At 71.2% G+C, this 57,671-nt stretch carries 48 protein-coding genes and 1 riboswitch (1 of these 49 running past the window's edge); of the genes, 22 read left to right on the top strand and 26 right to left on the bottom strand.

All coding sequences use genetic code 11. From position 1 onward, the window contains the following. Positions 1-543, bottom strand: partial view of an enoyl-CoA hydratase/isomerase family protein gene (locus OB08_RS10355; protein ID WP_461474407.1) — the 5' portion only. The gene continues 195 nt to the left of window position 1, outside the view; 543 of the gene's 738 nt are visible here — the first part of the coding sequence; it begins with the start codon at positions 541-543; its stop codon lies beyond the left edge, outside the window. Next, positions 536-1,726, bottom strand: a complete 1,191-nt coding sequence (locus tag OB08_RS10350; protein ID WP_461474405.1) for a thiolase family protein — start codon at positions 1,724-1,726, stop codon at positions 536-538. The genes OB08_RS10355 and OB08_RS10350 overlap by 8 nt, the downstream gene beginning before the upstream one ends. A gap of 93 nt (positions 1,727-1,819) precedes the next feature. Between OB08_RS10350 and OB08_RS10345 the strand changes: the two genes are divergently transcribed. Continuing rightward, on the top strand, positions 1,820-2,440 hold the full coding sequence (locus tag OB08_RS10345) for a TetR/AcrR family transcriptional regulator (RefSeq protein WP_461474403.1): 621 nt from the start codon (positions 1,820-1,822) through the stop codon (positions 2,438-2,440). A gap of 92 nt (positions 2,441-2,532) precedes the next feature. On the opposite strand, the gene OB08_RS10340 is transcribed toward OB08_RS10345, so the two are convergent. Further along, entirely contained in the window at positions 2,533-3,918 is a 1,386-nt protein-coding gene (locus OB08_RS10340) for an MFS transporter (RefSeq protein WP_461474401.1), read from the bottom strand. A gap of 136 nt (positions 3,919-4,054) precedes the next feature. Between OB08_RS10340 and OB08_RS10335 the strand changes: the two genes are divergently transcribed. The 10 genes from OB08_RS10335 (at position 4,055) to OB08_RS10290 (ending at position 13,881) form a co-directional block, all read left to right on the top strand. Continuing rightward, a complete protein-coding gene (locus tag OB08_RS10335; RefSeq protein ID WP_461474559.1) occupies positions 4,055-5,542 on the top strand; it encodes a fumarylacetoacetate hydrolase family protein in 1,488 nt (495 codons plus the stop codon). Then, positions 5,539-6,228: a GntR family transcriptional regulator gene (locus tag OB08_RS10330; RefSeq protein WP_461474399.1), complete on the top strand. Its 690-nt coding sequence runs from the start codon at positions 5,539-5,541 to the stop codon at positions 6,226-6,228. Before OB08_RS10335 ends, OB08_RS10330 begins: the two co-directional genes overlap by 4 nt. 52 nt (positions 6,229-6,280) lie before the next feature. Next, positions 6,281-7,807, top strand: coding sequence for a 5-carboxymethyl-2-hydroxymuconate semialdehyde dehydrogenase (gene hpaE, locus OB08_RS10325; protein WP_461474397.1), 1,527 nt, complete (start codon positions 6,281-6,283; stop codon positions 7,805-7,807). 42 nt (positions 7,808-7,849) lie between these two features. Further along, positions 7,850-9,010 carry a 3,4-dihydroxyphenylacetate 2,3-dioxygenase gene (gene hpaD / locus OB08_RS10320; protein ID WP_461474395.1) on the top strand — a complete coding sequence of 387 codons (1,161 nt, stop codon included), beginning with the start codon at positions 7,850-7,852 and terminating at the stop codon, positions 9,008-9,010. A gap of 135 nt (positions 9,011-9,145) precedes the next feature. Next, on the top strand, positions 9,146-9,931 hold the full coding sequence (locus tag OB08_RS10315) for a 2-keto-4-pentenoate hydratase (protein ID WP_461474393.1): 786 nt from the start codon (positions 9,146-9,148) through the stop codon (positions 9,929-9,931). After that, positions 9,916-10,716 (top strand): HpcH/HpaI aldolase family protein, encoded by an 801-nt coding sequence (locus OB08_RS10310; protein ID WP_461474391.1) that lies wholly within the window; start codon positions 9,916-9,918, stop codon positions 10,714-10,716. The genes OB08_RS10315 and OB08_RS10310 overlap by 16 nt, the downstream gene beginning before the upstream one ends. 188 nt (positions 10,717-10,904) lie before the next feature. Beyond that, positions 10,905-11,702 carry a transglutaminase-like domain-containing protein gene (locus tag OB08_RS10305; RefSeq protein ID WP_461474389.1) on the top strand — a complete coding sequence of 266 codons (798 nt, stop codon included), beginning with the start codon at positions 10,905-10,907 and terminating at the stop codon, positions 11,700-11,702. Positions 11,703-11,784: 82 nt separating this feature from the next. Beyond that, positions 11,785-12,351 (top strand): hypothetical protein, encoded by a 567-nt coding sequence (locus tag OB08_RS10300; RefSeq protein ID WP_461474388.1) that lies wholly within the window; start codon positions 11,785-11,787, stop codon positions 12,349-12,351. Between the two features lie 79 nt (positions 12,352-12,430). After that, positions 12,431-12,814: a YciI family protein gene (locus OB08_RS10295; RefSeq protein ID WP_461474386.1), complete on the top strand. Its 384-nt coding sequence runs from the start codon at positions 12,431-12,433 to the stop codon at positions 12,812-12,814. After that, positions 12,811-13,881, top strand: a complete 1,071-nt coding sequence (locus OB08_RS10290; protein ID WP_461474384.1) for an RNA polymerase sigma factor — start codon at positions 12,811-12,813, stop codon at positions 13,879-13,881. The genes OB08_RS10295 and OB08_RS10290 overlap by 4 nt, the downstream gene beginning before the upstream one ends. A gap of 136 nt (positions 13,882-14,017) precedes the next feature. Here OB08_RS10290 and OB08_RS10285 read toward each other — a convergent pair whose 3' ends face one another. Continuing rightward, a complete protein-coding gene (locus OB08_RS10285; RefSeq protein WP_461474382.1) occupies positions 14,018-14,899 on the bottom strand; it encodes a bifunctional methylenetetrahydrofolate dehydrogenase/methenyltetrahydrofolate cyclohydrolase in 882 nt (293 codons plus the stop codon). A 106-nt stretch (positions 14,900-15,005) separates the two neighbouring features. Then, positions 15,006-16,280: a serine hydroxymethyltransferase gene (glyA, locus tag OB08_RS10280; protein WP_461474380.1), complete on the bottom strand. Its 1,275-nt coding sequence runs from the start codon at positions 16,278-16,280 to the stop codon at positions 15,006-15,008. Between the two features lie 54 nt (positions 16,281-16,334). Continuing rightward, a riboswitch (ZMP/ZTP riboswitch) is annotated at positions 16,335-16,419 on the bottom strand. 231 nt (positions 16,420-16,650) lie between these two features. Between glyA and OB08_RS10275 the strand changes: the two genes are divergently transcribed. The 5 genes from OB08_RS10275 (at position 16,651) to OB08_RS10255 (ending at position 23,778) form a co-directional block, all read left to right on the top strand. Further along, positions 16,651-18,165, top strand: coding sequence for a family 20 glycosylhydrolase (locus tag OB08_RS10275; protein WP_461474558.1), 1,515 nt, complete (start codon positions 16,651-16,653; stop codon positions 18,163-18,165). Then, positions 18,162-19,289, top strand: coding sequence for an N-acetylglucosamine-6-phosphate deacetylase (gene nagA, locus OB08_RS10270; RefSeq protein ID WP_461474378.1), 1,128 nt, complete (start codon positions 18,162-18,164; stop codon positions 19,287-19,289). The genes OB08_RS10275 and nagA overlap by 4 nt, the downstream gene beginning before the upstream one ends. A gap of 445 nt (positions 19,290-19,734) precedes the next feature. Next, a complete protein-coding gene (locus OB08_RS10265; protein ID WP_461474376.1) occupies positions 19,735-21,948 on the top strand; it encodes a sigma-70 family RNA polymerase sigma factor in 2,214 nt (737 codons plus the stop codon). Positions 21,949-22,006: 58 nt separating this feature from the next. Beyond that, positions 22,007-22,390: a YrdB family protein gene (locus OB08_RS10260; RefSeq protein WP_461474374.1), complete on the top strand. Its 384-nt coding sequence runs from the start codon at positions 22,007-22,009 to the stop codon at positions 22,388-22,390. Continuing rightward, positions 22,387-23,778, top strand: a complete 1,392-nt coding sequence (locus OB08_RS10255) for an FAD-binding oxidoreductase (RefSeq protein ID WP_461474372.1) — start codon at positions 22,387-22,389, stop codon at positions 23,776-23,778. Before OB08_RS10260 ends, OB08_RS10255 begins: the two co-directional genes overlap by 4 nt. Before the next feature lie 13 nt (positions 23,779-23,791). Here the strand turns inward: OB08_RS10255 and OB08_RS10250 are convergent, their stop codons facing one another. The 7 genes from OB08_RS10250 to OB08_RS10220 all read right to left on the bottom strand — a co-directional run bounded on the left by OB08_RS10250 (position 23,792) and on the right by OB08_RS10220 (position 30,983). Continuing rightward, positions 23,792-24,451: a hypothetical protein gene (locus OB08_RS10250; RefSeq protein WP_461474370.1), complete on the bottom strand. Its 660-nt coding sequence runs from the start codon at positions 24,449-24,451 to the stop codon at positions 23,792-23,794. Positions 24,452-24,523: 72 nt separating this feature from the next. Then, positions 24,524-25,303: a glucosamine-6-phosphate deaminase gene (locus tag OB08_RS10245; RefSeq protein WP_461474368.1), complete on the bottom strand. Its 780-nt coding sequence runs from the start codon at positions 25,301-25,303 to the stop codon at positions 24,524-24,526. Then, the gene (locus OB08_RS10240) at positions 25,296-26,222 is read right to left on the bottom strand and encodes an ROK family protein (RefSeq protein WP_461474366.1); all 927 of its coding nucleotides are present in this window, start codon (positions 26,220-26,222) and stop codon (positions 25,296-25,298) included. The genes OB08_RS10245 and OB08_RS10240 overlap by 8 nt, the downstream gene beginning before the upstream one ends. Before the next feature lie 43 nt (positions 26,223-26,265). After that, positions 26,266-27,237 carry a carbohydrate ABC transporter permease gene (locus OB08_RS10235; protein ID WP_461474364.1) on the bottom strand — a complete coding sequence of 324 codons (972 nt, stop codon included), beginning with the start codon at positions 27,235-27,237 and terminating at the stop codon, positions 26,266-26,268. After that, the gene (locus tag OB08_RS10230) at positions 27,234-28,211 is read right to left on the bottom strand and encodes a carbohydrate ABC transporter permease (RefSeq protein ID WP_461474362.1); all 978 of its coding nucleotides are present in this window, start codon (positions 28,209-28,211) and stop codon (positions 27,234-27,236) included. Before OB08_RS10230 ends, OB08_RS10235 begins: the two co-directional genes overlap by 4 nt. A gap of 182 nt (positions 28,212-28,393) precedes the next feature. Continuing rightward, positions 28,394-29,683: a type 2 periplasmic-binding domain-containing protein gene (locus tag OB08_RS10225; protein WP_461474360.1), complete on the bottom strand. Its 1,290-nt coding sequence runs from the start codon at positions 29,681-29,683 to the stop codon at positions 28,394-28,396. A 100-nt stretch (positions 29,684-29,783) separates the two neighbouring features. Continuing rightward, complete coding sequence (locus OB08_RS10220) at positions 29,784-30,983, bottom strand: ROK family transcriptional regulator (RefSeq protein WP_461474358.1); 1,200 nt, start codon at positions 30,981-30,983, stop codon at positions 29,784-29,786. Between the two features lie 145 nt (positions 30,984-31,128). Here OB08_RS10220 and OB08_RS10215 point away from each other — a divergent pair, with 145 nt between their 5' ends. After that, on the top strand, positions 31,129-31,626 hold the full coding sequence (locus OB08_RS10215; protein ID WP_461474356.1) for a hypothetical protein: 498 nt from the start codon (positions 31,129-31,131) through the stop codon (positions 31,624-31,626). A 101-nt stretch (positions 31,627-31,727) separates the two neighbouring features. Continuing rightward, positions 31,728-33,278, top strand: coding sequence for a L,D-transpeptidase (locus tag OB08_RS10210; protein WP_461474354.1), 1,551 nt, complete (start codon positions 31,728-31,730; stop codon positions 33,276-33,278). Positions 33,279-33,350: 72 nt separating this feature from the next. Here OB08_RS10210 and OB08_RS10205 read toward each other — a convergent pair whose 3' ends face one another. Then, a complete protein-coding gene (locus tag OB08_RS10205; protein ID WP_461474352.1) occupies positions 33,351-35,570 on the bottom strand; it encodes an NADP-dependent isocitrate dehydrogenase in 2,220 nt (739 codons plus the stop codon). A 141-nt stretch (positions 35,571-35,711) separates the two neighbouring features. Here OB08_RS10205 and OB08_RS10200 point away from each other — a divergent pair, with 141 nt between their 5' ends. The 3 genes from OB08_RS10200 (at position 35,712) to OB08_RS10190 (ending at position 38,326) form a co-directional block, all read left to right on the top strand. After that, positions 35,712-36,164: a GNAT family N-acetyltransferase gene (locus OB08_RS10200; RefSeq protein WP_461474350.1), complete on the top strand. Its 453-nt coding sequence runs from the start codon at positions 35,712-35,714 to the stop codon at positions 36,162-36,164. A gap of 200 nt (positions 36,165-36,364) precedes the next feature. Continuing rightward, positions 36,365-37,285, top strand: coding sequence for an N-acetylglucosamine kinase (locus OB08_RS10195; protein WP_461474349.1), 921 nt, complete (start codon positions 36,365-36,367; stop codon positions 37,283-37,285). A gap of 426 nt (positions 37,286-37,711) precedes the next feature. Then, positions 37,712-38,326, top strand: coding sequence for an endonuclease domain-containing protein (locus OB08_RS10190; protein ID WP_461474347.1), 615 nt, complete (start codon positions 37,712-37,714; stop codon positions 38,324-38,326). Positions 38,327-38,545: 219 nt separating this feature from the next. Here the strand turns inward: OB08_RS10190 and OB08_RS10185 are convergent, their stop codons facing one another. The 13 genes from OB08_RS10185 to OB08_RS10125 form a co-directional block, all read right to left on the bottom strand. After that, entirely contained in the window at positions 38,546-40,363 is a 1,818-nt protein-coding gene (locus OB08_RS10185; protein ID WP_461474345.1) for an ABC transporter ATP-binding protein, read from the bottom strand. Then, on the bottom strand, positions 40,360-42,219 hold the full coding sequence (locus OB08_RS10180) for an ABC transporter ATP-binding protein (protein WP_461474343.1): 1,860 nt from the start codon (positions 42,217-42,219) through the stop codon (positions 40,360-40,362). The genes OB08_RS10185 and OB08_RS10180 overlap by 4 nt, the downstream gene beginning before the upstream one ends. 369 nt (positions 42,220-42,588) lie before the next feature. After that, on the bottom strand, positions 42,589-43,101 hold the full coding sequence (locus OB08_RS10175; RefSeq protein ID WP_461474341.1) for a methylated-DNA--[protein]-cysteine S-methyltransferase: 513 nt from the start codon (positions 43,099-43,101) through the stop codon (positions 42,589-42,591). Further along, complete coding sequence (locus tag OB08_RS10170; RefSeq protein ID WP_461474556.1) at positions 43,098-44,639, bottom strand: AlkA N-terminal domain-containing protein; 1,542 nt, start codon at positions 44,637-44,639, stop codon at positions 43,098-43,100. The genes OB08_RS10175 and OB08_RS10170 overlap by 4 nt, the downstream gene beginning before the upstream one ends. Positions 44,640-44,808: 169 nt before the next feature. Further along, on the bottom strand, positions 44,809-46,857 hold the full coding sequence (locus OB08_RS10165; RefSeq protein ID WP_461474340.1) for a hypothetical protein: 2,049 nt from the start codon (positions 46,855-46,857) through the stop codon (positions 44,809-44,811). 22 nt (positions 46,858-46,879) lie between these two features. Continuing rightward, positions 46,880-47,953 carry a glycoside hydrolase family 130 protein gene (locus tag OB08_RS10160; protein WP_461474339.1) on the bottom strand — a complete coding sequence of 358 codons (1,074 nt, stop codon included), beginning with the start codon at positions 47,951-47,953 and terminating at the stop codon, positions 46,880-46,882. A 2-nt stretch (positions 47,954-47,955) separates the two neighbouring features. After that, positions 47,956-48,795: a carbohydrate ABC transporter permease gene (locus tag OB08_RS10155; RefSeq protein WP_461474338.1), complete on the bottom strand. Its 840-nt coding sequence runs from the start codon at positions 48,793-48,795 to the stop codon at positions 47,956-47,958. Beyond that, a complete protein-coding gene (locus OB08_RS10150) occupies positions 48,792-49,775 on the bottom strand; it encodes a carbohydrate ABC transporter permease (RefSeq protein WP_461474337.1) in 984 nt (327 codons plus the stop codon). Before OB08_RS10150 ends, OB08_RS10155 begins: the two co-directional genes overlap by 4 nt. A 1-nt stretch (position 49,776) precedes the next feature. Further along, positions 49,777-51,069 (bottom strand): extracellular solute-binding protein, encoded by a 1,293-nt coding sequence (locus OB08_RS10145; protein WP_461474336.1) that lies wholly within the window; start codon positions 51,067-51,069, stop codon positions 49,777-49,779. Between the two features lie 13 nt (positions 51,070-51,082). Next, positions 51,083-52,132: a LacI family DNA-binding transcriptional regulator gene (locus OB08_RS10140; RefSeq protein WP_461474335.1), complete on the bottom strand. Its 1,050-nt coding sequence runs from the start codon at positions 52,130-52,132 to the stop codon at positions 51,083-51,085. A 139-nt stretch (positions 52,133-52,271) separates the two neighbouring features. Then, positions 52,272-53,876 carry a bifunctional phosphoribosylaminoimidazolecarboxamide formyltransferase/IMP cyclohydrolase gene (gene purH, locus OB08_RS10135; protein WP_461474334.1) on the bottom strand — a complete coding sequence of 535 codons (1,605 nt, stop codon included), beginning with the start codon at positions 53,874-53,876 and terminating at the stop codon, positions 52,272-52,274. A gap of 23 nt (positions 53,877-53,899) precedes the next feature. Further along, positions 53,900-54,502 (bottom strand): phosphoribosylglycinamide formyltransferase, encoded by a 603-nt coding sequence (gene purN / locus OB08_RS10130; RefSeq protein ID WP_461474333.1) that lies wholly within the window; start codon positions 54,500-54,502, stop codon positions 53,900-53,902. 4 nt (positions 54,503-54,506) lie between these two features. After that, complete coding sequence (locus OB08_RS10125) at positions 54,507-56,039, bottom strand: cell division protein PerM (RefSeq protein WP_461474332.1); 1,533 nt, start codon at positions 56,037-56,039, stop codon at positions 54,507-54,509. A 122-nt stretch (positions 56,040-56,161) separates the two neighbouring features. Here OB08_RS10125 and OB08_RS10120 point away from each other — a divergent pair, with 122 nt between their 5' ends. After that, on the top strand, positions 56,162-57,631 hold the full coding sequence (locus tag OB08_RS10120) for an NCS2 family permease (protein WP_461474331.1): 1,470 nt from the start codon (positions 56,162-56,164) through the stop codon (positions 57,629-57,631). Positions 57,632-57,671 lie beyond the last annotated feature (40 nt).

Below are 57,671 nucleotides of genomic sequence, written 5' to 3'. Positions count from 1 at the left end.
GTCGTCGGGCTCGTGGAGCGACGAGACGAGACCCCACGCGAGCGCCTCGTCGGCGTCGAGGATGCGCCCCGTCAGCAGCAGTTCGGCCGCGCGCGCGTCGCCCACGATCTGCGGCAGCCGCCAGGTCGCGCCGGCGGCGGCGATGATGCCGAGGCCCGTCTCGGGGTTGCCGATCTTCAGGCGCGGCGTGCCGATGCGCAGGTCGGCCGCGTACGCCAGTTCGGCCCCGCCGCCGAGGGCGTAGCCGTCGATCGCGGCGATCACCGGCATGGGCAGGGCGCGCAGGCGCTGGAACGCCCGCGTGTTGATGCCGCGGCGGGCATCGTCGGCGCGGCGGTCGCGCAGCTGGGCGATGTCGGCGCCCGACGCGAACACGCCGTCCGCGCCGATGAGGATCAGCGTGCGCGGGGTCTCCTCGAGGTCGGCGCACAGGTCGTGCAGCCGGTCGATCATCGCCTGGTCGATCGCGTTGCGCACGTCGGGGCGCGTCAGCGTCGCCACCACGCGGTCGTCCGTGCTCTCGATGCGCAGCGGCTCAGGCATCCGTCCGCTCCACGATCATCGCGGTGCCCTGCCCCACGCCGACGCACATCGTCGCGAGCCCGTACCGGACGCCCTCGCGCTCCATGCGGCCGAGCAGCGTCACGAGCAGCCGGCTTCCGCTCGAGCCGAGCGGGTGGCCGAGCGCGATCGCGCCGCCGTCGGCGTTGACGATCTCAGGGTCGAGGCCCAGCCGGCGCATCGACGCCAGCGACTGCGAGGCGAACGCCTCGTTGAGCTCGACGGCGCCGAGGTCGGCGACGGTGAGCCCCGCCTTGGCGAGAGCCTTCTCGGTCGCCGGAACAGGTCCGAGGCCCATGATCTCGGGGGCGAGCGCGGCCGTCGCCGACGCGACGATACGGGCGCGCGGGCGCAGGTCGTGGCGCTCGACCGCGGCGGCCGACGCCACGACGATCGCCGACGCACCGTCGTTGAGCGAGCTCGCGTTGCCCGCCGTGACGACCTCGCCGCCGGCGACGACCGGGCGCAGCTTCGCGAGCACCTCGAGCGACGTGTCGCGGCGGGGTCCTTCGTCGATGGCCACGTCGCCGGTGCGGGTCGGCACCGCCATGATCTCGTCGGCGAAGCGTCCCGCGGCGATCGCGGCGATCGCGCGCTCATGGCTGCGGAGGGCGAAGGCGTCGGCATCCGCTCGCGTGATCCCGTCGAGGCGCGCCACCTCCTCGGCCGTCTCGGGCATCGAGAACGTGGCCTTGTCACGTGCGGCCATGCGCGGATTGACGAAGCGCCAGCCGATCGACGTGTCGAAGGCGTCGCCGGGCTTGCCCCACGGCCGGTCGGGCTTGGCCTGCACCCACGGGGCGCGGGTCATCGACTCGACGCCGCCCGCGACCATCGCGTCGGCGTCGCCGGCGCGGATCGCCTGGGCGGCGAGCGCGATCGCGGTCATGCCGGACGCGCAGAGGCGGTTGACCGTGAAGCCGGGCACCTCGTCGGGCAGACCGGCGAGCAGAGCGGCCATGCGGGCGACGTTGCGGTTGTCCTCGCCCGCCTGGTTCGCCGCCCCGAGGATGACCTCCTCGACGGCTGCGGCGGGAAGACCCGCGCGAGCGACGGCCTCGCCCACGACGAGCGCCGCGAGGTCGTCGGGACGGACGCCGGCCAGGGCACCGCCGTAGCGGCCGACAGGCGTGCGCACGCCTCCGACCAGATACGCCTCGGACATCGTCATCCTTCCGCGGCCGCACCGCTGCGACCCGACATCCAGGATACCTAACCGATCGTTCAGTATTGCAAGCACCCGTGCCACACTGGTGCCATGTCCGCCCTCGAGACCGGCCGCGCGAACGGCGCCGCCCCGCGCCGCGGCCGGCCCGGCTACGACCGCGCGCAGGTGCTCGAGATCGCCGTCACGCTGTTCAACGAGCAGGGCTACGACGCCACGTCGGTCGCCGACCTCGCGAGCCGCCTCGGGCTGACGAAGTCGGCGCTCTATCACCACTTCGACTCGAAGGAGCAGCTGCTCTCGCTCGCACTCGACGAGGCCCTCGGCGGACTCGAGGACGTGCTCGACGAGCCTGCGGCAACGACCGGCTCGGCCGCCGAACGTCTCGATGCGGTGCTGTGCGGGGCCGTGCGCGTGCTCGTCGACCGCCTCCCGTACGTCACGCTCCTGCTGCGCGTGCGCGGGAACAGCGACGTGGAGCGCGTCGCGCTCGAGCGCCGGCGCACGTTCGACCACCGCGTCACGGCGCTCGTCGAGGAGGCCCAGGCGGCGGGTCTCGTGCGCGACGACATCGACGGCCACGTCGCCACCCGCCTGATCTTCGGCATGGTCAACTCGCTCGTGGAGTGGTACCGCCCCGGCGGCCCGGTCGACGCGGATCGCCTCGCGCACGACGTCGTGGCGCTCGTGCTCGACGGCATGCGCACGCGCTGAGGCGCGGCGTCCCCCTGTCCGGCCTGTCCCTCTGTACGTAATCGACCCCCGGCAGGGCGCCGAGGGTCGATTCCGTACAGATCGCGCGGGAGTCAGGCCGGCGACTTCACCCCGTAGATGGGGCTCGCGGCCTGCTCGGCCTCGTGGTCGGGGCCGAGCGGGATGCCGGAGCGGTCGCGCAGCAGCAGCGTCGCGATGAGGCCGATGACGGTCATGCCGGCGAGGTACCACGTGACCGACGTCGTCGTGCCCGTCTGCTGCACCAGCCACGTCGCGATGGTCGGCGCGAAGGCGCCGCCGAGGATCGCGCCGATCGCGTACGAGATCGATACGCCGGAGAAGCGGATGGATGCCGGGAACAGCTCCGAGTACAGCGCCGCCTGCGGGCCGTACGTGAACCCGAGTCCGATCGTGAGCACCGCGAGGCCGAGGAAGAGCAGGCCGATGTCGCCGGTGTTGACGAGCGGGAAGAGCAGGAACACGCCCGCGAGCTGGAGGATCCAGCCGATGATGTACGTCGTGCGGCGGCCGATGCGGTCGGAGAGGAACCCGGCGGCGAGCGTCGAGAGCAGCCAGGTGACCGCCGATCCTGCCACGGCCCAGAGCACAGGCGTGCGGTCGAGCGCGAGCGGTCCTTCGGGGTTGGTCGAGTAGTTCTGGATGTAGCCGCCGGTCGTCATATAGCCGACCGCGTTGTTGCCGGCGAAGACGAGCGCCGCGATGAAGACCAGCAGACCGTGCTTGGCGAAAAGCTGCACGATCGGCGTCTTCGCCTTCTCCTTGCGCTCGGCGAGCTCGGTGAAGACGGGGCTCTCCTCGACGCGGCGGCGCACGTACCAGCCCACCAGGATCAGCACGACGCTCAGCAGGAAGGGCACGCGCCAGCCCCACTTGAGGAAGGCGTCGCCGGGGGCGATCGTCGCCATGAGCGCCATGACGCCGGACGCGAGAAGCAGGCCGAGCGGCACGCCGATCTGCGGCGAGGCGCCGAACGCGCCGCGGCGCTTCTTCGGCGCGTGCTCGACGGCCATCAGCACCGCGCCGCCCCACTCGCCGCCGGCCGACAGGCCCTGCAGGATGCGCAGCAGCACGAGCAGGATCGGCGCCGCGATCCCGATCGCCTCGTACGTCGGCAGCACGCCGATGAGCGCCGTCGCCGCGCCCATCAGGATGAGCGTCCACATCAGCACGACCTTGCGGCCGTACTTGTCGCCGAAATGACCGGCGAGGAAGGCTCCGAGCGGACGGAAGAGGAAGCTGATGCCGACGGTGGCGAACCCGACGAGCACGCTGTTCGCGCCGAGCGGCGCGAAGAACAACTGGCCGAACACGAGCCCGACGGCCGTGGCGTAGATGAAGAAGTCGTACCACTCCACGGTGGTTCCGACCACGGTGGCGAAGACGACTCGACGCCGATCGACGGGGCTGGCGATGGTCCCGGTGGGCGTGAACCCCGCGTCGGGAGGGGATGTGCTCATGTGCGTGACTCCTGTGTCTGTGCTGACGACTTCGTCACCGGCAATGCTGAGGCGAGGTGTTGCCGGATGTGCGACGATCATATACGATTTCGAATACGACGCAAGAGTGAGGACGCTCCTGATGGATGAGAACACGATGACGGATGCCGCATCCCCCGGCTCCGACCGCCGATTCGCGGCACTGCCCGGCCGTCCGGGCAAGATCATCGCCATCCACCTCAGCTACAGGTCGCGCGCCGACCAGCGCGGCCGTCGGCCGCAGCATCCGTCGTACTTCTTCAAGCCGTCCAGCTCGGTCGCCGCTTCGGGCGACACCATCGAGCGCCCCGCCGGCACGGAGCTGCTCGCGTTCGAGGGTGAGATCGCGCTGGTGATCGGCCGGGCCGCGCGGCGGGTCTCGCTCGACGACGCGTGGAACCACGTCGGGTGGGTCACGGCGGCCAATGACTTCGGGCTCTACGACCTGCGTGCGAACGACAAGGGATCGAACGTGCGGTCGAAGGGCGGCGACGGCTACACCCCGGTCGGGCCGTCCCTCATCGACGCCCGCGCTGTCGACCCTGCGGCGCTCCGCGTGCGGACGTGGCTCAACGGCGCCGTCGTGCAGGACGACACCTCTGCGGGCATGATCTTCCCGCTCGCACAGCTCGTCGCCGACCTTTCGCAGCACTTCACCCTCGAGCCCGGCGACGTGATCCTCACCGGCACCCCCGCGGGGTCGTCGGTCGCGGCGCCCGGAGACGTCGTCGAGGTCGAAGTCGACGTGCCCGGCGGGCCGTCGTCCGGCAGGCTCGTGACCACCGTCGTGCAGGGAGCGGTCGCGTTCGACGCCGAGCTCGGCTCGCTCCCCGACGTCGACGACCTCCAGCGCGCCGAGGCGTGGGGCTCGCGCGAGGCCGCGGGGCTTCCGGCCGAGGCATCCGCGTCGCTGACCCCCGAGCTGCGGGCGAAGCTGGAGGCCGTGCCGGTCGCCGGGCTCAGCGCGCAGCTGCGCAAGCGCGGCCTGGACAACGTCACGATCGACGGCGTGCGGCCGCTGCATCACGCCGTCAAGCTCGTCGGCACCGCGCGCACGCTGCGCTTCGTGCCGCTGCGGGAGGATCTCTTCGCGAGCCACGGCGGCGGCTACAACGCGCAGAAGCGCACGTTCGACGCGGTGGGCGAGGGCGAGGTCATCGTCATCGAGGCGCGCGGCGAGACCGGCTCGGGCACCCTCGGCGACATCCTCGCGATCCGCGCCCACGCACGCGGGGCGGCCGGCGTCGTGACCGACGGCGGTGTGCGCGACGCGGATGCCGTCACCGCGGTGGGCATCCCGGTGTACACGGCGGGCCCGCACCCCGCGGTTCTCGGGCGCAAGCACGTGCCGTGGGACCACGATGTGACGATCGGATGCGGCGGCACCACCGTCCAGCCCGGAGACGTCATCGTGGGCGATGCCGACGGCGTGATCGTCATCCCGCCGTCGCTCGTCGAGGAGGTGGTCGACGCCGCGCTCGCGCAGGAGGACGAGGACGCCTGGATCGCCCAGCGCGTGGCGGAGGGGCATCCCGTCGATGGACTCTTCCCGATGAACGCCGGCTGGCGCGCCCGCTACGACGCCGGCAGGGGAGGTGCGCGATGACCCCGGCCGAGGCGGACACCCTGAGCAAGTCCCAGCAGGCCTACCGCTGGATCAAGGAGCGCATCGCCAACCAGGAGTTCTCGGCGGGCTATCGCCTGGTGCTGGGATCGATCGCCGGCGAACTCGACATGAGCGTCGTCCCCGTGCGCGAAGCGATCCGCCAGCTCGAGGCCGAGGGGCTCGTGACGTTCGAGCGCAACGTCGGCGCCCGCGTGTCGATGGTCGACGACTCGCAGTACCGCTACAGCATGCAGGCGCTGTCGATCCTCGAGGGCACGGCCACCGCGCTCGCGGCGCGACGCCTCACCGCCGACGACATCCGCAACGCGCGGCGCATCAACGAGCTGATGATCGAGACGCTCGAGCACTTCGACCCTCGCGCGTTCACCGCGCTCAACCAGGAGTTCCACGCCGCCCTGTTCGAGAAGTGCGCCAACCCGCGCATGCTCGACCTCGTCCATGGCGAGTGGGCCCGACTCGGCCATCTGCGCGACTCGACCTTCAGCTTCGTTCCCGGCCGCGCCCAGGAGTCGGTGCGCGAGCACGAGAACATCCTGCAGCTCATCGAGAACTCCGCGCCGCTCGGCGAGATCGAGAAGGCCGCCCGGCGCCACCGGTCGGCCACGCTCGACGCGTACATGATCCACGAGCACCCCGACGAGGCGCTCGGCCTCCCCGCTTTCTGACGCCCGGCACCGCCGCCCGCGTCACCCGACACCCCCTCCGAAGGAGCACCGCATGACCGACACCGCCACCGCGACGCGCCACGTCCCGGCCGATCTGCCCGATCACATCCGCCACTACATCGACGGCGAGTTCGTCGACTCGATCGACGGCGACACGTTCGACGTGCTCGACCCGGTGACGAACGAGACGTACCTGCAGGCGGCGGCCGGCAAGAAGGCCGACATCGACCGCGCCGTCGCGGCCGCGCGGCGCGCGTTCACCGACGGACCCTGGCCCCGGATGCTTCCCCGCGAGCGCTCCCGCATTCTGCACCGCATCGCCGACATCGTCGAGTCGCGCGACGCCCGTCTCGCCGAGCTCGAGTCGTACGACTCGGGCCTCCCGATCACGCAGGCGCTCGGCCAGGCGCGACGCGCGGCCGAGAACTTCCGGTTCTTCGCCGACCTGATCGTCGCCCAGACGGACGACGCCTTCAAGGTGCCCGGCCGGCAGGTGAACTACGTCAACCGCAAGCCGATCGGCGTCGCCGGGCTCATCACGCCGTGGAACACGCCGTTCATGCTCGAGTCGTGGAAGCTCGGCCCGGCACTCGCGACCGGCAACACGGTCGTGCTCAAGCCCGCCGAGTTCACGCCGCTGTCGGCATCGCTGTGGGCGGGCATCTTCGAGGAGGCGGGGCTCCCGCAGGGCGTCTTCAACCTCGTCAACGGACTCGGCGAGGACGCGGGCGACGCCCTGGTGAAGCATCCGGATGTCCCGCTCATCTCGTTCACCGGCGAGAGCCGCACCGGCCAGATCATCTTCGGCAACGCGGCGCCCTTCCTGAAGGGCCTGTCGATGGAGCTCGGCGGCAAGTCGCCCGCCGTCGTCTTCGCCGACGCCGACCTCGAGGCGGCGATCGACGCGACGATCTTCGGCGTCTTCTCGCTCAACGGCGAGCGCTGCACGGCGGGTTCGCGCATCCTCGTGGAGCGCCCGATCTACGACGAGTTCGTCGAGCGCTACGCAGCCCAGGCGTCGCGAGTGGTCGTCGGCGACCCGCAGGACCCCGCGACCGAGGTCGGCGCGCTCGTGCACCCCGAGCACTACGACAAGGTCATGAGCTACATCGAGATCGGCAAGACCGAGGGGCGCCTGGTGGCCGGCGGCGGCCGGCCCGACGGCTTCCCGACGGGCAACTACGTCGCACCGACCGTGTTCGCCGACGTCGCCCCCGATGCCCGCATCTTCCACGAGGAGATCTTCGGACCGGTCGTGGCGATCACGCCCTTCGACACCGACGAAGAGGCGCTGGCCCTCGCCAACGGCGTGAAGTACGGCCTCGCCGCCTACGTGTGGACGAGCGACCTCAAGCGCGCGCACAACTTCTCGCAGGCGATCGAGGCGGGCATGGTGTGGCTCAACTCGAACAACGTCCGCGATCTTCGCACGCCGTTCGGCGGCGTCAAGGCCTCCGGCCTCGGCCACGAGGGCGGCTACCGCTCGATCGACTTCTACACCGACCAGCAGGCCGTGCACATCACGCTCGGCCCCGCCCACAACCCCACCTTCGGAAAGGGCGGAGCGGCGAGCCACTGAGGCCGCGGCATCCGATCCCTCGATCCCACGCAAGGACGCGACATGACCCACCGTGACGACATGACCCTCACCTCCTCGGGCTTCTACGTGAGCCAGGAGGCGCCGATCCGCACCGACAACCCGGTGCCGACGCCCACGAGCCCGGCGCCCGACATCCTGCGCTGCGCCTACATGGAGCTCGTCGTGACCGACCTCGCGGCGTCGCGCGAGTTCTACGTCGACGTGCTCGGCCTCTACGTCACCGAGGAGGACGGCTCGGCGATCTACCTCCGCTCGACGGAGGAGTTCATCCACCACAACCTCGTGCTGCGCCAGGGCGACGTGGCGGCGGTCGCCGCGTTCTCGTACCGCGTGCGCACCGCCGAGGACCTCGACAAGGCGGTCGCCTTCTACCAGGAGCTCGGATGCCGCGTCGAGCGCCGCGCGGACGGGTTCACCAAGGGCATCGGCGACTCGGTGCGCGTCGAGGACCCGCTCGGGTTCCCGTACGAGTTCTTCTTCCAGACCGAGCACGTCGAGCGGCTCGCGTGGCGCTACGACCTGCACACGCCCGGCGAGCTCGTGCGCCTCGACCACTTCAACCAGGTCACGCCCGACGTGCCGCGCGCGGTCGCGTTCATGCAGGACCTCGGGTTCCGCGTGACCGAGGACATCCAGGACGACGAGGGCACCGTCTATGCCGCGTGGATGCGCCGCAAGCCCACCGTGCACGACACCGCGATGACCGGCGGCGACGGCCCGCGCATGCACCACGTCGCCTTCGCCACGCACGAGAAGCACAACATCCTCGCGATCTGCGACAAGCTCGGCGCGCTGCGCCGCTCCGACGCGATCGAGCGCGGCCCCGGCCGCCACGGCGTCTCGAACGCGTTCTACCTGTACCTGCGCGACCCCGACGGCCACCGCGTCGAGATCTACACGCAGGACTACTACACCGGCGACCCCGACAACCCGGTCATCACGTGGGACGTCCACGACAACCAGCGGCGCGACTGGTGGGGCAACCCCGTCGTGCCGTCGTGGTACACCGAGGCGTCCCTCGTGCTCGACCTCGACGGCAACCCGAAGCCCGTCGTCGCGCGCACCGACTCGTCGGAGATGGCCGTGACGATCGGCGCCGACGGCTTCTCGTACACGCGCCCCGGCGAGGACTCGATGCCGGAGTACAAGCAGGGCGAGTACAAGCTCGGCCACCAGCTGTAGGCCCATGTCCCACTTTCTGTCGCCCGGGGTCCGCTCAGACGACAGAAAGTGGGACACCGAATGGAAGGTGTGTCCCACTTCCTGTCGCTCGGGGCCGACCAAACGACAGAAAGTGGGACACGAAACGGAGGACGGATGCTGCACCCCGACGACATCGCCGCGATCGCGGACGAACTGGCCGAGGCCGACCGCGCGCACGGCGTGATCCCGCGCATCACCGCCCGCTACCCGGACGCGACCGTCGAGGACTCGTACGCGATCCAGGGGGTGTGGCGCGACCGCATGATCGCCGCTGGGCGTCGCCTCGTCGGCCGCAAGATCGGCCTGACCTCGAAGGCGATGCAGCAGGCGACGGGCATCACCGAACCGGACTACGGCGTGATGTTCGACGACACGGTCTACGAGACGGGCTCCGAGATCCCGGTGTCGCTGTTCTCCAACGTGCGCATCGAAGTCGAGCTCGCGTTCGTGCTCGCGAAGCCGCTCGAGGGTCCGGATGCCTCGCTCGAGAGCGCGCTCGACGCGATCGAGTACGCCGTCCCCGCCCTCGAGGTGCTGAACTCCCACATCGAGCTCGAGGGGCGCACGATCGTCGACACGATCGCCGACAACGCCGCCTACGGGGCAATGGTGCTCGGCGACGTGCGCAAGAGTCCCGACGAGATCGACCTGCGGTGGGTGCCCGGCGTGCTGAGCCGCAACGGCGAGATCGAGGAGACGGGCGTCGCCGCGGGAGTGCTCGGGCACCCGGCCACGGGCGTCGCATGGCTCGCGAACAAGTTCCACCAGCACGGCGCGCGGCTCGAGGCCGGCGAGATCATCCTCGCCGGCTCGTTCACCCGCCCCATGTGGGTGAGCCGGGGCGATAGCGTCAGGTGCGACTACGGACCCATGGGAGTGATCGAATGCCGCTTCGTCTGAGCCCGACCTTCCGCGAGGCGCTCGCGGGCGCCGACCGCCCGCTGGCAGGGATGTGGGTGTGCTCCGGCTCGCCGCTCGTCGCGGAGATCTGCGCCGGCGCCGGTCTCGACTGGCTGCTGATCGACATGGAGCACTCCCCCAACGGCCTGGAATCGGTGCTCGCGCAGCTGCAGGCGGTGGCCGCCTACTCGGTGACACCCGTCGTGCGGGTGCCGATCGGCGACGTCGTCACGCTCAAGCAGGTGCTCGACCTCGGTGCGCAGAACATCCTCGTGCCCATGGTGTCCTCGGCTTCCGAGGCCGGCGCGCTGGTCGAGGCCGTGCGGTATCCCCCGCGCGGCCGACGCGGCGTGGGGTCGGCCCTCGCCCGCTCCGCTCGCTGGAACCGCGTCGACGACTACCTCGCGCACGCCGACGACCACGTCTCGCTGTTCGTCCAGATCGAGACCGTCGAAGGCGTCGAGGCCGCGGCCGAGATCGCCGCGGTCGACGGCATCGACGGGGTGTTCGTCGGACCGAGCGACCTCGCCGCGTCGATGGGCCTGCTCGGGCAGCAGACGCATCCCGACGTGGTGGCCGCCGTCGTGCGGGCGTTCGAGGCGGTGCGTGACGCCGGCAAGCCCGTCGGGGTGAACGCCTTCGACCCCGCTGCGGCGCAGTCCTACCTCGACGCGGGCGCGGCCTTCGTGCTGGTCGGCGCCGACGTGGCGCTGCTCGCCCGCGGCTCGGAAGCGCTGGCGGAGCGATGGGGCGAGGCATCCGGCACCACCCGCTCCTCGTACTGAGACTGCGAGCCCCGCAACGCCCGCGACTGCTGCGCTATCCTGCGACCGCTGCGCCGATCGACGCCGCAGTCGCAGGAAAGTGGCGCGCTCAGCGTCGACGCACGGCGTCAGCGCCCCGGCGGGCGTGCCGGGGCGACGCGCGTGTCAAGGGCTGACGGGCGCGAGCGTGGACGTGGCACCCTGAACACATGCAGAGGGATGTCTCGAGCCGGATCGTCCTCGACGTGACCGAGCCCGCCGACCTGGTGTTCGCGATCGCCGCCGCCGACCAGTACGCGACGTCCGACGAGAGCTTCACCGCCGACCTCGACGGCGAATCGCTCGATTGGCACGTCGTCTCCGACGCGCACGGCACGCGCCAGCACCGGTTGAGCTCGGGCACCGGTCGGCTGACCGTCTCGTACACCGCGCACATCGACGGTGAGGCTCCGACGGCGGATGCGAGCGAGGCCGACCTTCTCATCTACAGCCGTCCCAGCCGCTATGCCGAGTCCGACGCCCTCGCACCGACCGCCGCCGGCGAGTTCGCCGGCATCGACGACCCGGCCGAGCTCCTCGCGTCGGTGTCGTCGTGGGTCGGCACCCGGCTGCGGTACGTCTCGGGCTCGTCACTGCCGACGGACGGGGCGACCCGCACCCTCCTCGCGCGGCAGGGCGTCTGCCGCGACTACGCGCATCTGTGCGTGGCCCTCCTGCGCGGCATGGGCGTGCCGGCGCGCATGGCCGCGGTGTATGCCCCGGGGGTCATGCCCATGGATTTCCACGCGGTGGCCGAGGCGTGGATCGACGACGCCTGGTGCGCCGTCGACGCCACCACCCTCGCGCCGCGGTCGTCGCTCGTGCGCATCGCGACGGGGAGGGATGCCGCCGACACGGCGTTCCTCACGGTGATGTCCGGCCGGGCCGACCTCGTCGACGTCGAGGTGACCGCGACGGCCGACGTGCTGCCCCACGACGACATCACGCAGCTCGTCTCGATCTCCTGAAGACCGCGCCCCGCGACCGCGCCCGACGACCGCGCCCGTCCGCCGCGCCCCGGCCGCGCCCCCGACGTGGCACAGTGATCCCATGAAGAAGTGGATCGTGCGTTTCGCGTCGCTGCTGGTCTTCAACATCGTGGTGCTGCTCGTCATCGGGTTCCTGACGCCCGCGCGCGTCGGCTGGTCGGCGCTGTGGGCGGGCATCATCCTCACGGCGCTGGTGATCTGGATCAAGCCGGCCGTGCACAAATGGTTCCGCTCGATGGCGGCGAAGTCAGCCCACCAGCGCACCAAGGCGGGTGAGAAGGTCATCGAAGCGCTCCTCGCCTTCGCTGTCGCGTTCCTCGTGTGGATCGTCACGGTGTGGCTCTCCGGCGTCTCCATCGGCGGCGGCTTCTTCGGCGCGTTCTGGGGCTACGTGCTGCCGCCGATCATCCTGCTGATCGGCTGGGCGATCTACGACGCCGTCGACGACAAGGTCGAGGCCCACGCGGGGACGCTGTACGACAGAGCCTCGGGCGGCAGGGCGTCGACGCCGGCGAGCGCCGACGGGCCCCGCATCCCGACCCCCGAAGAGGCAGCGGGCCGCCGCGAGCTGAACGACGGCCTCACCGAGGAGCAGCGGCGGATGCTCGACGAACTCGGAAAGAGCTGAGCCGATCGCCCCGGGCTGTCGATCGGCGGCGCCCTCGATCGTCATCGTGGTGTCGCAGCACTGACGAAAGGACGACATCATGCGGTACACGCTCCTCCTCCACTACCCCGAGATGACCGCCGACGACCTAGGCCCCGAAGCCCTCGCCGAAGGCATGCGCGAGTTCGACGACTACGCCAAGGCGCTCGAGGCCGCCGGCGTCCTCCAGTCGGCGGAAGTGCTCCAGCCGTCCGCGGTCACCACGTCCGTCACCGCGCCGGACGGCACGTTGCGGGTGCAGGACGGCCCGTTCGCCGACACGAAGGAACAGCTCGGCGGCACGTTCGTGATCGAGGTCGACGATCTCGACGCCGCCATCGCGTGGGCCGGTAAGGCTCCGTCGATCAGCTGGGGCACCGTCGAGATCCGCCCGACCGCGACGCGCTTCGTCGACGGCGCGTGGACCTCCTTCACGCACCGATGACCTCCGCCGACGAGGTGCGGGCGGCCGCCGAGCGAGCGGCTCGCACCTCGTACGGCCATCTCCTGGCTCTCCTCGCCGCCGGCACGCGCGACGTCGCGCTCGCCGAGGATGCACTGGCCGACGCGTTCGAGCGCGCTCTCCAGACATGGCCGGATGCCGGCATCCCGTCCAATCCCGAAGGGTGGCTCCTCACCGTGGCCCGCAACCGCCTGCGCGATCAGCTCGGCTCGGCCGCGCGCCGCACCGGTGTGCCGCTCGACGACGCAGTGGCCGACGCCCTCGCCGATGAGCGGGTGCTCGACGTCGCCGACGTCATCGCCGGGCAGGACACGATTCCCGACAAGCGCCTCGAGCTGCTCTTCGCCTGCGGGCACCCGGCGATCGACGCGGCGGTGCGCGCTCCGCTGATGCTCCAGACCGTGCTCGGATTCGACGCCGTCGAGGTCGCGAGCGCATTCGACGTGCCGCCCGCGACGATGGCCCAGCGCCTGGTCCGGGCGAAGCGGCGCATCCGCGACGCCGGCATCCCGTTCGCCGTGCCGACGCGCGCCGACATGCCCTCGCGGCTCCCCGCCGTGCTCGAGGCGATCTACGGCGCGTACGCGATCGACTGGCTCGACCAGGGCGACGACCCCCGCGCCTCGCTGGCCGACGAGGCGCGCTGGCTGGCCGTGCTGCTGGCGAGCCTCCTCGACGACGAGCCGGAGGCGTGGGGGCTGGCCGCCCTCTTGACGTACGCGCAGTCGCGCGCCGGCGCGCGGGCGACCGCCCCATGGCCGCCGCTCGACGCGCAGGACCCCGCGCTGTGGGATCGCGCGATGATCGCCGAGGCGGCCGCGCTGCTGCGGCGCGCGTCGGCGCTGGGCGCCCCGCTCGGGCGCTTCCAGCTGGAGGCCGCGATCCAGGCGGTGCACTGCGACCGGGCCCGCACCGGCGAGCTCGACGTCGACGCGCTCGTGACGCTCTACCGCGGGCTCGTCGCGATCGCGCCGACCACCGGCGCCCGGGCCGCCCTGGCAGCGGTCGAGGCCCGCGCCGGCGGGGACGAACGGGCGCAGCGCACGTAGAGCGCGCGTCGGGTGAGCACGCGGCGGGCGTCAGCCCGCCGCCGTTCCCCACGCCTTACGCCGCGGCGACCGGAAGCCGCAGCGCGCCCGAGCCTGAGCCCGAGCGCGCCCGCGCGTGCTCGACGCCTGAGCCTGCTCAGCCCGCGACGCGCTCCGCGGCCTCGACGACGTTGGTCATGAGCAGCGCGACGGTCATCGGCCCCACGCCGCCGGGGTTCGGCGACAGGAATCCGGCGACCTCCGCCACGTCGGGCGCGACGTCGCCGTGGACTTTGGACTTGCCTGTCTCGGGGTCGACCTCGCGCGTCACGCCCACGTCGAGCACGGCCGCGCCGGGCTTGACGTCCTCGGCGCGCACGATGTGCTTGACGCCCGCGGCCGCCACGATCACGTCGGCCTGGCGCAGATGGTGCGCGAGGTCGGCGGTGCCCGTGTGGGTCAGCGTGACGGTCGCGTTGTACTCGCGCCGGGTGAGCAGCAGGCCGATGGAGCGGCCGATCGTGACGCCGCGGCCGACGACGACCACGTGCTTGCCGCGGAGGTCGTAGCCGTTGCGGAGCAGCAGCTCGATGACGCCGCGCGGGGTGCAGGGCAACGGTGACGTGATCGGGGTGTTGACGTTCAGCACCAGCCGCCCGAGGTTCGTCGGGTGCAGGCCGTCGGCGTCCTTGGCGGGGTCGATGCGCTCGAGGATCGCGTCGGTGTCGATGTGCTTCGGCAGCGGCAGCTGCACGATGTACCCGTGGCAGTCCGGGTCGGCGTTGAGCTCGTCGATCAGCGCCTCGACCTCGGCCTGCGTGGCATCCGCCGGCAACTCCCGCTGGATCGAGTTCATGCCGATCGACTCGGACTCGCGGTGCTTCATGCCCACGTACAGCTGCGAGGCGGGGTCGGCGCCGACGAGCACGGTCGCGATGCCCGGCACGATGCCGCGCTCGCGCAGCGCGGCGACGCGGTCGCGCAACTCCTCTTTGATCTCGGCCGCGGCGGCCTTGCCGTCGAGCTTCTGAGCTGTCATGTCTTCTCCTCGAGCTTCATCGAGACAGGGGATGTCGCCGACACGAGGGGCATCGCCCCCTGCCTCGGCAGCGATCCCCTGTCTCGCCGACGACGGATGCCGCGGACTACTGCTGCAGGCCGGGGTAGAGCGGGAACGCCGCGGTCAGCGCGGCGACGCGGGCGCGGAGCGCCTCGACGTCGGCGCCCGGCAGCAGCGCGAGCGCGATCACGTCGGCGACCTCTGTGAACTCGGCGTCGCCGAAGCCGCGGGTCGCGAGCGCCGGGGTGCCGATGCGCAGACCCGACGTCACCATCGGCGGACGCGGGTCGTTGGGCACGGCGTTGCGGTTGACGGTGATGTGGATCTCGTGGAGGAGGTCCTCGGCCTGCTTGCCATCGATCTCGGCGTTGCGCAGGTCGACGAGCACGAGGTGCACGTCGGTGCCGCCCGAGCGGACGGTGATGCCGGCATCCGCCACATCCTGCTGCGACAGACGCTCCGCGATGAGGTGCGCGCCGCGCAGCACCCGCTCCTGGCGCTCCTTGAACTCCGGGGTGCCGGCGAGCTTGAACGCGGTGGCCTTCGCGGCGATCACGTGCATGAGCGGGCCGCCCTGCTGACCCGGGAAGACGGCCGAGTTGATCTTCTTGGCGATGTCGGCGTCGTTGGTGAGGATGAAGCCCGAGCGGGGTCCGCCGATGGTCTTGTGCACGGTCGACGAGACGACGTGAGCGTGCGGCACGGGGTTCGGGTGGAGGCCCGCGGCCACGAGGCCCGCGAAGTGCGCCATGTCGACCCACAGCTGCGCGCCGACCTCGTCGGCGATCGCGCGGAACGCGGCGAAGTCGAGCTGACGCGGGTAGGCCGACCAGCCGGCGATGATGACCTTGGGCTGGTGCTCGACGGCGAGTCGGCGCACCTCGTCCATGTCGATGGTCGACGTCTCGGGGTCGACGCCGTAGGCGACGATGTCGTAGAGGCGACCCGAGAAGTTGATCTTCATGCCGTGCGTGAGGTGGCCGCCCTGGTCGAGCGAGAGGCCGAGCAGCGTGTCGCCGGGACGGGCGATCGCGTGCAGCACGGCGGCGTTCGCCGTGGCGCCCGAGTGCGGCTGGACGTTCGCGAACTCCGCGCCGAACAGCTCCTTCGCGCGGGCGATCGCCAGCTCTTCGGCGACGTCCACCTCTTCGCAGCCGCCGTAGTAGCGGCGGCCCGGGTAGCCCTCGGCGTACTTGTTGGTGAGCACCGAGCCCTGCGACTGCAGCACCGAGACGGGCACGAAGTTCTCGGACGCGATCATCTCGAGGTAGCCGCGCTGCCGGTCGAGCTCGCGCTCGAGCACCTGGGCGATCTCGGGGTCGACCTCGGCGAGCGGGGCGTTGAAGTACTGATCGGTCATGGCGATCTCCTTGACTGCGGCTTTCGGGGGTGCGCGGCACGGGGTGCCGGGAAACACATCGGCCCAGGCGTGCGGTCGAATGCCGTAGTCGGTCGCTCCCCGGTGGTTACCCACCTCAACGCCAGTCGCGACATCCCGAGCATAACGGATGCCGCCGCCGGCGCCTCCCGCAGTGACCATCCGTGACGCGACCGTGGGCTGCGCGCGGCCGCCGAGTCTTGGATGGTCGACGTCCGGCCGCTAGGCTTGTGCCAGACCTTTTGTTAGGACTCTTTACATGAATCGTCGCCGAGGACGGGCCATCGCCGCCGCCACGGTGCTCGCCGCGTCGCTGGCGGGGTGCAGCCCCGCCGCCCAGAATGGAGACACTGTGCCCCTTCCCGCCGTCGTGCCCGCCCCCGCCGCCATCGAGCAGGCGACCGGCGCGCCGTTCCGCCTCGACGCGTCGACGCGGATCGAAGGAGAAGCGGATGCCGCGTCCGCCCTGTCCGCTCTCCTCGAAGCCCGCACCGGCCTGGCCCCCGCGACCGGGGGCGATGGTGCCGTGATCGCCCTCCGCATCGAGGGAGGCGGCCCGGCCGAGTCGTACGCGCTCACGGCGGACGAGGCATCCGTCACCGTCACGGGCGCCGACGCTGCGGGACTCTTCTACGGCGTGCAGACCCTCGGCCAGCTGCTCGCCCGCGACGGCGACGCGTGGGTCGTGCCGGCCGTCTCGATCGAGGACGCCCCGCGCTTCGCCTACCGCGGCGTCATGCTCGACGTCGCCCGCCACTTCCACCCCGTCGAGACGGTCAAGGCCTACATCGGTCACGCGGCGAGCCTCAAGCTCAACGCCCTGCACCTGCACCTCAGCGACGACCAGGGATGGCGCATCGAGCTGCACTCGCGGCCGGAGCTCACCGCGCTCGCCTCGTCGACGGCCGTCGGCGGCGACCCGGGCGGCTTCTACACGAAGGACGACTACCGCGAGATCGTCGAGTATGCGGCATCCCGTCACATGATCGTCGTGCCCGAGATCGACATGCCGAGCCACACCCACGCGATCGGACTCGCCTACCCCGAGCTCGCGGAGGAGCCGGTCATCACCGACCCGATGCGCGAGACCGCGGCGGCCACCGGCGGTGCGCTGCCCGAGAGCGGCACGCCCTACCTGGGGATCGAGGTCGGGTTCTCGTCGCTGAAGATCCACGACGAGGCGACCTACGACTTCGCGGCCGACGTGTTCGGCGAGCTCGCGGGGATGACCCCCGGCCCGTACCTTCACCTGGGCGGCGACGAGGCGCACGGCACCGCCGAGGAGGACTTCGCCCTGTTCGTGTCGCGCGTGAGCACGATCATCGCCGACCTCGGCAAGACGCCCGTCGCGTGGCACGAGGCGGGCGACGCGGGGGGCCTCGCCGGGGCGACCGTGGGGCAGTACTGGGGCTACGTGACGCCGACCGACGGCATGGACGACCGTGCGCGGGGATTCGTCTCCAACGGCGGGCAGCTGATCCTGTCGCCCGCCGACGCGATCTACCTCGACATGAAGTACCCGACCGGTCCCGACCTCGGCCTGTCGTGGGCCAACGGCCCGACCAGCGTGCAGCGCGCATACGACTGGGAGCCGTCCACGGTGATCCCGGGCATCGACGATGCCGACATCCTCGGCGTCGAGGCACCCCTCTGGAGCGAGACGCTGCGATCGCTCGACGACATCGAGACCATGGCCTTCCCGCGGATCGCCGCGGCCGCCGAGGCGGCATGGTCGCCCGCGACCGGGGCGAGCGATCTGCGCACGTGGGAGTCGTTCCGCGCCCGCGTCGGCGCGCTCGGCCCGCTGTGGACGAGCCTCGGCATCGGCTTCCACCCGAGCGGCGAGATCGACTGGGCCACCGAGTGAGCACGGTCGTCCACTCGGTGCGGCTCGTCGACGACGGCCGCATCACGGACGACGCATGGGTGCACTTCGCCGACGGCGTCGTGCGCGCCGTCGGCGTGGGCGACGGGCGACCGGCCGCCGACGAGGTCGTCGACGGCGGTGACGGATGCCTCACCCCCGGGTTCGTCGACATCCACGGCCACGGCGGCGGGGGCGCGAGCTACGACGACGGCCCGGACGCGATCCGCGCGGCCCGGGCCCTGCACCTCGCCCACGGCACGACGCACGCGGTGATCTCGCTCGTCACGGCGTCGATCGACGATCTCGCCCGGCGCGCCGCGCAGATCGCCGACCTCGTCGAGAGCGACCCGACGATCCTGGGGTCGCACCTCGAGGGGCCGTTCCTCGACCCCGGACACAAGGGCGCCCACACCGAAGGGCTCCTGCGGGCGCCGGACGCGGCATCCGTCGATCTCCTTCTCACTGCGGGGCGCGGCACCATCCGCCAGGTGACTTTCGCGCCGGAACTGCCGGGAGCGGACGCCGCGATCGCGGCGTTCGTCGCGTCGGGCACGACCGTCGCCGTGGGGCACACGAATGCCGATGCGGCGACGTGCCGCCGGGCTTTCGACGCGGGCGCGACCCTTCTCACCCACGCGTTCAACGCCATGCCGGGCATCCATCACCGGGAGCCCGGCCCCGTCGTCGCGGCGCTCGCCGACGAGCGCGTGACCCTCGAGGTGATCGCCGACGGCACGCACGTCGACCTCGATCTGATCGGCGTGCTCTTCGCCGCCGCCGACGGTCGGGTGGCTCTCGTCACCGACGCCATGGCTGCCGCCGGCTCGGATGACGGCGACTACGAACTGGGCGGGCTGGCCGTCGCCGTCCGCGGAGGCGTGGCGCGGCTCGCCGACGGAGACACGATCGCGGGCTCGACGCTCACCCAGGACGAGGCGCTGCGCCGCGTCGTCGCGGCGGGCGTGCCGCTCGCGTCGGCCGTGCGTGCCCTCACGTCCACGCCCGCACGGGTGGTCGGACGCCCGGACCTCGGCCGGCTCCGCTCGGGCGCACCCGCGGATGCCGTGCTGCTCGACGACGGGCTGCGCGTGCAGAGGGTCTGGGCGGCCGGCGCGGCCGTCTGACCGGGTCCGCCCGCCGTACAACCCGGGGTGTCGCACGGCGGGCGGAGGACAAGGCGGCCGCTGCCTTCAGGGGCAACGGCCGGTGCAGGAGAGAGTAGGGCGGGGGTCGATGGTCCCTCCCCCGAGTTCCCACCGAGCCCCGCCTCCGGCGAACGGACGATGGTCTGTCGTTCGCCGTGCTCGCCGTGATCCCCACCATTGACGAGCAACGTCTCTTGACCCATGAGACGTGCCCGCACGGGTTCTATTACGGCGTTCCCGAGAATTTCCCGACGGATGCCTCGCCCGGCCCGGCAGGCGCGCGAATGGCCTCTTCGCGCACAGCCCTGGTCAAATCGCCGGTCGGCGGTGAGAATGGGTCCTGCGGACCGTTCCAGCACGGCTCCGCACAGGCTGGGTCGCCATTGGGGAGCGATCACGACCGCCCAGCCGCCCGGGGAGAGACGTGACCGATCAGGACGACACGACGACCGGTGGCTTCACCGAGCCCGGCGACGCCGACCTCGTGCTGCGCACGCGATCCGGCGACCGAGGTGCCTTCGGCGAACTCTGGCGTCGTCACTACCGATCCGGGATCACCGTGGCGCGCAACGTGTCTCCCGGCACGGACGCCGACGATCTCGTGCAAGAGGCGTACACCAGGATCTACCAGTCGATCCTCAAGGGCGGCGGCCCGACGGGATCCTTCCGCGCGTACCTCTTCACCAGCATCCGCAACACGGCGGCCGGATGGGGACGCGCCCGGCGCGAGACCGCGATCGACGAGCTCGAATCGCTGGAAGACCCTGCCACGACCGAGCAGGCGACCGCCGACTCGCTCGACCGCAGCCTCACGCACCAGGCGTTCCGGAGTCTGCCCACTCGCTGGCAGGAGGTCCTCTGGTACTCCGAGATCGAGGGCATGAAGCCGGCAGAGATCGCCCCGCTGCTCGGCATGAAGCCGACGGCGGTCGCGCAGCTGACGTTCCGCGCACGCGAAGGCCTGCGCGAAGCGTGGATCCAGGCGCACCTGCGGTCGGTGGCCGACGGCTCCGACTGCGCCTGGTCGATCGAGCGCCTGGGCGCCTACTCGCGCAACAACATCGGTCGCCGTGATCGTGCGCGGCTCGAGACGCACCTGGCCGGCTGCGCCCGTTGCGCCATCGTGGCGAGCGAGGCGAAAGAGGTGTCGAGCCGTCTCGCGCTCGTCCTCATCCCGATCACCGTCGGCATCGCCGGCACCGCGGGCTATCTGGCGTCGCTGCAAGGCGGCGGCGCTCCGGTCGTCGCCCTCGCCGCCATGCCGTCGTCCGTCTTCCAGGGCGCCGTCAGCGGCGCGGGAGCCGCCGGAACGGTCGGTGCCGGCACGACAGCGGCGGGCTCCCCGGCCCTCGTCGGCGCCGGCATGAGCGCGGGCGCCGGCACGGCGGGCGCGGCCGGTGCGGGAGCGACGGCAGGTGCCGGATCGCTGGGGGCTGCCGTCGCCGGAACAGCGAGCGCGGCGAGCGCCGCCGGAGTGGCCGCGGTCACGACGGCGACCGTCGCGACGAGCGGCGTGGTCAGCGCGGGCGTCGCAGGACTGGCAGCCGCCGGGCTCGTGGTCGCCGGCACGGTCGCCGCCGTCGCGCTTCCCGCCCCCGCCGAGACGGACCTCGCCGAGCGCGTGTCATCGTCTTCGGCCGTCCGCGCGACCGACGAGCCGATTCCTCCGCTCGAGAGCATGCCCGAGGCCGCGGTCGCTCTGAGCGCGGCCGATGGCCCGTCGCCCTCCGACATCCCGACGCTTCCGGCGGAGGAGCCCGGTGCGAAGTCCGAGGGCGCTGATCCGTCTCCGCGCGCCGAGCAGGGCGGCTCCAACAACGGAAACGAGAACGCGGGCGGTTCGGCCGCAGAGCAAGAGCCCGGCGCGGGGAACGGCGGCACGGCACCCGTCGGCAACGGCGGCGGCGACGCCGCGCCCGTGCAGGGCGGCAACGCCGGCCACGGCAACGCCCCCGGAGGCACTGCCGGCACAGGGAACACCGGGAACACCGGGAACGTGAACGCCGGCACGGGGAACGGGAACCCGGGAAACGCGAACACCGGGAACACGGGGAACGGGAACACGGGGAACACGAACACCGGAAACGCGGGGAACGCGAACACCGGAAACGCGAACGCCGGCAACACGGGTAACGCGAACGCAGGCAACGCGAACCCGGTCGGCGGAGGAGCGGGAAGCGGCACCCCGGGCAACGGTGCGGCGAACGGCAACGGCGCGCTCGGCGGGTCCGGGAACGCCGGCGGAAACAGCGGCAACGGCAACACCGGCAACGGCAACGGCAACGGCAACGGCAACGGCGGCACCGGCAACGGCAACGGAGGCACCGGCAACGGGGGCACCGGGGGCGGGGCGAGCGAGCCGGCCGTGATCCCGTCGATCGTGTCCAGCACTTCGATCGCCGCCGACGGCGCGACGACGATCGAGATCACCCTGCAGGGACCGGCGGGGGCGACCGTCCAGGCGCGGATCCGCGGCTCCGTGCGCGCGAGCGCGACCATCGGTGTGGGCGGGTCCGCGACCCTCATCGTGCACCCGAGCAGCCAGGAGGTCGCGGCCGACAGCCGCGTCGAGTTCCGCTACGTGGCCGGCGCGCAGGGCGGCCAGGTGGCGAGCCACCGCATCAGCGAGCTTCTCTGACGTCCGCCGGCTCCGGCCGGCGCATCGGACGCGCCCACCCGGCGCCTAAACTGGAGCCATGTCCGACTCCGCCCGCCCCGCGTCCGCCGAGCCCGCGCCGGGCACACGCGCGCCGCTGTCGGCGATCGACATCCTCGCCTTCCTGTGCGAACTGTTCGCCTTCGCGACCCTGGCGATCTGGGGCTTCGCCTCATGGCCCTTCCCCTGGAACATCGTCGCCGGCATCGGCGCGCCCGTTCTCGCGATCGTGGTGTGGGCCCTCTTCGTCTCCCCCCGCGCCGTCTTCTCGGTGCACCCCTTCGTGCGCGCCTTCGTCGAGCTTCTCGTCTACGCGTCGGCCACCATCGCCTGGTGGAGCATGGGGCAGGCCTGGATCGGACTCGTGTTCGGCGTGGTCGCCGTGACCATCGGCGTCATCGCCGGCCGGCGCCGCTTCGCATGACCGATCCCTCCGAGGCCGTGGCGCTGCTGCGCGACGCCCTCGGAGAGCGGGTCGACGTGACCCTCGAGTCGCGACGGCGCGCGCGTGCCGACAAGTCGGGGCACGCGGCATCCGGCACTCCTCTCGCCGTCGTGCATGCCGCATCGATCGCCGACGTCCAGGAGACCCTGCGCATCGCCACCGCCACGCGAACCCCTGTCGTGACGCGGGGAGCGGGCACCGGCCTCGCCGGCGGGGCGAACGCCGGGGGCGGCGAGATCGCGCTGTCTGTGCGCGCGATGGACCGCATCCTCGAGATCCGTCCCGACGACCTCCTCGCCGTCGTCGAGCCCGGGATCATCAATGCCGACCTCAACGCCGTCCTGGCCGCGCAGGGACTCTGGTGGGCGCCCGATCCTGCGAGCCGCGCCATCTCCACGGTCGGCGGCAACATCGCGACCGGCGCCGGAGGGCTGCTCTGCGCGAAGTACGGCGTCGTGCGCGACGCGGTCCTCGGCGTCGACCTCGTCCTCGCCGACGGCCGCCTGCTGCATCTCGGGCACCGCACGGTGAAGGGGGTCACGGGTCTCGACCTCACGTCCCTCGTCATCGGCTCGGAGGGAACGATCGGCGTCATCGTGGGCGCCACGCTCAAGCTGCGGCGACTCGTGCCGGGCGAGGTGTGCACCATCGCCGCGACCTTTCCCGGCGTGCGGGCGGCCGCCGAGGCATCCGCCGCCGTGACGGCGTCCGGCGGGCAGCCGGCGATCATGGAGTTGATGGATGCCGCGTCCCTCGCCGCCGTCCACGCGCTGCTGGCGCTGGATGCGCCGACTCCCGGCGCAGCGCAGCTGACGATCCAGACCGACGGGCCGGCAGCGGCCGCCGAGGCCGACACGATCGGGGCGATCCTCGAAGCAACGGGAGGCACCGTCGCGGTGTCTCACGACCGCGCCGAGGGCGAGCGCCTGCTCACGATCCGCCGTTCCATGCACCCCGCGATGGAGACGCTCGGGACGACGCTCATCGAGGACGTCTCGGTGCCGCGCAGCGCCCTCCCGGCGATGTTCGACGAGATCGCGCGCATCGAACGCGACCACGGGGTCGTCATCCCCACCGTCGCGCACGCGGGCGACGGCAACCTGCACCCGAACTTCGTCTTCGACGCGCAGCCCGACCCCGACGGCATCGTGGAGGTGCCGGATCACGTCTGGGCAGCGGCGGACGACCTGTTCCGGGCGGCCCTGCGCCTGGGAGGAACGCTCACCGGCGAGCACGGTGTGGGCGTGCTCAAACGCCGGTGGCTCGCCGACGAGCTCGGCGACGACCAGTGGGAGCTTCAGCGCCGCATCATGCGCCAGTTCGACCCGCTCGGGATCCTCAATCCGGGCAAGGTCTTCGGCGACTGATCGCGCCCCGGCGTCAGTCCGCCGGCGGCGGCCCGTAGACAGGCACGGTGCGGTCGACGGGGGCGGCCGGCGCCTCGCGCGGCGCGAGGACGATGGCCAGGATGCCGAGCAGCAGCAATGCCAGCGGAGTCAGCAAGACGCTGCCGAAATACAGGCCGATCATCGCCTCGGCGGGCAAGGAGGTGGCCGATGGTACGAATTGACCCAGGATCTGCGCCGCCGACACGACGGCGAAGGCGATGAGCGGCAGCCAGCGGACCCGCTGCGGCAGCGCTGCCGACCGGCCGATCGTGATCGTGGCGACGAGGAGCGATGCCAGCATGAGCACCGCGAGTCCTTGGCCGATCATGATCAGCACGGCCGAATCGATGGCCGGGGCGGGCAGGATCCACCACAGCACGGTCGACAGCACGGGCAGCACCCCCGCCACGACCATTGCGGCGACACCGACCGGCTGTCGATCGACGACGCTTCCGGACCTGCGGACGCCGAAGGCGAAGACGAGGAATCCGCCCGCCCACACCGCGCTCGCGATCGCGCCGCTGCCGGGCACCGCAGCACCCGTCATCGCGCCGAGCGCGAGCAGCAGCACGCCGTACCCGATGAAGAGCGAGCCGCCGATGATCCAGGCCAGCCTGGCATCCCGGACAGCGGTGGCCGAGGCATCCGTCATGGCGTCAGCCTAACCGGGCGGCTCCGCCCCCGCCGTCGGGCGCCGCACGCTGTGGAGAACCCGCCGGACCCCTCAGATGCCCTGCCAGTCTGGCTTGTTCGCGAAGGCATAGCGGTAGTAGTCGGCGTGCGCGAGCGATCCCGCGGCGGCCTCGTCGAGGAAGACGGTGACGTGCGGATGGAGCTGGATCGCGGAACCCGGCAGCGACGCGGTCAGCGGGCCCTCGACGGCGGCCGCCACGGCGTCGGCCTTGCCCGCTCCGAACGCCAGCATCACCAGGTGGCGGGCCCGCATGATCGTGCCGAGGCCCTGGGTGATGCAGTGGCGGGGCACGTCGTGGATGCTGTCGAAGAAACGCGCGTTGTCTTCGCGGGTCTGCTCGGTGAGGGTCTTCACCCTCGTCAGCGACGCGAACGACGAGCCCGGCTCGTTGAAGCCGATGTGCCCGTCCGTGCCGATCCCCAGGATCTGGAGATCGACGCCGCCCGCTTCGGCGATCGCGCGCTCGTAGTCGTCGCCGGCGTGCTCGATGCCCTCGAGCGAACCGTCGGGGACCCGGATGCGGGCGGGGTCGAGGCCGAGCGGCTCGACGACCTCGCGCGTGATGACCGAGCGGTAGCTCTCCGGATGAGTGGGATCGAGTCCCACGTACTCGTCGAGGGCGAAGCCCCGCACGCGGGACACATCGAGATCGGTCGTCCGCGAGCGCAGGGCCTCGTACACCGGAATGGGCGTCGAACCGGTCGCGAGCCCCAGCACGGTCTCGGGATTCGCGCGGATCAGTCGCACGATCTCGTCGGCGACGGCCGCGCCGGCCTCCGCCTCGTCGCGGACGATGACGATCTCAGCCATGCGCGAGCGCCCCCTCGGCGTCGCGTGCCGCTCCGATGAGAGCGGCGCCGAGCGCCGCCGCGGGCGAGCCTGCAGGCAGCAGTTCGACGCGCTCCTCCAGCCGCAGCGAGCGCATGAACGGCGAGGCCTCGGCGCTCGCGGCGAGCTCGGCCGACACGTCCGCCAGCAGGCGGTCGCCGAGCGCGGTCACTCCCCCGCCGAGCACCACGGTGTCGACGTCCGCGGTGAGCACCAGCACGCGGATCGCCGACGCGACGCCGCGCGCCATCCCGGCGCGCAGCTCGCGAGCGACCGGGTCGCCGGCATCCGCGGCGTCGAACACGTCGCGCACCGGAAGGGCAGCGGCACGGCCCCAGCGCTCGGCGATCGCTCCGCCGCCCGCAAGGGCCTCGATGCAGCCGTGCTGCCCGCAGCGGCACAGCGGGCCGTTCGGGTCGACCGAGATGTGGCCGACCTCGCCGGCCGTCCCGCGCGCACCGCGCCACAGGACGCCCTCGACGACGATCCCGGCGGCGATGCCCGTGCCCAGGTTGAGGTAGCCCATCGAGCCGGATCCGCCGTGCAGGGCGAAGGCGCCGAGCGCCGCCGCCTTCACGTCGTTCTCGACGCCGACCGGCACTCCGAGGCGCGGGGCCGTCGCCGCGACGAGGTCGAGCTCCTCGACACCCAGGTTGACGGCGTGGACCACGCGGCCCGTCCCCGGCTCGATCTGGCCCGGGATGCCGATGCCGACCGAGCGGATGGACGAGACGTCGACCCCGGCCTCGCGCCCGAGGGTGCTCACCGCATCGAGGACGGTCGCCGTGACGGCATCCGGTCCCCATCCCGTCGCGAGGCGGACGCGCCCGATGACCGTGCCGGCCGCGTCGACCGCGACGGCGTCGGTCTTCGTGCCTCCGACGTCGAGTCCGACCTTCATCGACCCGTCTCCCCGCGGAAGACGGTCCTGTGCACCGCGCGCATCAGCCCTTGACCGCCCCCGACACGAGGCCGCCGGCCATGCGGCCCTGCACGATGAGGAAGAAGATGACGACGGGGATCGCGATCATCGTGGAGCCGGCCATGACGGCGCCCCAGTTGACCGCGCCGCCGACCGACGATGACTGGAAGGCGTTGAGCCAGGGCATGAGGGTGAGGTTGTAGCCCCGCATGAACAGGAGCGCCATCGTGAACTCGTTCCACGCCTGGATGAAGGCGAAGATGCCGGTCGCGACCAGACCCGGTGCGAGGAGCGGGAAGGTGACCTTCCAGAACGCCTGCGACTTGGTGCAGCCGTCGATCATTGCCGCCTCCTCGAGGTCGGCGGGCACGCCGGCGACGAAGCCGCGCAGCGTCCAGATCGTGAACGGCACCACCGCGGCGACGTAGACGATGCCGAGGCCCAGCAGGGTGTTCATGAGGCGCCAGTCGTCGATCATGCCGTAGATCGTGAACATCATCGCCTCGCCGGGGATCATCTGCACGACGAGCACGGCCACGATGAAGGTCCAGCGTCCGCGGAACCGGAAGCGCGCGAGCGCGATCGACGCGAGGAACGCGAACAGCAGCGTCACGATGAGGACGCCGGCGGTCACCGTGAGCGTCGTCGGCAGAGCGTGCGCGAAGTCCGTCTGGCCGGGCGCCGCCTCTCGCCCCCACGCGGAACGGTAGTTGCTGAACGTGAAGTCGAACGGGAAGAGACTCGGCTCGCGGCTGATGATCTTGGAGTTCTGCGTGAACGACAGGTTCACCATGTAGTAGACGGGGAAGACCGACACCACGAAGACGATGAGCGCCGCGATGTTGAGGAACGTCCTCGTGATGACGCGCTTGGGCGAAGGGCGGCGGACGTCGATCGAGCGCCGCTTGGGGGTCTTGGCGTTGCCGACCTCGCCGAGCACCTCGTCGACGCCGACGATGCCGAGCTGGGTGCCGGTGCTGACCTGGGTGCTCACGATTCCTCCTCCTTGAGCGTGGTGCGCACGTATCCCCACGAGAGGATGAGCAGCAGCACCACCATCACGACGCCGATCGCCGCGGTGAAGGCGACCTCTCCGGGCCCCTGACGGAACAGGAAGGTGCCCAGCACGTTCGTGTCGCGGGCGATGCCGCCGCGGCTCTGGAGCGCGTACACCTGGGTGAAGATGCGCAGGTTCCAGATGATCTGAAGGACGAGCACGACGGTCAGGATGCTGCGCAGGTAGGGGAACACGATGTTCCAGAACCGCTTCCAGCCGTTGGCGCCGTCGAGCGAAGAAGCCTCGAGCACTTCGGCGGGCACCTGGCCGAGGCCCGCATAGGTGGTGAACGCGACGAACGGCACGCCCTGCCACACGACGATGATCGTCAGCACGAAGAAGAACGAGAACGGGTTGAGCAGCCACGAGTGGTTGGTCCAGTCGTCGGTGCCGGTGATGGTGTTCAGCGCCCAGTTGACCAGGCCGTACTGGGTGTCGAAGATCCAGCCCCATACAACCGTCGCCGTGAGCGGCGGCATGGCCCATGCGAGCAGCAGTCCGATCGAGACCGTGATCCGCCACGCGCGGCTGAGCCGGGTCATGAGCACGGCGATCGTCACGCCGAACAGCATGATGAACGCGGTCATGACCACCATGAGCGCGAGGCTGCGCAGCAGCACGGCCGGGAACTCGGACTGCTGGAAGAGCTCGAGGTAGTTCTCGAAGCCGACGAAGTTCGGCATCGTGCCCTGCACCTTGTTGCGCACGGTGTAGTCGGTGAACGACTGGATCACCATGAGCACGGCCGGGTAGGCGACCATGACGCCGAGGATGATGAGGGAGGGCGCGAGCAGCGTCCAGGCGCTGCGGGCGTCGCGGCGGGCGCGCGCCTTCTCCCGTGAGACGGGTGGGCGGGGATCCTGGCGTCGCGGCTTCGCGGCGGGGCGGGCCGCGGTTGCGGTGTCGCTCATGTCGTCTCCTCTCTGGGGTGTTGCGGCCGGGCACGACGAGGTGTCCGGCGAAGCGGTGGTGCGAAGAGGACCGCTCTCCGGGTCGGGCGCAGGGCTCGCGTCCTGCATCCGACCGAGTGCTCGGTCCGGGTGTCGGGGTCCCGGCCCGGGAATAAACCGGGACCCCTCACCTCCGGGGGGACCTACTTGTTGAGGATGTCCTCGATCTGCGTGTCGAGCTCCTCGGCGACGGTCTTCACGTCCTCGCCCTGGGCGATGCGGACCAGCGCGTCGGGGATGATCTGAGCCGCCTCGACCTCGCCCCAGTTCGGGCTGGCCGGAGTGAACTTCGAGTTGGCGAGCGCCGCGGCCTGAGCCTTGGCCGACTCGGTGTCGGGCAGCGCCGAAGCGGCCGACTTGATGCCCGGGACGAGACCCTGAGCCGCGAGCAGCTCCTGGTAACCCGACGAGAGCATGATCTCGAGCGCGGCCTTCGCCTTGCCCTGGGCGTCGCTCTTGAACGCGACGGCGACGTTGGAGCCACCGGCGAAGATCGGAGCGGTCTCGCCCGACTCGAGGCCGGGGAGCGCGAACGCGCCGAGGTCCTTGGCGTAGGTGTCGGGGCATCCGTTGGACACCTCTTCACCCGCCGCCTCGTCACCCCACGGCCAGGCACCGGTCAGGTTGCCCTCGGCCCACGCCGGGGTCGAGAGGAAGCCGACCTCGCCCGCGCAGAACGCGATGTTGCCGAGGCGCTCGTTGCCGTCGACCGGCGCGACCGTCGCGTTCTCGTAGACGTCCTGCAGCATCTCGAGGCCCTTGACGCTCTCGTCGCTGGCGAACTGCGCGTCCCAGACGTCGCCGTCCTGCACGGCGATCTCGCCGCCGTTGGCCCACACGTAGGGAAGCGCGTTGTACCAGTCGCGACCCGGGGCGTAGATGCCCGAGACCGTCGCGGTGGTCAGCTCCGTGCCCTGTGCGACGTAGTCCTCGAGAGTCTCGGGAACGGTGTCGCCGACGATCTGCGGCGTGTAGAAGACGACGCGGCCACCGGCGTAGTACGGCGCGGCCCACAGCGAGCCGTCGTACGTGCCCGCCTCGACGAGACCGGGCAGCAGGTCATCGCCGCCGAGGTCTTCCTGAATGTCGGAGATGTCGAGGAACAGGCCCTTGTCGGCGAAGCCGATGGCCTGTGTGTTGCCGACCTCGACGACGTCGGGAGCGTCGTTCGACGACAGCGCGGCCTCGTACGTGTCGGAGACGTCCGCCCAGGTCTTCTCCTCGATGGTGAGGGTCCAGCCGTCGTTCTCGTCCTCGAAGGTCTCCTTGAGGTAGTCGCGAGCGGTCTGCGGCGTGTCGGTGCCGACCAGCCACACGGTGAGGTCGCCGGTTGCGGCCTCGCTGGGTGCGGCCGCTTCGCCGCCACCCGCACAGCCGGCCAGAACGACAGCCGAAGCGCCGACGAGCGCGAGGGCTCCGAGCTTCTTGTTCATGGTGTCTTCCTTCGTGTTGTTCTCTTGGTGATGTGGAAGGGCCGGGTGACCCATCCGGGGGGGTTGTGGGGTCCGGGTGATCCGGAGGCAGCGTTCGTCGCTACGACACCCCGAGTTGTCCCGACAGGACCATGACGGCGGCGCCGCGCAGGACGATGTCCTGGCCTTGCTCCGTCATCCGCAGCCGGATGCTGTCGTGGAACTGCGCCAGCGTCCGGGTGCGGAGGGTCTCGACGGTCGCTTCCGCGAGTGGTCCGTCGAGAAGTTCGGTGGGGCCGGAGAGCACGATCTCCGACAGATCGAGCACGCCCACGACGGGCGCGAGGGCGATCCCCAGGCGCTCCCCCGCATCGCGGAGGATCCCCTCGCGATCGTGGGGAGCGGATGCCGCGGCCAGCCGCGACGTCAGGGAAGGCACCGACAGCCAGGCCTCGAGGCATCCGACCTTGCCGCAGCCGCACACCGGGCCGCCGTCCGTGCCGACCGTCACGTGGCCGATCTCGCCCGCCGCGAAGCGGCTGCCGCGCATCGGCTGACCCCCCGCGAGAAGACCGGAGCCGACGCCTCGGCCGACCTTGACCAGCAGCACGTCGTCGCCCGCTCCGCCGAAGGTGTACTCGGCCAGCACCGCGGCGTTCGCGTCGTTCGCGACGAGCACCGGCAGGCCGAGCGCGTTCTGCAGCGCTCCCTCGAGGTCGAACCCGGCCCAGCCGAAGTTCGGCGCGGTGAGGATCACGCCACGGTCGTCCACGACGCCGGGGGTGCCGACGCCGATGCCGAGCACGGGAGCATGGGAGTCCTCGACCAGGACCCGCGCGAGCTCGACGACCGTCGCGACGACATCGCCGGCGGGCGGGAGAGGCACCTCGCGACGCGCGACGATGTCGCCGTCGAGCGTCAGCACGGCGCCGATGAAGGTGTCGCTGCCGGACAGGTCGATGCCGACGATGCGGTGGCCGGCGCGGTCGAGGTCGACCAGGATCGCGGGCTTGCCGGGGCCGGAGGCCTCGCGCACGCCGATCTCGGCGACGAAGCCGTCGGCGATCAGCTCGGCGACGAGATCGGAGATCGTGACGCGGGTCAGACCGGTCTCCCGCGAGAGATCGGCGCGGCTCATCGCTCCCTGGTGGAAGAGGGTCTGCAGCACGAGGGCGCGGTTGTGACCGCGAGCGTGCTCGGGGAGCACCTTGCCGCCCTGGCGGAGCGCACGCCCGGAGCCGAAGCCGCGGCCGTTCGCGTTTCCTGAGGGGTGCGGCGACTCGATGGTGGAAGAGCCGCGCTGCACTTCCGATGCAGACATGTTTGTTAGTAGACCTTACGAACAAACGACAGCGCAAGTGTTCGCCCCCTTTTGGGCGGCGTATTTACAAAACCGTTACATCACGGCTGGCCAACGGTTCGCGGCGAGAGCCCGCCGGTGACGGACCCGTCGGTACAGTGGCACGATGCGTACGCCGACCTTCTCCCGCCGCATCGCCGCCCTCACTCTCGCCGCCGTCGCCGTCTTCGGCCTCGCCGGCTGCACCGGCTTCCCCGCGGGCTCCGGCACGCCCGCCCCGTCGACCTCGTCCACCGCCGACGGCGGCGCGGGCGCGGGGTCCGACGACGGCACCCAGACCACCGCAGAAGCGTGCCAGCTCGTGCAGGACACGATCACCGACGCGACCGCCGAGTTCGAGCAGGCGACCACCGACGACCCCGCCGCGGTGGCCGAGGCGTTCCAGGCCGCAGCGCAGAGCATCGCCGACGCGACCGGCGAGGTGTCCAACGAAGAGGTCGCCGCACTGCTCCCGCCCCTTCAGGACGTCTTCGAGCGGGTGGCCGAGGTGCTCCCCGCGATCATCGAGGGCGACACCTCGCGCACCGAGGAGTTCCAGGAGCTGGGCGCCGATCTGCAGACCTCGATGGAGCAGTTCAACGAGCTCTGCACCCCCGCCGAGTAGGTGCGGCACTTCGGCTCCGCCCGTGACCCAGTCGTTGCGCGGACGCTCAGACATGTCCTTTACCATGGGACGAACGTTGCTCATAACCGGGGGGTGAAGACGTGACGGATCTGGCGACCAAGTCGGGAGCCGACGAAGCGCCGTCTGACGACAGCGCGCTGGTCGACGACCCCGCGATCGCAGACGAGACGTCCGACGCCGAGGGCACGGCCGAGCCCGCAACCCCTGCAGGCGACGCTCCGGTCGGCGGAGGCCCCGACTCCCCCACCTACGCGTGGGCGCCGAGCGAGCCCGCGCCCAAGAAGAGCCGCAAGCCTCTGTGGATCGGCCTCGGCGCCGGTGCCGCGGTGGTGGGTCTCGCCGTGGCATCCGTCACCCTCTTCGCCCCGGGTACCTCGATCGGCGGCGTCTCGGTCGGGCTGCTCCCCACGTCGATCGCCATCGACGCGGTCCAGCAGCGCCTCGCGTCCACCACCATCGTCCTCACGGGCGCCGGCGGCGACGCCGAGGTGACAGGCGCCGATCTCGGCGCGTCGGTCGACGCGAGCGGACTCGTCGCAGACGCGTTCGCCTCGAACCCGCTGTGGAACGTGACCGCGTGGTTCCCGGCATCCGTCGACGCGCCCGTGTGGATCGACGACGATGCTGCGAACTCAGCGCTGCGCGCCGCCGCACCGGAACTCTTCGTCGAGCCCGTCGACGCGACGCTCGCGTTCGACGCGGCGTCCACCTCCTACGTCACCACCCCGGCCGTGACCGGCGAGGGCATCGACGTCGACGCCGTGCGCACCGCCCTGCAAGAGGCCTTCGCCGCAGGCGAGACCCGCGTCGAGCTCGAGACCACCGTCGCCCCGATCGAGGCGACGACCCCCACGTACGTCGCTGATTCGACGGCCGCGCGGCTGAACGGCATCCTCACCACCGCGGGCTTCTACGTCGGCAGCGAGCGCACGGTCCCGGTCGCGCGCGACGTGGCGGCGTCGTGGCTGACCGTCACGCCGGACGAGCGCGGCACCTTCGTCATCACCGCCGACGAGGCCGCGATCGAAGAACTCGTCGCGGGCCTGCCCGAGCAGGTCGACCGCGACGTGGTCGACGCCACCGTCATCACGAACTCGGCCGGAGAGGTGCTCCGCGAGCTGACTGCGGGCGTCACCGGTCGCGCGCTCGGCGACACCGCCACGGTCGCCGACGACTTCGCCGCTCAACTCGCCTCGGGCAACGGCGCGTATCAGCTGCCCGTGACCGAGACCGAGTTCGCGTCGACGACGCTCGAGCGCCGCATCGAGGTCGACCTGAGCGCGCAGACGACCTACCTGTTCGAGAACGACAAGGTCGTCGGTTCGTACACGATCTCGTCGGGCATGGACGCCACGCCGACGCCGACGGGGCACTTCACCGTGAACGCCTACACCCGCATCCAGGACATGGGCGCGCTGTGCTACAACCCGAAGGCGGTCAACAGCTACTGCACCGAGGACGTGCCCTGGATCACGTGGTTCGCGCCCGACATCGCCTTCCACGGCGCATCGTCCTTCCGCTCTTCGCTGGGGTTCCAGCAGAGCCACGGCTGCGTGAACATGTGGGACGCCGACGCGAAGTTCGTCTACGACTGGACGGCCACCGGCACCGAGGTCTGGGTCCACGCCTGAGCGCGCCCCTCGCACGCCACGAATGAGAAGAGCGGATGCCCCGGGTCGGGGCATCCGCTCTTCTCCTCGTGATCAGCCGATCGAGTCGATGATCTCGTTGAACGTGCGCGAGGGGCGCATCACCGCTTCGACGAGCTCGGCGTCGGGGCGGTAGTACCCGCCGATGTCGGCCGGCGAGCCCTGCACGGCGATGAGCTCGGCGACGATGTCGTCCTCACGCGCGGCGAGCGCCTCGGCCACCGGGCCGAACGCCGCGGCCAGCTCGGGGTCGGCCTGCTGCGACGCCAGTTCCTGCGCCCAGTAGAGCGCGAGGTAGAAGTGGCTGCCGCGGTTGTCGATCGTGCCGAGCGCGCGACCGGGGGACTTGTCGTTCTCGAGGAACGTCCCGGTCGCGGCATCCAGCGTGTCGGCCAGCACCTGCGCGCGGACGTTGCCTGTCGTGGTCGCGAGGTGCTCGAGCGACGCGGCGAGGGCGAAGAACTCGCCCAGCGAGTCCCATCGGAGGTAGTTCTCCTCGAGGAGCTGCTGCACGTGCTTCGGCGCCGAGCCGCCTGCACCGGTCTCGAACAGACCGCCGCCCGCGAGCAGCGGGACGATGGACAGCATCTTGGCGCTCGTGCCGACCTCGAGGATCGGGAAGAGGTCGGTGAGATAGTCGCGCAGCACGTTGCCGGTCACCGAGATGGTGTCTTCGCCCTTGCGCAGCCGGTCGAGCGAGTACTGCGTGGCCGCGGCCGGGGCGAGGATCTCGATCGTGAGGCCGTCGGTGTCGTGGTCGCCGAGGTACTCGTCGACCTTCGCGATGAGCGCGGCATCGTGCGAGCGGGCCGCGTCGAGCCAGAACACGGCCGGAGCGCCCGTGGCACGGGCGCGGCTCACGGCGAGCTTCACCCAGTCACGGACTGCGATGTCCTTCGTCTGCGTCGCGCGCCAGATGTCGCCCGGCTGCACCGCGTGCTCGATCAGCACGTCGCCGGCCTGATTCAGCACCTGCACGGTGCCGGCGGCTGCGATCTCGAACGTCTTGTCATGGCTGCCGTACTCCTCGGCGGCCTGCGCCATGAGGCCGACGTTGGGCACGGTGCCGATGGCGGCCGGGTCGAGCGGGCCGTGGGCGATGACGTCGTCGATCACCGTCTGGTAGACGCTCGCGTACGAGGAGTCGGGGATCACGGCGAGCGTGTCATCCTCGCCGCCGTCGGCGCCCCAGAGCTTTCCGCCATTCCGGATGAGCGCCGGCATCGACGCATCGACGATGACGTCGGACGGGACGTGCAGGTTGGTGATGCCCTTGTCGGAGTTGACGTACGACAGCCGCGGGCCGCGCTCGAGGTCGGCCGTGATCGCCGCGACGATCGCGTCGCCGCCCTCGACCGACGGCAGACCCGCGAGGATCGCGCCGAGGCCGTCGTTCGCGGTCAGCCCGGCCTCGGCGATCTTGTCGCCGTAGGTCGCGAACACGTCGGCGAAGTAGGCCTTGACCACGTGACCGAAGATGATCGGGTCGCTGACCTTCATCATCGTGGCCTTGAGGTGCACCGAGTAGAGGAGGTCGTCCTCGGCGGCCTCGCGCAGCGTGGCGGCGAGGAACTCGTCGAGTGCGGCGGCGGAGAGGAACGTCGCGTCGACGATCTCGCCCGGGAGCACCTTCACCGCCTCCTTGAGCACGGTCGTGGTGCCATCGGCGGCGACGTGCTGGATCGTGAGCACGTCGTCGGCCGGAATGAGGGTGGTCTTCTCGTTGGACTTGAAATCGTCGTGGCCGAGGGTCGCGACCCGCGTCTTCGACCCGTCCGCGAACGCCTTGTTGCGGTGCGGGTGCTTGCGGGCGTAGTTCTTCACCGACAGGGGCGCACGGCGGTCGCTGTTGCCCTCGCGGAGCACCGGGTTGACTGCGGATCCCTTGATGCGGTCGTAGCGCGCCCGGATGTCCTTGTCTTCGACCGTCTCGGGCTCGTCCGGGTAGTCGGGGATGTCGTAACCCGCGGCCTGCAGCTCGGCGATCGCTGCCTTGAGCTGCGGGATCGAGGCGGAGATGTTCGGCAGCTTGATGATGTTGGCCTCGGGGAGCGTCGCCAGTCCGCCGAGCTCGGCCAGCGCGTCGCCCACCTGCTGATCGGTCGTGAGCTTCTGCGGGAAAGCCGCGAGCACGCGGCCCGCGAGCGAGATGTCACGGGTCTCGACATCCACCCCCGCCTGGCTGGTGACGGCCTTCACGATCGGCAGGAACGAGGCGGTGGCAAGTGCCGGAGCCTCGTCGGTGTAGGTGTAGATGATGGTCGAGTCGGTCACCGGGTTCGTCTCCGTTCGGGTGGTCTTTCCAGCCTATCGCAAGCGCAAAAGTATCTCGACGTCGAGATACTTCGTCTCGTGAGTATGTTAAGAAAAGTGCACGGCGGTGCTCCGCCGTCGCATCCGGGCTAGCCTGTGCGTATGGGTGAACTGCGACTCGTCGAACTCTCCGCCGCCACGATCGTGGCGGTCAACACCCTGTCATTGAAGCCGGGGCAGGAACAGTTCCTCGCTCCGGTCAGCTACGGCATCGCCGCCACCGTCGTCAACCCGCAGACGACCTGGCAGCGCGTCGTCCTCGACGGCGAGCAGGTCGTCGCCTTCGTCAGCGCGAACTTCGATCCGGAGGCTCCGCAGGAGCACTTCCGCTCGGTCCTCTGGCGCATCAACGTCGACGCCGACGACCAGGGACGCGGTGTCGGGCGATTCGCTGTCGAGCAGCTGCTCGAAGAGGCGCGCAACCGCGGGCTCGACCGCGTCGCCGTCATCTACGAGGCCGGTGAAGGCGGACCCGAAGCATTCTTCCAGCGTGTAGGCTTCACACCCGTCGGCGAGACCGAGTACGGTGAAGTCATCGCAGAGATCCGACTCTGACCGACCCCTCGCGCTACTACCCGAAAAGAGCATCGCGAACAGCCCGTCCGGGCTCCTGAGACCGGCGGCGGGGCCTCGAATACCCCTCCCCCATCGAGGCCCCGTCGCCTTTCGCGTTTCCGGGCTCCGCGGCCCTGCGGGCTAGGGTGGCGTCGAGACGACTCCGCTGCCGGCGGCGAGCCGTCCGCGAAGGGAGCGCCGTGACCGCGCGAAGCGTCCTGGCCATCGATGCCGGGCAGTCCGGCATGAAGGTGCGGATGAGCACCGGCTCCGACGCGCAGGACGCCGTGCTCCCCGGCATCCGGACCCATGAGCCGCTTCTGCCCCAGCTCGCCTCGGCCGCGCGACTCGCTCTCGACCGATTCGCCGCTCCGGTGGACGTGCTCGCTGCAGGCGTGTCGGGACTGACATCGCGGGAAGCGGATGCCTCGGCCCTGCTGTCCCTCATCGACGACACCGGCATCGACGGAGTGCTGCTCGCGCACGACTCGACGACTTCGTTCCTGGGCGCGATGGGCGACGCGCGGGGTGCGGTCGTCGCGTCGGGCACGGGCGTCGTCACCCTCGCCGTCGGCCGCGAGCGCGTCGCGCGCGTCGACGGCTGGGGCCACCTGATGGGAGACGCCGGCAGCGGCTTCTGGATCGGGCGCGAGGCGCTCGATGCCGTCATGCGCGACTTCGACGGCCGCGGTCCGTACACTCCCCTCCGCCGGGTGGCGGAGGCCCGCTGGCCGGACCTGAGCGAGGCCTACATCGAACTGCAGTCGTCCGAGGATCGCGTGAGCATCGTGGCGTCGTTCGCCACGGCGGTGGCCGAGCTGGCGGAGGGCGGCGACCCGGTGTCGAGGGGGATCCTCATCCGCGCCGGGCGCGAACTCGCGCACAGTGCGGAGACCGCGCTGCGGCGCGTCGGCGATGGCGATGAGCTCGAGGTGTGCGCGATCGGGGGCGTCTTCGGGGCGCCTGCGCTGCGAGCGGCGTTCGAGTCGCACGTCCGCGAGTCCGCGATCGCCGCGCGGTTCGTCGCACCCCGCGGCCAAGGCATCGACGGGGTCGTCGCCCTCGCCGATCTGGGGTCGCAGCATCCGCTCTCCGCCGACGTGTGGAGCGCCCACCGCTGACCCCGCCTGTTCTCGGAGGATCGTCGTTTCCTCGGAGTTTTTCGGCGCGGAAGCTCCGAGATCCGGGCGATCCTCCGAGATCCGAGGCGGATCCGCCCGGCGACGCCTCCTCCCCAGGCGAGCAGGGCGGCGAGCTCGGCCCGGAAGCGCTGACGGGTCTCCTCCGACTGTCGGCCGACGGCGACGATCTGGGCATGGACCTGTGCACCTGGCTTTCGCTGCGCGACGGCATCGCCCACCGCGATGAGGCGTCACGGGCGGGATTCCCGGTTCCGACGATCCGGCGTGCGATCGCGTCGGGCGCGGTGCTCCGGATCCGGCGCGCCTGGGTTGCCCTCGACACTGCCGATCCCGACCTGATCACGGCTGCGCGCGCCGGCGGGCGGGTCACGTGCGTCTCGGCAGCGCGACGGAAGGGGTGGGTGGATGCCGGAGGTCGAGGCATCCGGCATCCATCTCCATGTGCCGCCGCACGCCGGCCCCACGGGCCTGGGTCCCGAGTTCGATGGCGTCGTCCACTGGACGACGCCCCTCGCGCCCGCCTCTCCGCATGCACTCGTCGATGCGACTGAAGACGTGCTGGAGCACGTCGCACGTTGCCTCGACCGCGAAGCCGCGCTCGTCGTCTGGGAGTCGGCGCTGAGGACTGAGCGCCTCTCCGTCGAGGCGGTGCGGCGCATCCGCTGGATGTCGCGCGCCGCAGCGGAACTCGCGCAACGGGTGACCGGCCTGTCCGACTCCGGTCTCGAGACGATCTTCGTCGTGCGCCTGTCGTCCTGGGGGCTGCCGATCCGTCAGCAGATCGTGATCGCCGGCCACCGCGTGGACGTTCTCATCGGCGATCGGCTCATCGTCCAGCTCGACGGGTTCGCGTTCCACTCGACGGCCGCGCAGCGCGCTCGGGATGCCGCGCACGACGCCGAGCTGGCTCTTCGCGGCTATGTCGTCCTGCGGTTCACCTACGCGCAGGTCATCCACGACTGGCCCGCGGTCGAACGCACCGTCGTCCGCGCACTGGCCGCCGGCGCGCACCGCCGGTGAGGTGCACGGCGCGGAATCTCGGAGGATCGTGCGGATCTCGGAGGATTCGCGGCCAATGCTCCGAGGAAACGACCATTCTCCGAGAACACGAGGGCAACCCGGCAGGTCCGGGCGACCGGAAGGCCGGGCGACCGGAAGGTCGGGCGACCGGCAAGGCCGGAGACGGCGGATGCCCCGCCCCCCCGCGTGCGGGCGGGGACGGGGCATCCGGAATCGATGTCAGACCAGCGACTCGCGCCAGGCCGCGTGCAGCCGGGCGAACCGGCCGTCGCCGCCGATGAGCGCCTCGGGCGCGTCGTCCTCGATGATGCGGCCGTGCTCCATCACCAGGACGCGGTCGGCGATCGCGACCGTCGACAGACGGTGGGCGATGATGATCGCCGTGCGATCGGCGAGCAGCGTCTGCAGGGCGTCCTGGATCTGCCGCTCGCTCGGGATGTCGAGCGACGCCGTCGCCTCGTCGAGGATGAGCACCGCCGGGTCGGCGAGGAACGCTCGCGCGAACGAGATCAGCTGGCGCTGACCCGCCGACACACGACCGCCTCGCTTGTTGACGTCGGTCGCATACCCGTCGGGCAGGGCCTCGATGAAGGCATCCGCTCCGACCGCCCGCGCGGCGGCCCGGATCTCGTCGAGGGTCGCGTCGGGCTTGCCCAGCGCGATGTTGTCGGCCACGGTTCCGCTGAAGAGGTACGCCTCCTGCGTCACCATCACGATCGCCCGGCGCAGATCCTTCGGGTGCAGCGACCGCAGGTCGACGCCGTCGAGCGACACCGAGCCGCGCGTCGGGTCGTAGAACCGCGACACGAGCTTGGCGAGCGTCGACTTGCCGGCGCCGGTGGTGCCGACGAGGGCGATCGTCTGGCCAGCAGGGATGTCGAGCGAGAAGTCCGGCAGGATGACGCGGTCGTTCGAGTAGCCGAACAGCACGTCGTCGAACCGCACGTGTCCGCGTGCGTTCCACAGGTCGACCGGCTTGGCGGGATCGGGAACCGTCGGCTCCTCCTCCAGCACGCCCGAGACCTTCTCGAGTGCCGCCGTCGCCGACTGGTACGAGTTCAGGAAGAACGCGACCTCCTGCAGCGGCGAGAAGAAGTTGCGGACGTACAGCACCGCGGCCAGGAGCACGCCGACCTCGATCGCGCCGTCGATGACCCGGATGCCGCCCCACAGCAGCACGAGGGCGACAGTCACGGACGCCACGGCCATGAGCCCCGGCTCGAAGGTGCCGAACAGCTTGATGGAGCGCATGTTCACGTCGCGGTAGTCGCTCGCGAGCTCGCCGAATTCGCCGTCGTTGCGCGGCTCCTTGCGGAACGCCTTGACGGCGCGGATGCCCGTCATGGTCTCGACGAACTTCACGATCACCTTCGCGCTGACGACGCGCGACTCGCGGTACACGACCTGGGAGCGGGTGTAGAACCAGCGCATCAGGAGCAGCAGCGGGATGCCCATGATCGCGAGGATCACACCCGACTGCCAGTCGACGAGCAGCAGCGCGATGAGCGTGAAGCCGCCGTACAGGATGCCCGAGACGAGTTCGTTCAAGCCGCCGTCCAGCAGCTCGCGGATCGAGTCGAGGTCGCTCGTCTGGCGCGAGATGATGCGGCCGGACGTGTACGACTCGTGGAACTCGAGGCTGAGCCGCTGCGTGTGCAGGAAGATCCGCTTGCGCAGGTCGAGCATGATCGCCTGGGTGAGCCGTGCGGCGACGACGACGTACCAGCCGATGAGCGCCGCGCCCGCGATGCCGGTCGCGAGGTAGACGACGACCACGCCGATCGTCGGCAGCCAGTTCATCTGCTCGACGGCCGCGGGGAGCGCGTTGTCGATGCCGAACGCGATCAGCGCGGGGCCCGCGACCCGGAACGCCGTCGAGACGACGAGGACGATCGCGGCGAGCCAGAGCTGGCCGCGCACGGGCGTGACGAGCGAGCCCAGCAGGCGCAGCGAGCGCTTGCGGATCGCCTTGCTCTCGACGCGCGTGTAGTCCGAGCGGTCTTCGCCGCTCGTGCCGGTGACGGTCGTGGTGCTCACAGGTTCACCTCCCAGTCCTGGTCCTGCTGTCTGGCCCGCATCCGGGCCTCTTCGACCTCGAGGCTCGAGATCACGTGCCGGTAGTGCTCGCTCTTGCGGAGCAGCTCCGAGTGGGTGCCGACCGCTGTGATGCGGCCGGCTTCGAGGAGGGCGACCCGGTCCGCGAGCATGACGGTCGACGGACGGTGCGCCACGACGAGCGCCGTCGTCTCGTGGAGGACCTCGCGCAGCGCGTCCTCGACGAGGGCCTCGGTGTCGACGTCGAGCGCCGACAGCGGGTCGTCGAGGACGAGCACCGCCGGACGCGCCGCCACCGCGCGCGCGAGGGCGAGCCGCTGGCGCTGGCCGCCGGAGAGCGACAGGCCCTCCTCGCCGATGATGGTGTCGACGCCGTCGGGGAGGTCTTCCACGAAGCCGGCCTGGGCGACCTGAAGCGCCTCGCGCATGACCGCCTCGGCCTCGGGGCTGCCCGGAGCGAGATCCTCCCGGCCGAGCAGCACGTTGTCGCGCACGGACTGCGAGAACAGCGTCGCGTCCTCGAAGGCCATGCCGACGTGGCGGCGGAGCTCGTCGAGCGTGAGGTCGCGCACGTCGACGCCGTCGACCGTCACGCGGCCGGCGGTCACGTCGTACAGGCGCGCGGGCAGCGTCGTGAGCGTGGTCTTGCCCGAACCCGTCAGGCCGACGAGGGCCATGGTCTCACCCGGACGCAGTGCCAGGTCGACGCCGTCGAGCAGATCGCGCTCGCGCGCGGCGGCGTCCTGGTACCGGAAGTGCACGTCCTCGAACACCAGCGCACCGCGCGGACGGTCGATCGTGGCCGGCGTCTCGGGGTCGACGATGGCGTTCTCCTCGTCGAAGACCTCGAAGATGCGGTCCGTCGCCGTGCGCGCGTCCAGCGTGAACGAGAACAGGAAGCCGATCGACTCCATCGGCCAGCGGAGCACGGTGGCCATCGCGAAGAACGCGATGAGCTCGGCGGTGTGCAGCTGCTCGACCGACACGAGGTAGATGCCCGCGCCGAGGCACAGGGCGAACGCGATGTCGGGGAGGAGCACCAGCCAGAACCAGATCCAGCCGATGGCCCGCGCCTTGCTGAGCTCGGTCTCGCGCAGCGTCTCGGCCTGCTGGGCGAACTTGCGCAGCGCGTGCTTGCCGCGGCCGAACGCCTTGAGCACGCGGATGCCGTGGACGCTCTCCTCGACCGACGTGGCGAGGTCGCCGGCCTGATCCTGGCTCTGACGCGCGAGCGAGCCGTACGTCTTCTCGAACCGGTATCCGGCGTACCAGAGCGGCGCCGAGGTGACGAGGAAGATCGTGCCGAGCAGCCAGTGCCAGCGGAACAGCAGAACGGTGCCGACGACGATCGTGATGACGTTGACGACGAGGAGCACGATGCCGAAGGCCATCCAGCGGCGCAGCATGCTGATGTCCTGCATCATGCGGCTCAGCAGCTGGCCGGACTGCCACTTGTCGTGGAACGAGACGGGCAGGCGCTGCAGGCGCGAGTAGAAGGTCTGGCGGATCTCGTACTCGACCTTGGTGGCCGGGCCGAGCACGAACCAGCGTCGCAGCCACACCATGAACGCCTCGGCGAGGCCCAGGGCGAGGATGGCGGCGGATCCCCACGCGATCTGGCTGATGTCGCCCGAGGCGATCGGCCCGGCGACGATCGCCTCGAGGACGAGCGGGATGGACAGCGCGAGCAGGCTGGCGGCGAGCGCACTGGCAGCGCCCATCGTGAGGCGCGGCAGGACGGGCTTCGCGAACGGCAGCAGCCGTGCGAGGGCTTGGAGGGTCGACTGTTCGGACCGTGGCGACGGAGTGAGTTCGTCGGGGAGGGCGGTGGTGGTCATGATCCTTGCAAGGGGTGGTGCGGATGACCCGACATCGGGTCGGAGGGATGCGCGAGGCGCGACGGAGCCCCGGTGAAGGGAACGCTCCCGTGGGCGGCGGTATGCCGAAGCCGGCGGAATCGCCGGAGTGCGAAGCGGGAGCGGTTACCCCTGGACGCGGATTCGGCGGGGCCCGGCGACACGGAGGACGAAGACGGTCTTCGCGGCGATGGCGGCCTGATACATGGCATCCTCCTTGGTGAGAGCGGACTGGACTGCCGGAGCCCGACGGGCGCGACAGCCCTCCAGCCTATATCTGAGAGTTCGCTGAACGCAACAATCGCTTTCCGGGGTCCCCGGAAAGCGATCGCGGCGCCCCGATGGGACGACTCACCCGATGAGCGCCGGCACCCCGGCCTCGCGGTCGAGCAGACGCTGCTTGACGTCGAGTCCCCACGCGAATCCCCCGAGCGCTCCGCCCGTGCGCAGCACGCGGTGGCACGGGACGAACAGCGCGGGAGCGTTGCGCGCGCAGATGGAAGCCGCTGCCCGAACGGCGTTCGGCGACCCGAGGTGGGTTGCGAACTCGGCGTAGGTCAGAGGCCGGCCGGGCTCGATCCGGCGCAGCGCGTGCCAGCCCGCGTGCTGCATGGCGGTGCCGTGCTGGACGACGGTCACGTCGTCGATGGCCGAGAGATCACCGTCGTAGTAGGCGAGCGCGGCGGACGCGGCATCCGTCACCCCTTCACGGACGGTCGCCGGCCGGTCGGCCGCGCGGAGCCTGCCGAGGATGCGGTCGACGTCGTCGGTCCAGCCCGAGACGAGCACGCGCTGCGCATCGTCGGCGAGGATCGTGAACGGCCCGTCGGGCGTGGAGATGGTCTGTCTGGTCGCGATGCTCATGCGATCGCCTCCTTATCGAGAGCGGATGCCGCACCCCGGCGCGCACGCGGGGGCTTCGGCGGAACCGCGCGCCACAGGTGCGCGGTGAGGTAGCTGCGCCACGGCGCGGTGCGCGCCGCCCACGCAGTGAGGGGTTTGGGGTCGGACGGCAGCCCCGCCGCCGCGGCGCCGGAGCGCACGGCGACGTCGCCCGGCAGGAAGACGTCGGGGTCGCCGAGCACCCGCATGCGCACGTAGTCGGCCGTCCACGGGCCGATGCCCGGCATGGCCAGGAGCGCGGCGCGCTGGTCGTCGGCGTCGTCGCCGGTGGTGAGCACGAGCGAGCCGTCGGCGAGGGCGGCCGCCGCGCCGACGATGGAGCGGATGCGCGCCGCCGGCCCGCGCAGCACCTCGGCGCCGTGCTCGGCGATCGCCGTCATCGCGGGGAACAGCCGCGTCGCACCGTCGAAGCCCTCGACGGTGTCGCCCAGCGCCACCGTGAGCGCGGACAGCGCCGTGCGCGCGGCGACCACGGTGATCTGCTGCCCGACCATCGCCCGGATGAGCATCTCGTGCGGGTCGGCGGCGCCGGGGACCCGGATGCCGGGGAGACCCGCCACCAGGGGCGCGAGCTCGGGGTGCCGCGACAGCGCCTCATCGACCGCGATCGGATCGGCGTCGAGGTCGAACAGCCGGCGAGCGCGGGTCACGAGGGTCGAGAGGTCGCCGAGGTGGGTGAGTCTCGCGCGCAGCCGTACGCGGCCGTCGTCGTCGAGGCGCAGCTCGAACCAGGCCGGTCCGCCGGCGAGGCGCAGCGTGCGCGCGAACGACGTGGACGTCGCCGTCTCGGCACCGTCGACGGCACGCGCGGCCATCCAGGCGAAGAGCCCGGCGGCGTCGAGCGGACCCCGGTGGGGCAGAACGAGGTCGATCGCGCCCGGGGTCGGCGCGGCGACCCGCGTGCCGGGGAGCACGCGACGGCGTGCGCGCAGTTCGAGCGGTGCCATGCCGAACACCTCGCGCACGGTGTCGTTGAACTGGCGCACGCTCGCGAAGCCGGCCGAGAACGCCACGTCTGCGGCGGGCAGGTCGGTGCCCACGAGCAGCATGCGGGCTGTCTGCGCGCGGTGGGCGCGGCTGAGGGCGAGCGGCCCCGCGCCGAGCTCGGTGGAGAGCAGGCGCGTGAGATGGCGGGGAGAGTAGCCGAGGCGCCGCGCGAGGCCCGGGACGCCCTCGCGCTCGACGACGCCGTCGGCGATGAGCCGCATCGCCCGCCCGGCCGTATCGCCGCGCAGGTTCCACTGCGGCGAACCCGGCGCCGCCTCGGGCAGACACCTCTTGCAGGCGCGGTAGCCCGCCTCGTGCGCCGCTGCCGATGTCGGGTAGAACGTGACGTTCGACGGCTTCGGCGTGCGCGCGGGACAGCTCGGGCGGCAGTAGATCCCCGTCGAGCGCACGGCCGTGACGAATTGCCCGTCGAAGCGGGTGTCGCGCGAGTCGATCGCGCGGTACCTCTCGTCGAAGGTCATCGACGCCGGCGCCGAGGCGCCGTGGGTCATGACGAGGCTGCTCATGCCCCTAGCCTGACATGCCCCTCCGACAACCGCTCGCGGAAATCGGACACGACGGTTCGGCCCCGGATCCGAACCGGACCGGTCCGAGACGGGGGCCGGCCCGAGCCGGCGAGCCGAACCGGCCGGGGCGCCCGCCCCGGCCGGCCGTCCCCGCTCACCCCGTCGCGATCGCGAATCCGCCCGCGGGCAGGACCACCGTGCCGGCGCCGCGCCGCAGGGTCTCCCGCACAAGCGCGCCGTCGGCGTCATACACGCGGATCACCGTGTCCGAGCCGCCGCCGACCCGCGCCGTCGTCGGCTTCGTCGCGGCCGCATGCAGCAGCTCGACCCGCACGTCGCCGTCGAGCACGAGCCGCGACACCGCCGGTCGCACCAGCAGCGCGTCCAGCTCGAGGGAGCCGTCCGCCACCGTCACGGTGACCGAGGCGCGGTTCGCCGCCACCGCTCGGTCCAGCGCACGCGGCAGGAGCACTCCCGGCACGGGCGAGATCCCCTGCGGCGGCGCGTCCTCGGCGAGCTCGCCGAGCCGCCCGCCCGCCGCCGTCCACGTCGACGTGCTCGGCGATCCCGGAGCCGACCAGACGACGGGCTCGACCGCCCGCACCGTCCCGACGCCGCCGATGTCGAAGACCGCCGTCTGGCCGGCCTCCAGGCGCAGGCCGCCGCCCGACCAGAGCGACTCCCCCGTCCACGGCGTCGGGGTGATCACCGTCCCGGTCGTGCTGGACGCTGCTTCGGCCTCGACCACGCGCAGGCCCTCGCGCTCCTCGATCTGCGTGCTCGCGAGGGTGCGTGCGGCGACGTCGGGACGCTCGTCGAGCGCGAGCATCGTCAGCAGCGCATGGATCGTGCTCTCGGCGCCGCTGTTGCGGTTCACGTCGCCGTTCGGCTGCAGCCCGTCGTAGCCGATGCCGGTCGCCGGGTCGTACATGACGGCGCCCGCGTGGTTGGCGCCGAAGAACCACGCCGCCTGCATCGCCGCGAGCTCCTCGAACCCGCTCGAGCCGGTGGCGTCGGCCACGGCCAGCAGCGACTGCACGCGGGAGTCCGCGCCGTACGCGATCTGCACGCGGTCGGCGGGCGTCGGGAACCAGCCGTTGTCGGGGCCGCCCGCGGTCAGCAGCGTGGGTGTGAAGACCGCGGCGTCGCGCACCGCCGGAGCGGCCAGCGCAGGATCGTCGAGGACGACGGATGCCTCGGCCAGCGCGGCGGGCATCTGCGACCCCCACGCGTGCCACATGCTGCGCGACTCCGCCCAGGGCAGCACCGCGCCGTACGGCCACGAGTCCGGGCCACCCGCGCCCATGGCGGCGATGCCCTCGGCGAGCGCACGCAGCGCGAAGCGCGCGTCGGCATCGGCGGGCTCGACCCGGACGCGGGCCGCGAGCCCCAGGACCGCCTCGGCAGAGGCATCCGCTCCGTTCACGATCAGCCATGCGGGCACCCGCATGCCGTCCGAGTCGGTCCACTCGCCGTAGCGCACGAGCACCTGGCGCTGGATCGCGTCGACGGCGAGGTCGAGGCGCTCCTCGAGGAAGGCGGCGAACGCCGGGTCCTCGTCGTGGAACGCGGCGTATCCCTCGCCCAGCGCCCAGATGGTGCGCGCCAGCCAGTAGCTCGGGCCGGAGTCCGACGGATCGGGGAGCTCGACAGGCTCGGCCGAGGGGGTGAGGGTGCCGTCCTCCTGCATCCACAGCACGACGTTGCCCGCGTTCTCCCCCTCCGTCGTCTGCAGGTATGCGATCGACCGCAGCAGCTCGTACGCCTTCGTGCGGCTGCCGTCGTCACCCGTCTGCGTCCAGTGGCGCAGGTACACGACGGCAGCGCGCGCGATGTCGTCGGCGTTGTACGCGCCCTGCCGCCACAGGCCGGTCTCGGGGTCGATCCCGCCGCCGCCGACCCGCTCGAACGTGCCGCCCGGCCGCGCGTCGGCGTACGTCCACGGCAGGACGAGCGTCGGCTCCTCCGCGAGCCGGTACGTCGTGTGCCCCTCGACGCCGGCCGGAGGCGTCGCCTCATCCAGCAGGAAGTCGAGGTGCGCGAGATTGGCGAGAGGAGCGGATGCCGCGGCCGCGGCGGCCGTCGCCGCTCGAGGCTCGGCAGTGGTGACAGCGGTGGCGGGGGCGCCGAGCCCCAGGACGAGTGCGGCGGCGGCGCCGAGGGCGGCCGTCGCGAGCGCACTCCGTCGTGCGGATGTCTTCATCGTCGTTCTCCGATCGTGCGATTCAGGGTCCGGCGAGGTCTGTGCGCTCGAGGAGGGCGACGCCGATCTTGGAGTCCGCCATGCCGTAGAACACGAAGAGCCGCCCGTCCACCTCCTCGATCGCGGTCGGGAAGACGACGTTCGGCACGATGCCGCTCCGCTCGTCGTCGGTCTCGGGGGCCAGCAGCGGCTCCGGCGTGCGGGCGACGACGCGCGAAGGATCCTCGGCGTCGAGGATGAGCGCACCCGCGGCGTAGTTGACGCGCTGCTGCTGCGCGAACGCGCTGTCGAGGACGCCGGTCACCCCGTGGTGGATCACGAGCCATCCCTCCGGGATGCGCAGCGGCGGGGGGCCGCCGCCGATCTTGAGCTCCTCGAAGGCGTACGCGGGGCCGGCGACGAAGCGGTGCTGACCCCACAGGGTGAGCTCGGCGATGTCGTCGAGGACCGCGTCCAGCGGCACATAGCTGATCCAGATCGACTGGCGCTGGTCGGTGACGCCCGCGGGGACGCGGATTCCCTGGCCCGGCTTGGTCTCACCCAGGTCCCACATGGGGCGATGGAGCACCGCGAGGCTGCGCGTGCCGTCGGGCGCCGTGACGGGCTCGGGGAAGAACACCGTGTCCTTGTTGTGGAACAGGTTGAGGTCCATGTCGAGCGCGTCGTCGTACCGGAACAGCACCGGACCCAGGCGGCGCCATTCGCGCAGGTCGTCCGACACGGCGATCGCCGTGCGGGGCCCGAGCGGGCCGTAGGCGACGTACGTCATGACATGGAGCCCCAGCGCATCGATCCAGGTCGTGCGGGGATCCTCGACGCCCGCGTTGCCGACGCCGCGCTCCCACCCGCGGTCCGGCTCGAGCACGACCCCCTGGCGCTCGACGCCGACGGGCACGCCGTCGTCGACGACGACCTTCGCCAGTCCGACGCGCGAGACGTTGCCCGCCGCGACCAGGCGCGGCAGGAGGTAGAGCTCGCCGTCGGATCCGCGGCCGGATGCCGGGTTGAGAACGCCCTCGGCCTCGTTCGGCTCGTCGGGATCGGGCGTCATGACGACGCCCATGCGGGTGAGGCGGTAAGGAATGGACTCGTGCATGATCAGCCTTTCACCCCGGAGCCGAGGTCGTTCGAGGTGAAGTAGCGCTGGAGCAGGATGAACAGCGTCACTGCGGGGACGGCGAGCACGACGGCGCCCGCCATCATGGCTCCGAAGGGGTTGGCGGTCGAGGCCGCCACATTGGAGATGAAGTTGGCGAGCGACACCGCGAGCGGCTGCATCGACGCCTCCTTCGTGATGAGGAAGGGCCACAGGAACTCGTTCCACGGGCCGATGAACGTCAGCAGCAGCGCCGTCAGCAGCGCCGGCCGCACGAGCGGCAGCGCGACGTTCCAGAGCAGCCGGAACTCTCCCGCGCCGTCGATGCGCGCCGCCGAGAACAGGTCCTTCGGCAGCTGGAGGAAGTACTGCCGGAAGATGAGCACCGCCGTGGAGCTGATGAGGAACGGCAGGATCATGCCGAAGTAGTTGTCGGACAGCCCGAAGTCCCTCGCGATCATGACGTACAGCGGGATCATCAGCATCTGGAACGGGACGACCTGCACGAGCAGGAGGACCGCGAACGTCGTCCCCCGGCCGCGCCACTGCAGCACCGCCAGCGCGTAGCCCGCGAGCACCCCGAAGACGAGGGTGCCCAGCAGCACGCCTCCGGTGAAGATGCCCGAGTTGAGCAGTCCCTGGGCGAGGTTGATCCGCTCGTTGATGGCGACGTAGTTCTCGCCGGTGATGTTCGCGGGGTCGGGGAACGCGCCCCCGATCGTCGGGTCGACGTCGGTCTGAAGAGATCCGACGACCATGTACCAGAACGGGAAGAGGAAGGCGAGGGCTCCGAGGCTCAGCACCACGTAGAGCGCGACCTTGCTCCCGAGCGCGCGCCTCACGACTCATCACCCCCGACGAATCGCCGCTGTATCGCGGCGATCACCAGGACGCCGATGATGAGGATGACGCCGATGGCCGCCGCAACACCCGGATTCGACTGCTCGATCCCGCGCTGATACATCAGCAGGACGGGCGAGGCGGATGCCCCGTTCGGGCCGCCGCCACCGGTGAGCAGGTACGGCTCGGTGAAGAGGTTGGCTCCTGTGATGGTCGACAGGAGCACGACCAGGAACGTCGCAGTGCGGACCCCCGGCACCGTCACGGAGAAGAACTGCCGCAGGCGTCCGCCGCCGTCCACCGACACCGACTCGTAGAGCTCCTTGGGCACGTTCTGCAGAGCGGCCAGGTACAGCAGGATGTAGAACCCGAGGCCCTTCCAGGTGACGAAGAGCGCGATCGTCGGCATGGCGAGCACCGGGTTGATGAGCCACGAGGGGTCGGGGGCGAGGGGGCCGAGCACGTTGTTGACGAGACCGTCCCTCGAGAACAGGAACAGCCAGACCGCGACGACGGCGACCGACGCAGTGACGTACGGCACGTAGTAGCTCACGCGGAAGAACGTCCGCGCGTGGACGACCCGATCGAGCGCGGTGGCGAGCACGATCGAGAGGATGACCGTCAGTGGCACGTTGATGATGAGGAAGACGCCCACGTTGCGGAAGGACTGCCAGACGTCGGGATCGGTCAGCACCTGCACGTAGTTGTCGAACCCGACGAACGGCCGATCGACGACGGCTCCCGGCGCGGCGAAGAAGTAGTCGTGGAACGAGATCCACACCGCGAACACGATCGGGTACGCGAACACCACCAGCACGAACACGATGTAGGGGGCGGCGAACAGGATCCCCAGCGGGTGCTCGCCGAGCAGGCGGCGCTTCTTGCGCCCCTCGGGCGCCTCGCCCTCGGAGGGCGGGGGCACGGGGTCCGGTCCGGGGTCGCCCCCGGTCCGGCCCGCCGCGCCCGCGACATCCGTGGTCATGTCAGTTGCCCGCCGCCAGCTCGTCGACCTGGCCCGCGGTGTCGCTGAGGAAGGTGTCGACCTCGGTCTCGCCGAAGATCACCGCCTCGGAGTAGCCGTCGCGGAAGGTCTGCCAGATCTCGACCGAGTTCGGGACGTTGGGCACCTCGACCGTGCGCGAGGCCTGGTCGCCGAACTGCTCGTATGCCGGGTTGGCCTCGAAGTAGTCCGGGTAGGTCTCGGTGAGGTTCTGGCGCAGCGGCATCTGGCCGGTCTCCTCGAGCCAGATGCCGTCCTGCTCCTCGCTCGTCGCGAACTTCAGCACGTCCCACGCGGTGGCCTTGTTGTCGCACGCCGTGAACAGACCGACGTTCTTGGCATCGCTGAACGTCCAGGTCTCCTCCGGCGCCGTGCCGTCCTGCGTGGGCACGGGGACCGCGCCCCACTCGACGGCGTCGCCGTAGACGGAGATCGCCCACGGCCCGACGATCGCCATCGCCGAGTAGCCGTCGGCGAACGCATCGCCCTGGTACTGCTCCTGGCCGGCGAGCTGCTCCTCGTAGAGCGTGCGCCAGAAGTCGGCGACCGCCTTGCCGTCCTCGGAGTCGAAGGTCGCCGCGCCGTCCTCGACCAGCTGCGTGCCGCCCGTCTGCGCGGCGTACAGCGGATAGAAGTCGAACCACGACTGGAAGAACTCGCTCGTCGGGGCCGGGTTGATCGCGAAGTTCGCGGCGCCCGACTCCTTGATCGCGCGCGCCGACTCGAGGAACTCGTCGTACGTCGAGAGAGCGGGGCTCTCGGGGTCGAGCCCGGCTTCGGCGAACATCGCCTTGTTGTAGAAGATCATGACCGGGTTCGACTTCCACGGCATCTGGTAGAAGCCGCCGTCCTCGGAGCGGTACTGCTCGGCGAGGTCGCCGCTGCGCTCGGCGATGTAGTCGTCGCCGTCCTCGAACTCGGAGAGGTTGACCAGACCGCCCTGCTTCTGGAAGGCCGGGACGGCCGCGGGCGAGGTGTTGAAGATCAGGCAGGGCGCGTTCCCTGCCGTGATCGCCGCGCCGATCACCTCCTCACTGGAGGCTCCGGCGGGGATCTCCTGCGCCTTGATCTGCTCGTCGGGGTTCTCGGCGTTCCATGCCTCGACCATCTGCTTGCCCCACGCGATCTCGGCCTCGTTGTTCGAGTACCAGATCGTGATGTCGCCGCGACTGTCGAGGCCCTCGGCCTGACTGCCGCCGCCTCCTCCGCCGCCGCAGGCGGTGAGAGTCAGTGCTGCCGCCGCGGCTGCCGCCGCGATGAGTATGCGTCGTCGCATGATCGCTCCTTGCTCAGTCGCGGCCGGCGCCGCGGGGGTGGTGTTGGGGTGCGGGGCCGGTGGACCCGCGGACGATGAGGGCCGGCTCGGCGAGCTCGGCATGGGTGGGCGTCGCACCGGCGAGCGCGTCGAGCAGCGCGCGGGCGGCGACGGAGCCCCACTCCCGCGCGTCGGTGGCGACCGACGTCAGCGCGGGGAACAGGTGACGACCGATGTCGGTGTCATCGAAGCCGGTGATCGAGAGGTCCTCCGGCACGCGGAGACCTTCGCGCTGGGCGACCCCCAGGCCGGCCATCGCCATGTGGTCGTTCGAGTACACGATCGCCGTCGGACGCTCGTCCCGCGCCAGGAGCACCCTCGTGGCGTCGGCGCCCTCGGCGGCGCTGAAGTCGGTCTCGACGACGAGGGTGTCGATGCCGGCGTCCGCCGCCGCGCGGGTGAACGCCTCGGCCCGGCGTCGCGCGTGGAGCATGCGGGACGGACCCGCGACGTGGGCGATGCGGCGGTGACCCAGCCCGGCCAGGTGCGCGACGGCACTGCGGATGCCGGCGCCGTCGTCGACCGAGACCGACGAGAACGGGCTGTCGCCGTCGGGCCGGCCGAGTGTCACCGCGGCGAGCCCGAGCGATGCGACCAGGGCGATGCGGTCGTCGTCGGCGCGCAGATCGGTCAGCACGACGCCGTCGACGCGGCGATCCTCCGCGAGTCCGCGGTACGTCTCGGTCTCCTGGCGGCCGGGGGTGGCCACGGCGAGCACGAGCACCTGGCCGGACATCGAGAACACGTCCTCGAGGCCGGCCATGAACGAGTGGAAGAAGGGATCCGCGGCGACGACGTCTGTGGAGCGGCCGATGACCAGCCCGCACGCGAACGACCGCCCGGTGCTGAGGGCGCGCGCGCGCAGGCTCGGCGTCCAGCCCATCTCCCGGGCGACCTCGAGGATGCGCGCCCGACTCTCGGGCGAGACGCCGGGCCGGTCGTTCAATGCGAACGAGACGAGGCCCTTGCTCACGCCGGCACGTCGCGCGACATCCGCGATCGTCGGGCGAGCTGCGTCTTCCATCGGAACTCCCTCGTTCCCGGTGGACTAAACCGGTTCAGGCGATACTAAACCGGTTTGAGCGGGAAAGACACCCCCTTGTGCCAGGGCACAAGGGGGTGTAGTCGGCTGGCCCCCTCGAGGTGTCAGCGGAGCACGCGGCTCAGTGGAAGAAGTGGCGCTCGCCCGTGAAGAACATCGTCACGTTCGCGGCACGGGCGGCCTCGACGACTTCGTCGTCGCGCACGGAGCCGCCCGGCTGCACGATCGCGCTGATGCCGGCATCCAGCAGCACCTGCGGGCCGTCGGCGAAGGGGAAGAACGCATCGGACGCCGCGACCGACCCGGCCGCGCGGTCACCGGCGCGCTCGACCGCGAGCCGGCACGAGTCGACGCGGTTGACCTGGCCCATGCCGATGCCGACCGTCGCGGAGCCCTTGGCGAGCACGATCGCGTTCGACTTGACCGCGCGACAGGCCTTCCACGCGAAGATCAGGTTCTGCATCTCATCGGCGGCGGGACGCTCGCCCGAGACGAGCTCCCAGTCTTTCGCGACCGACTCGATGTCGGACGGGAACCGGTCGGCGTCCTGCAGCAGCAGGCCGCCCGAGACGAGGCGCACGTCCATGCGTTCCTGCTGCCAGTCGGCGGGCAGCTGCAGGAGGCGCAGGTTCTTCTTCGCCTTGAACACCTCGAGGGCCGCCGGCTCGAACGACGGTGCGACGATCACCTCGGTGAAGATGTCCTTGAGGTTCTCGGCCATCTTGAGCGTCACCGTGCCGTTGGCGGCGATGACGCCGCCGTAGGCCGACACCGGATCGCACTCGTGGGCCCGCAGGTGGGCGCTCGCGATCGGATCGAGCGCGTTCGGCGCCGCCACCGCGATGCCGCAGGGGTTCGCGTGCTTGATGATCGCGACCGCCGGCTTGACCATGTCGAACGCGGCGCGGAGGGCGGCATCGGCGTCGACGTAGTTGTTGTACGACATCTCCTTGCCCTGGAGCTGGGTCGCCTGCGCGATGCCATGGCCGCCCACGCGCGTGTAGATCGCGGCGCGCTGGTGAGCGTTCTCGCCGTAGCGCAGCGTCGCGAGGCGCTCGGCCTTGATGGTGAGGTGCTGCGGCAGGTCGGCCGTGCTCAGCGTCTCCTCGGCGAACCAGGTCGCCACGGCCTTGTCGTACTCGCACGTGTGGGCGAAGGCGCGCGCGGCGAGCTCGCGGCGCTGCGTGAGCGTCGTGCCGCCGGTGCCGAGGGCATCGATGATCGCGGGATACGACTCCGGCGAGACCACGATCGCGACGTTGGCGAAGTTCTTGGCCGACGCGCGCACCATGGCCGGGCCGCCGATGTCGATCTGCTCCACGACGTCGTCGCCCTGCGCACCCGAGCGCACGGTCTCGACGAACGGGTAGAGGTTGACCACCACGAGCTCGAACGGCTCGATGCCGAGCTCGGTGAGCTGCTGCAGGTGGTCCTCGAGGCGCAGGTCGGCGAGGAGGCCCGCGTGCACGCCGGGGTGGAGCGTCTTGACACGGCCGCCGAGCGACTCGGGGAAGCCGGTGACGGACGCGACATCGGTCACCTCATGCCCGGCGTCGCGGATCGTCGCCGCAGTGGATCCGGTCGAGACGATCTCGACGCCGGCTGCCGAGAGCGCCTCGGCGAGCTTGAGGAGGTCGGTCTTGTCGCTCACCGAGACGAGCGCGCGGCGGATCGGGACGACGTCGCGGTGACGATACAGGGCGGGGTCGTGGCTCGGGCCGGCCATGGAGGCTCTCCTCGGTGGTGGGGTCAGGAAGCGGCGGACGCAGAGGCGGTCTGCAGATCGAGCTCGCCCGTCGCGATGCGGCGGACGACGTCGATGAGCAGCCGGCGCTCGACGGGCTTGATGCGGTCGTGGAGCGTGTGCTCGTCATCGCCGGGCAGCACGGGAACGCGCTCCTGGGCGAGGATCGGGCCGGAGTCGACCCCGTTGTCGACGATGATGACGCTGGCCCCGGTCTGGGCGACGCCGGCGGCGATCGCGTCGCGCACGCCGTGCGCTCCGGGGAACTCCGGCAGATACGCCGGGTGGGTGTTGATGATGCGCGGCGACCACTCGTCTACCAGCTGCGCGGGCAGCAGGCGCATGAGGCCGCTCAGCACGACGAGGTCCGGCTTCCAGACGCCGAGCTGCGCGCCGAGCTCCGCGCCCCACGCCTCGCGCGAGTCGAACTGCGCCCACGGGACCATGAACGACGGGAGGCCGTACTCCTCGGCGTGTGCGAAGCCCTCGGCCTCGCGGTCGGCGCCGACGACGACGATCTCGGCGGGGTACCCGGGGTCGGCGGCCGCATCGAGCAGAGCGCGCAGATTCGACCCTGTGCCCGAGATGAGGACGGCGACCGTGAGCACCCGGCTAGTCTACCGGCGCGGTCGAGCCCGGCCGTCGGGGCCCGAGATCCAGCGTCGCATGGTCGTCGAGGGCGGTGTCGGGCGCGGCATCCGGAGCCGTCGAGGGGTTCTCGCGGAGCTGGCCGCCCCCCATGCCGTCGTCGGCGCGTGACAGCGGCCCGCGCTCGCGTCCGCGCGGCGCCAGCAGCAGGATGGACGCGCCCACCAGCACCTCGAGTCCGACCGCCAGCGCCACCGGTCCGGGCTCGGGGCCGAGCTGCGTCAGACGCCCGGGTCCGAGCGAGCCGGAGGCAAGAGCGGCGAGCATCGCCGCCGCGGCGGCCGCGAGCACGGCGATGCCGGCCGCGACCACCGCGCGCGCACCGAGCGGGTCGTCGTCATCGTCGGTCGGCGGCGATGGGTCCGGCTCGGGCTCGATCACCGGCGCGGACGCCAGCAGGCCGGTGAGGACGGACGTGCGCCCCTCGTCGGCCGGCGCCCCTGCGGGCGTCGTCGGGCGCTGGGGCGTCGTCGGGCGCTCGGGCGTCGTCGGGCGCTCGGGCGCCGCCGCACGCCGTCCCACGAGCCGCGACCGCGCGATCCAGCCGGCGAGCGCGCCGAGCGCGACGGGCACGAGCGCGAGCAGGAGCAACCACGGCGACGTGGAATCCGGGATGGCCCCGAGAAGCGGGATGCCGGGGACCACGCCGGTCTGCGTCCCCGCCGGCGACACCGACGTGCCGGCCCCGACGGCGAAGCCGGGACCGGCGGTGAAGGCGACGGCCCACACGACCAGTGTCGGCAGATACGCGAGCTGGGCGAGGGTGACGACGGTCGCGCCCAGCGCGTCCACGTTGCCGGCCTGGAACAGGGCGACGACCTCTCCCCCGCGCAGCACCAGGGCGACCCCGGCCAGGACGGCGCCGAACCCGATCAGCCCCACTACGACGACGGCCGCGCCGCGGGCGACGAGTCCCGGCACCTCGCCCCAGCCGTGGGGTGCGGCCTCGACGCGGTCGCGGAGCCGGGCGACGACGCCCGAGCCCGCCTCGCGCCACTCCGTCACGACCGCGCCCGCCAGCGACATCGCACCGAACAGCGCGGTCGGGACGAGGATCGCCTGCCACAGTTCGGCATCGACCACGATGTTCTGCGCCGTGAAGCCCGCGATCGCCGCGAGCACGCCGAATACCGCTGTCCCCGAAAGCACGCCGGTCATCCAGGCATCGGCCTGCGACGACCGCACGCCCGAGCGCGCCGCGAAGATCGCAGTGAATGCCGCGAACGCGAGCGGGAAGAGCGAGAGGGTGAAGGATGCCGCGGCCGGGTCGATCCCGGCCGCCGCGAGGTACTCGGCGGGCAGCGCCACGAGCATCGGCACGAGGTTGCCGAACTGCCACACCGTCACGGCGGACGGCCACAGCGCGGACCAGTCCGCGCCGGCCCCGAACGTGAAGACGAAGAGGAGGGTCAGCGGCGCGAGGGTCGCCGCGACGCCGACGGCCGCCGCGATGGCGGCGTCGACGGCGGAGAGGAAGGCGACGATGAGGCGATGCATGCGCCATCGACCCTACCCAGGCGCGGCGCGGGTCCCGGGGCGGCGGTCCGGCCGGTCGCGGCATCCGGAATCGTTCGAGATCGCGGGCGTGCGGGCACTAACGTCTTCTGCGGAGGTCTTTCATGAGCACAGCCCCGTCGCCCGCAGCCGACACCATCGAAACCCCCGAGCCGCGCAACGGCTTCGACCGATTCTTCGACATCACGCGCCGCGGATCGACGGTCGGCACGGAGGTGCGCGGCGGTCTCGTGACCTTCGTGACGATGGCGTACATCGTCATCCTCAATCCGATCATCCTGTCGAGCGGCGTCGACGTCGACGGCAACAGCCTCGGCTTCACGCAGGTGGCCGCGGTGACGGCTCTGACCGCCGGCGTCATGACCGTGCTGTTCGGCCTCATCACGCGCCTGCCGTTCGCGTTCGCCGCCGGCCTCGGCATCAACTCATTCCTCGCCGTCGCCGTGGTCGGCCAGGTCACGTGGCCCGAGGCGATGGGCCTCGTGGTCATCAACGGCCTCATCATCGTGCTGCTCGCGGCGACCGGCCTGCGGCGCATGATCTTCGACGCCGTGCCCATCCAGCTGAAGCTCGCCATCACGGTCGGCATCGGTCTGTTCATCGCCTTCATCGGGTTCGTCGACGCCGGCTTCGTGACGTCGACGGGCGCGTCCTCTCCCCCGGTCGGGCTCGGCATCAACGGCTCGGTCGCCACCGTGCCGACGCTCATCTTCGTCTTCACGCTGCTGCTGACCGGCATCCTGGTCGCACGCAAGGTGAAGGGCGGCATCCTCATCGGCCTTGTGACGGGCACCGTGGTCGCGGTGATCGTCGAGGCCATCTGGAACATCGGCCCGAAGTTCGACGGCGACGAGGTCAACCCCGGCGGCTGGGGGCTGTCCGTGCCGGAGCTGCCCACGTCGCTCGTGAGCGTGCCCGACCTGTCGCTCATCGGGCAGGTGTCTCTCGGCTCGTTCGAGCGCATCGGCTGGCTGGCTGCCCTCATGCTCGTCTTCACCCTGGTGTTCACGAACTTCTTCGACGCGATGGGCACGATGACCGGTCTGTCGAAGGAGGCCGGCCTCGCCGACGCGAAGGGCGACTTCCCGCGCATCAAGTCGGCGCTCATCGTCGAGGGCGTCGGCGCGGTCGCGGGCGGCTACGCCTCGGCGTCGTCGAACACCGTGTTCATCGAGTCCGGCGCCGGCATCGGCGAGGGCGCGCGCACCGGCTTCGCCAACGTCGTCACGGGCCTGCTGTTCCTCGTCGCGATGTTCTTCACCCCGCTCGTCTCGATCGTGCCGAGCGAGGTGGCGGCATCCGCTCTGGTCATCGTCGGCGCGCTCATGATGGCGCAGATCCGCTACATCGACTTCTCGGACTTCTCGGTGCTGCTGCCGGTCTTCCTGGCGATCACCGTCATGCCCCTGACCTACTCGATCGCCAACGGCATCGGGGCCGGCTTCATCTCGTGGGTGATCGTGCGGTCGCTGTCGGGCAAGGCCAAGGAGATCAGCCCGCTGCTGTGGGTGGTCGCCGCCGGATTCGTGCTCTACTTCGCGCGCGGGCCGCTCGAGAGCCTGCTCGCGGGCTGAGCCGTTTCAGGGAGCGGATGCCTCGGCCGAGGCATCCGCT

Source organism: Microbacterium sp. HJ5, assembly GCF_054824025.1.
This window is presented reverse-complemented; position numbering and strand designations above follow the sequence as displayed.

Excerpts from the sequence above, each read along its gene's own strand:
- OB08_RS10350 (WP_461474405.1), bottom strand. The coding sequence starts at position 1,726 with ATGTCCGAGGCGTATCTGGTCGGAGGCGTGCGCACGCCTGTCGGCCGC.
- OB08_RS10345 (WP_461474403.1), top strand. The coding sequence starts at position 1,820 with ATGTCCGCCCTCGAGACCGGCCGCGCGAACGGCGCCGCCCCGCGCCGC.
- OB08_RS10340 (WP_461474401.1), bottom strand. The coding sequence starts at position 3,918 with ATGAGCACATCCCCTCCCGACGCGGGGTTCACGCCCACCGGGACCATC.
- OB08_RS10335 (WP_461474559.1), top strand. The coding sequence starts at position 4,055 with ATGACGGATGCCGCATCCCCCGGCTCCGACCGCCGATTCGCGGCACTG.
- OB08_RS10330 (WP_461474399.1), top strand. The coding sequence starts at position 5,539 with ATGACCCCGGCCGAGGCGGACACCCTGAGCAAGTCCCAGCAGGCCTAC.
- hpaE (WP_461474397.1), top strand. The coding sequence starts at position 6,281 with ATGACCGACACCGCCACCGCGACGCGCCACGTCCCGGCCGATCTGCCC.
- hpaD (WP_461474395.1), top strand. The coding sequence starts at position 7,850 with ATGACCCACCGTGACGACATGACCCTCACCTCCTCGGGCTTCTACGTG.
- OB08_RS10315 (WP_461474393.1), top strand. The coding sequence starts at position 9,146 with ATGCTGCACCCCGACGACATCGCCGCGATCGCGGACGAACTGGCCGAG.
- OB08_RS10310 (WP_461474391.1), top strand. The coding sequence starts at position 9,916 with ATGCCGCTTCGTCTGAGCCCGACCTTCCGCGAGGCGCTCGCGGGCGCC.
- OB08_RS10305 (WP_461474389.1), top strand. The coding sequence starts at position 10,905 with ATGCAGAGGGATGTCTCGAGCCGGATCGTCCTCGACGTGACCGAGCCC.
- OB08_RS10300 (WP_461474388.1), top strand. The coding sequence starts at position 11,785 with ATGAAGAAGTGGATCGTGCGTTTCGCGTCGCTGCTGGTCTTCAACATC.
- OB08_RS10295 (WP_461474386.1), top strand. The coding sequence starts at position 12,431 with ATGCGGTACACGCTCCTCCTCCACTACCCCGAGATGACCGCCGACGAC.
- OB08_RS10290 (WP_461474384.1), top strand. The coding sequence starts at position 12,811 with ATGACCTCCGCCGACGAGGTGCGGGCGGCCGCCGAGCGAGCGGCTCGC.
- OB08_RS10285 (WP_461474382.1), bottom strand. The coding sequence starts at position 14,899 with ATGACAGCTCAGAAGCTCGACGGCAAGGCCGCCGCGGCCGAGATCAAA.
- glyA (WP_461474380.1), bottom strand. The coding sequence starts at position 16,280 with ATGACCGATCAGTACTTCAACGCCCCGCTCGCCGAGGTCGACCCCGAG.
- OB08_RS10260 (WP_461474374.1), top strand. The coding sequence starts at position 22,007 with ATGTCCGACTCCGCCCGCCCCGCGTCCGCCGAGCCCGCGCCGGGCACA.
- OB08_RS10255 (WP_461474372.1), top strand. The coding sequence starts at position 22,387 with ATGACCGATCCCTCCGAGGCCGTGGCGCTGCTGCGCGACGCCCTCGGA.
- OB08_RS10250 (WP_461474370.1), bottom strand. The coding sequence starts at position 24,451 with ATGACGGATGCCTCGGCCACCGCTGTCCGGGATGCCAGGCTGGCCTGG.
- OB08_RS10245 (WP_461474368.1), bottom strand. The coding sequence starts at position 25,303 with ATGGCTGAGATCGTCATCGTCCGCGACGAGGCGGAGGCCGGCGCGGCC.
- OB08_RS10240 (WP_461474366.1), bottom strand. The coding sequence starts at position 26,222 with ATGAAGGTCGGACTCGACGTCGGAGGCACGAAGACCGACGCCGTCGCG.
- OB08_RS10230 (WP_461474362.1), bottom strand. The coding sequence starts at position 28,211 with ATGAGCGACACCGCAACCGCGGCCCGCCCCGCCGCGAAGCCGCGACGC.
- OB08_RS10225 (WP_461474360.1), bottom strand. The coding sequence starts at position 29,683 with ATGAACAAGAAGCTCGGAGCCCTCGCGCTCGTCGGCGCTTCGGCTGTC.
- OB08_RS10220 (WP_461474358.1), bottom strand. The coding sequence starts at position 30,983 with ATGTCTGCATCGGAAGTGCAGCGCGGCTCTTCCACCATCGAGTCGCCG.
- OB08_RS10215 (WP_461474356.1), top strand. The coding sequence starts at position 31,129 with ATGCGTACGCCGACCTTCTCCCGCCGCATCGCCGCCCTCACTCTCGCC.
- OB08_RS10200 (WP_461474350.1), top strand. The coding sequence starts at position 35,712 with ATGGGTGAACTGCGACTCGTCGAACTCTCCGCCGCCACGATCGTGGCG.
- OB08_RS10190 (WP_461474347.1), top strand. The coding sequence starts at position 37,712 with ATGCCGGAGGTCGAGGCATCCGGCATCCATCTCCATGTGCCGCCGCAC.
- OB08_RS10180 (WP_461474343.1), bottom strand. The coding sequence starts at position 42,219 with ATGACCACCACCGCCCTCCCCGACGAACTCACTCCGTCGCCACGGTCC.
- OB08_RS10175 (WP_461474341.1), bottom strand. The coding sequence starts at position 43,101 with ATGAGCATCGCGACCAGACAGACCATCTCCACGCCCGACGGGCCGTTC.
- OB08_RS10170 (WP_461474556.1), bottom strand. The coding sequence starts at position 44,639 with ATGACCCACGGCGCCTCGGCGCCGGCGTCGATGACCTTCGACGAGAGG.
- OB08_RS10165 (WP_461474340.1), bottom strand. The coding sequence starts at position 46,857 with ATGAAGACATCCGCACGACGGAGTGCGCTCGCGACGGCCGCCCTCGGC.
- OB08_RS10160 (WP_461474339.1), bottom strand. The coding sequence starts at position 47,953 with ATGCACGAGTCCATTCCTTACCGCCTCACCCGCATGGGCGTCGTCATG.
- OB08_RS10150 (WP_461474337.1), bottom strand. The coding sequence starts at position 49,775 with ATGACCACGGATGTCGCGGGCGCGGCGGGCCGGACCGGGGGCGACCCC.
- OB08_RS10145 (WP_461474336.1), bottom strand. The coding sequence starts at position 51,069 with ATGCGACGACGCATACTCATCGCGGCGGCAGCCGCGGCGGCAGCACTG.
- OB08_RS10140 (WP_461474335.1), bottom strand. The coding sequence starts at position 52,132 with ATGGAAGACGCAGCTCGCCCGACGATCGCGGATGTCGCGCGACGTGCC.
- purH (WP_461474334.1), bottom strand. The coding sequence starts at position 53,876 with ATGGCCGGCCCGAGCCACGACCCCGCCCTGTATCGTCACCGCGACGTC.
- OB08_RS10125 (WP_461474332.1), bottom strand. The coding sequence starts at position 56,039 with ATGCATCGCCTCATCGTCGCCTTCCTCTCCGCCGTCGACGCCGCCATC.
- OB08_RS10120 (WP_461474331.1), top strand. The coding sequence starts at position 56,162 with ATGAGCACAGCCCCGTCGCCCGCAGCCGACACCATCGAAACCCCCGAG.